Below are 56,991 nucleotides of genomic sequence, written 5' to 3'. Positions count from 1 at the left end.
GGGGGGCGGGTTCCGGGGCCGCCCGGGGCGGCTCTCGCCCGGCTTCCGTGGCGTACGCGCGCCGGATCGGGCAATGACCGGCGGTGTACGGAAAGCGCCGGGGAATCCCCGGCCGATCATCCCCTACGCCGAGGATCGGCCCTTCAGGGGCGGCCGGCACGCCCGTAGATTTCTGGCCATGAGCACTACGACGCAGACTCCGAGCCCCGCCGCCACCGGCGCCCCCAACTCCGTACTCCGGGTGCCGCCCGCATCGCCGGCCGCGGCCGCCGCGTACTTCGGCGCGAGCCTCGCCTTCCACGCCGACGTGTCCGACGTCGCATCTGCACTCGCCGCCGACGGCGACCCCGGCTTCGTCGTGATCGACTCCCGGTCGACCGCGAGCTGGGACCAGGGCCACGTCCCCGGTGCGATCCACCTGCCGACCGCGCTCATCCCGCAGCAGGCCGAGCAGCTCCTCGACAGGTCCGTCCCCGTGGTCACCTACTGCTGGGGCCCCGGCTGCAACGGCGCGACCCGCGCCGCCCTCGCCCTCGCCGAACTCGGCTTCCAGGTCAAGGAGATGCTGGGCGGCTTCGAGTACTGGGTGCGCGAGGGCTTCGAGTTCGAGACGTGGGAGGGCAGTGAGCGGCGCGCCCCGGACCCGCTCACCGCGCCCGAGGACGCGGCGGACTGCGGCTGCTGAGGTGCGGTGGCGGGGCGCGACGGCCGGGTGCGGAGGCCGGGCGCGGCGCATCAACTCCCGTGCGCCCGGGCCCCGTACGGGAAATGATGATCTGTCATGCCCCTTCTCCCACACCCCACCCCCGAAGCGCTGCGCCGCGATCCCCTGCCCCTGCGCGGGCGCACCGCCCTGGTCACCGGAGCCAGCAGGCGCGGCGGCATCGGCTACGCCGTGGCCCGGCGCCTCGCCGCGTACGGCGCGAGCCTCTATCTGCATCACCACGTGCCGCACGACGCCGCGATGCCCTGGGGCGCCGACCGTCCGGCGGACGTCGTCGCCGGAGTACGGGCCGCGCTCGGCGACCCGCGGGCGCGGGTCCACGACGCGCCCGGCGACCTCGCGGACCCCGCCGCACCGGCAGAGCTGATCGCCACGGCCGCCGACGCGCTCGGCGGGCGGATCGACATCCTCGTCGCCAACCACGCCGTCAGCGGCGACGACGGCACCCTCGACGGCATCGACGCCGCCAAGCTCGACACCTACTGGGCGGTGGCACCCGCTCGGTGGTCCTGGTCGTGCAGGCGTACGCTCGGCTGCGGGCCGCACTGCCGCCCCGCACGCCCGGCGGCCGCGTCGTGATGATGACCTCGGGGCAGGACATCGCGGGCGGCATGCCCGACGAGATCGCGTACAGCCTGCAGAAGGGGGCGCTCGCCTCCGCGACGCTTCCCCTGAGGAAGGATCACCGGGCAGGTGATCGACTCCGAGGGCGGATTCCGCCGCTGAGGGTGGAGCCGATCAGAGCGCCGACAACTCGTCCACCAGGTCATCCAACCCCAGCGACCCCTGCGACAGCGCCGCCATGTGCCACGCCTTCGCGTCGAACGCGTCGCCGAGCCGCCGCCGCGCGTTCTCGCGGCCGAGCAGCCAAGCACGTTCGCCCAGCTTGTAGCCGATGGCCTGGCCGGGGATGGAGAGATAGCGGGTCATCTCGCTGGCCACGTAGTCCGTGGGGCGGCTGCAGTGCGCGTCGTAGAACTCCTGCGCGAGGTCGGGTGTCCAGCGCTCGCCGGGGCGGAAGGGCGAGTCCGCGGGGATCTCCAGCTCCAGGTGCATGCCGATGTCGACGATGACCCGCAGCGCGCGCATCATCTGCGCGTCCAGATAGCCGAGCCTGCGCTCCGGGTCGGTGAGGAACCCGAGCTCGTCCATGAGCCGCTCCGCGTACAGCGCCCAGCCCTCCGCGTTGGCGCTGACGATGCCGAGCGTGGCCTGGTAGCGGGAGAGGTTCTCGGCGACGTGCGCCCACTGGGCCAGCTGGAGATGATGGCCGGGCACGCCCTCGTGGTACCAGGTGGAGACCAGGTCGTACACGGGGAAACGGGTCTCGCCCATCGTCGGCAGCCAGGTCCGCCCCGGCCGCGAGAAGTCCTCGGACGGGCCCGTGTAGTACGGGGCGGCCGCGCCGCCCGGCGGCGCGATGTGCGACTCCACCTTCCGTACCCGTTCGGCGAGTTCGAAGTGCGTGCCGTCAAGCGCCTCGATCGCCTCGTCCATCAGCTCCTGCAGCCAGACCCGGACCTCGTCCACGCCCTCGATGTGCGCGCCGTGCTCGTCGAGATGGGCGAGCACCACCCACGGCGTGGCCGCGCCCGGCAGGATCTTCTCGCCCTCGGCCCGCATCTCGGCAAGGAGCCGGTGGAACTCGGACCAGCCGTACGCGTACGCCTCGTCGAGGTCAAGGTCGGCCCCGTTGAAGTGCTGCGACCAGCGGGCGTAGCGCTCGCGGCCCACCGTGTCGGGGGCGCCCTCGATCGCGGGCGCGTAGACGTCCCGCATCCAGTCGCGCAGGGCGACGACGGCCTCGGTGGCGGCGCGCGCGGCGGCGTCGAGCTCGGCGCGCAGCGCGGCGGGTCCTTCCGCGGCGAACTCCTCGAACCAGCCGCGGTCGTCGCCCCCGGACGTGGCCCACTCGCCGAGCTGTCCGATGAAGGTGGCGGTGGGGCGCGGCGCGGCGAACAGCTTGCGTTCCAGGCCGAGTTCGAGCGATGCGCGATATCCGGCGTACGCGGCGGGCACCGCCCGCAGCCGTTCGGCGATCGTCGCCCAGTCCTCTTCCGTCTCGGCCGGCGTCACGGCGAAGATCTCCCGCACCGCGTGCGGGAAGGTGTGCAGATTGCCGACCGCGCGCAGCCCCTCGTCGGCGTCGTGCATGGCGAGTTCGGCGGTCAGCCGCTCGCGCAGCAGCCGTGCGCAGCGTCGCTCGGCGTCAGTGTCGGCGCCGGGCGCGCGCTCGGCCTCGTCGAGCCGGGCGAGGGTCGTGCGGGCCAGCTCGGCGAGGGCCTCCTGGCCGGCGGGCGAGGCGTCGGGGAGCCGGCTGTGGCTGGCTTTGACGCCGAGATAGGTGCCCTCGATCGGGTTGAGGACGATGAGCTCGTCGACGTACGCGTCGGCGATCTGGCGCGGCAGCGGGTTCTGGGCCGGGAGCTTCGTGTCTGACATGCGGACATACTCGTACGCGGGACCGGCCCGCGTCATCAAGATTCGCCGCGGGCTTCCCCTGGCTCGGCGGCTTCGCACCGCGGCGGGAGGAGCGGCCCGCACTCCCACTGCTGGAAGATCAACCGCGTCTCCACGCGCGCCACTTCGCGCCGCGAGGTGAACTCGTCCAGGACGAGCCGTTGCAGATCGGCCGCGTCGGACACCGCCACGTGCACCAGATAGTCGTCGGGGCCCGTGAGGTGGAAGACGGAGCGGGACTCCGGCAGCGCCCTGACCCGCTCCACGAACGGACCGACGAGTTCACGCCGGTGTGGCCGGACCTGCACGGAGAGCAACGCCTCCAGGCCGCGGCCGAGTTTCGCCGGATCGAGCCGCAGCTGATGCCCCAGGATCACGCCGGAGCGCCGCAGCCGGGAGACCCGGTCGAGGCAGGTCGACGGCGCGACGCCGACCTGCACCGCGAGATCGCGGTAGGTGGTCCGGGCATCGTTCTGCAGCAGCCGCAATATGCGGAGATCCACCGCGTCCAGTACGACATTTTCAGCCACTCTCCGAACGTAGCACGGGATTCAACGACCGGTCATCGGCCTTTGTTCAGCATCCTCGCCATGGACACGAACACGGAACCCCGTACCGGATCCGGCCACCGCGCCCCGACCGCCGCACGCGCACTGGCCACCGAGGCGGTGCACGCCGGACGCGACGACCTCGCGGGACTCGGCCTGCACGCCGCACCGATCGACCTGTCCACCACCTATCCGTCGTACGACACCCGGGGCGAGGCCGCGCGGATCGACGCGTTCGCCGCCGACGGCGCCCTGGACGACGGACCGCCCGTCTACGCCCGCCTGGCGAACCCGACCGTGGCCCGGTTCGAGACCGCGCTCGCCCGGCTCGAAGGCACCGAGAGCGCGGTCGCGTTCGCGAGCGGCATGGCGGCGCTGAGCGCTGTCCTGCTGGTCCGTGGTGCCGCGGGCCTGCGGCACGTCGTCGCGGTCCGTCCTTTGTACGGGTGCAGCGATCACCTTCTTACGGCGGGGCTGCTCGGCTCCGAGGTGACCTGGGTCGACCCGGCCGGGATCGCCGACGCCATCCGGCCCGAAACGGGCCTGGTGATGGTCGAGTCGCCCGCGAACCCGACGCTCGCCGAACTCGATCTGGATGCGGTGGCCCACGCCTGCGGGACCGTGCCGCTGCTCGCCGACAACACCTTCGCGACGCCCGTTCTGCAGCGTCCCGTCGAGAGCGGGGCGCGGCTCGTGCTGCACAGCGCCACCAAGTACCTGGGCGGTCACGGCGACGTCCTGGGCGGTGTGGTGGCGTGCGACGAGGAGTTCGCCCGGCAGCTGCGCCAGGTGCGGTTCGCCACCGGCGGGGTGCTGCATCCGCTCGCCGGCTATCTGCTCCTTCGCGGCCTTGCCACGCTGCCGGTCCGGGTTCGGGCCGCCTCCACGAACGCGGCGGAGCTGGCGCGCAGGCTCGCCGCCGACCCGCGGGTGGAGCGCGTGCACTATCCGCGGATCGGCGGCGCCATGGTCGCCTTCGAGGTGCGCGGCGACCCGCACGCGGTGACCGCCTGGGTGCGTCTGATCACCCCGGCGGTCAGCCTCGGCAGCGTCGACACGCTCATCCAGCATCCGGCGTCCATCAGCCACCGTGTCGTGGACCCGGCGGACCGCCGCTCGTCCGGCGTCAGCGACAGCCTGCTGCGCCTGTCGGCGGGTCTTGAGGACGTCGAGGACCTCTGGCAGGACCTCGACCAGGCGCTCGGCCCGGTCCCCGCTACTCCGCCCGCTGGGGCTCGAAGCTCGCGTCGTACGGCGGCCGCGAGATGACCGGCGTCGCGTCGAGCCGGGCCGTGATGACCAGCGTGCCCTCCTCGATCTGGTAGTCGAGCGGGAGACCGAGACCGCGCATCGCGGCGACCATGCCGGTGTTGGAGGCCTGCGTCACCGCGTACACGCTCTCGCAGCTCGCCTCGACCGCAAGGGCGACCAGGCGGCCGAGGAGTTCGGTGCCGATGCCGCGGCGCTGCCACTCGTCCTCGACGAGCAGCGCGATCTCCGTCTCGTCGCCGTCCCAGAGGAGATGGCCGATGCCCACGATGCGGCCGGACGCGGTCTGCACCGCAAGGGTGCGGCCGAAGCGCGGGCTGAGCAGGTGGTTGAGGTAGCGGTCGGCGTCGTGCACGGGGCCGTGGTAGCGCATGCTCAGGGTGCGTCGCGAGCAGCGGTCGTGCATGGCCTTGGCGGCCTCGACGTCGGTGGTGTCGGCGCGTCGTACGGTGATGGAATTGCCCTCGGCGAGGGTCAGCACGTCCTGGCTGCGCGGGATGCGCGGGCCGAGCCGGGTGTCCAGCTCCACCAGGGCACGCGCGCGGGCGAACTCGGTGGGTGTGAACGGCAGATAGGGCCGCTCGACCGTGATCACCTCGCCCTCCGGTGCCCGCAGCCGCAGCACGGTCCCTTCCAGGGCGCCCTCGACGGGTGCGCCGTCGGTGGCATCCGCGGCGGCCGCGTCCTGAGACGTGGCGGGCAGCGAGCGGATGGTGCAGCGGCCCAGCAACTGGCGCAGCGCGAGCGGCAGTTCGGCCGCGTCGAGGGCGGTGCGCGTTGCGAGGCCCAGGATGCGGGTGGGGGCGTCCACCAGGTCGTGGGCGTCCGCCCGCTCGATCCAGGTGCCCGAGCCGCCGGCGTGCGAGACGCCCCGGGTGATCTCGGCCGCGGAGAGCTCCTCGGGCGCGCGCAGCAGGAACTCGTCCACGGTGCCTTCGGCCAGCGGGTGCGCCTGCAGGCTGAGGATGTCGACCCGGCCGTGTGCCAGAGCCGTGCACAGGGCGGCCAGCGAGCCCGGCTCGTCGCGCACCGTGGTGCGCATCCGCCACAGAGCGGTCGCTCCGGCGGAGTGTTCCGTGGGGTGCCCGGCCGGCCGGGCGTCGGCATCGTCCGCTGTCGGAGGTGCGTGGTTGTGGCGCCGTGCCCACCATGTGTGGAACCCGGCCGTGGCGATAAGCACCACGGCCGAGATCACCAGCAGGGCGGCGCCGTCGGGGCCGTGCCCGATCAGGTTCGCCACCGCGTCGGCCACGGCCACGGCCGTGAAGAGGGCGGCCAACTCGACCAGGTCCCGCCGCCAGTGGTGGACGGGGCGGCCATGCTTCGTTCGCGTCACATCAGACATGTCAGCACTCATACCGTCACTGTGAAGGAAGGGTGTTGCGTGATCACGAACGCTTTGTGACTGATGGGTTAAGACGCCCTTTGCCCCTTTGGTGACTATTCGCTCCCGCTTCGGGTCCGGACTTGACGTCTTGGGTGACGCCGGCCGACCGTCCGCGGGTTGCGCTCAGTCCTGCCCCACCCGGCCCGGCTGCAGCACCTTGCTGAAGAGCACCTCGCCGCCCTCCTGCCGCAGCCGCACCGTCAGCTCGCCGCTCCCGCCGTCGATGTCGACCTCGCCGAAGTACTGCGGCGTCTCGGCCGGCGAGGTGTTGGCGCGGTTCGGCGCCTTCACGAACCGCTGCTCGGGACCGAACGTCCCGTCCAGCTTCAGCGCCTGGAAACCGCCGGCGGCCAGCGGCCCCGACACGAACTCCCAGAACGGCGCGAAGTCCTTGAACGCCGCCCGCGACGGGTCGTAGTGCTGCGCCGACGTGTAGTGCACATCGGCGGTCAGCCACAGCGTCCCCGTGATCCCGCGGTGCTTGATGTGCCGCAGCAGCTCGGCGATCTGCAGCTCACGCCCGAGGGGCGCGCCGGGATCCCCTTGGGCGACCGCCTCGAAGTTCACCTTGCCGTCGGGCACGATCAGACCGAGCGGCATGTCCGAGGCGATCACCTTCCACACGGCGCGCGAGTGCGACAGCTCCCGCTTGAGCCAGCTCAGCTGCTCGGCGCCGAGGATGCCGGTGGCCTCGTCGGGCTGCCTGCCGGGCGAGTTGGCGTTGCGGTAGGAGCGCATGTCGAGAACGAACACGTCGAGGAGCGGACCGTGCCGGAGGACCCGGTACACCCGCCCGTCCTTGTCACCGGCCGGCAGCGTGGAGATGGGGAAGTACTCGCTGAACGCCCGCAGCGAGCGCCCCGCGAGCACGTCCACGTTCTTCTCCGTGTAGCGGTCGTCCTCCAGGATCTGCCCCGGGTACCAGTTGTTGCGCACCTCGTGGTCGTCCCACTGCACGATGGAGGGCACCTGCGCGTTGAAGCGCCGCACGTTCTCGTCGAGCAGGTTGTAGCGGAAGGCGCCGCGGAACTCCTTGAGCGTCTCGGCGACCTTCGACTTCTCCTCCGTGGTCACGTTCCGCCACACGCGGCCGTCGGGCAGCGTGACGCTCGGCAGGATGGGCCCGTCGGCGTAGATGGTGTCGCCGCTGCACAGGAAGAAGTCCGGGTTCCTGCGGCGCATGTCCTCGAAGACCGTGAAGCCGCCGCGGTCCGGGTTGATGCCCCACCCCTGGCCCGCGATGTCGCCCGACCACAGGAAGCGCACACCGTCCTTGCGCCCCTTCGGCGCCGTACGGAAGGTGCCGGTGACCGGTTCGCCGGTACGTCTCGGGTCGTCGGGGTCGGCGAGCACCACGCGGTAGTGGATCTGCTCGCCGGCGGGCAGCCCGCGCAGCCGCGTGGTCCCCGTGAAGTCCGTGTCCGGGCCCAGCACCGGGCCGTGCCAGCGGGTGGGGTTGCGGAACGACTCGGTGGCGGACGTCTCGACGACCATGCGGGCCGGGCGGTCGGAGCGCACCCACACCAGGCCCGCGTGCGCGGTCACGTCACCGGCCTGCACGCCCCACTCGGCCCGCGGGCGTCCCGAGCGGGAGAGCGCGGGAGCGGCCCCGGCCAGGGCGGGCACGGCAAGCGCCGCGGGCAGGGCGAGCGAGCCGCGCAGCACGCTGCGGCGGCGGGGGGACGGGCTCGGCGTCGGGTGTGACATGAATGCGCCTCCAGTGACAGGTCCGACCAGTGTGCAGGGCCACAACTAACGGTGCGTCGCGGCGCACACGCAAACCACAAGTGAACAACTGCCCATGGGGACAAGGGAACCGGCGTGCGAACACCACATGGCCTACGTCCCCCGCCCCATACCCCTGGGGCGACGGACCGAGACCGAACGGCCGATGGCCGCAAGATCAGCCGCTGCCTACGCTCACACCAGCGGTGCGCGGCAGAGCGCGCCGGCAGTGCGCGGCCGAGCGTGCCGCACCGAAGGGGGAGCCCCATGCCGTTCAACGGTCAGAGCCACATCCGCGTCGCCCGTCCGTCCCGCGACCTCGCGGCGGCGGAGCGCTTCTGGGCGGGCGGGCTCGGCCTCGACGTCGTCTACCGCGCGAACGGCGGTTCCGCTCCGGGCGAGCACGACCTGCTCATGCTCGGCCGACCCGACGCCTCCTGGCACCTGGAACTCGTCCACGAGGCGGCGCGTCCCGTGCAGCCCCGGCCCACCGAGGAGGACCTGCTCGTGATCTACCTCGACGGGCCCGTGCCCGACAAGATGGTGGCGCGCCTCGAGGAGCACGGCGGCAAGCGCGTCCAGTCGCCCAATCCGTACTGGAACGAATGGGGCGTCACCGTCGAGGACCCCGACGGCTACCGCCTGGTGCTCTGCACGCGCGCGTGGTCCAACTCCTGAACCGCACCGGCGTGGTCCAACTCCTGAACCGCCTCGGCAAGGAGACGCACCCCCTCTGCGAGCCGCGCGGGGGAGAGATGGGCGTAGCCGAGGACGAGCGCGAGGCCCGGGCCCCGCGCCGCGTCGTCGTCGGCGTGTGTGTAGTCGCTCAGCGGCCGCACCGCGATCCCGGCCGCGGCGGCCCGCCGCAGAAAGGCCTCCTGCGGCCCCCAGCGGCCGGGCAGCCGGGCGATGACATGGAGCCCGGCGGCGATGCCGCTCACCTCGGATCCGGGGAAGTGCTCCGCGAGCGCCGCGACCAGTGCGTCGCGCCGCTCCCGGTAGGCGCGCTGGCAGCGGCGCAACTGCCGGTCGTAGTCCCCGCGTTCGACAAGGCGCGCGAACACCGCCTGGTCGAGCACGGGATTGCCTAGGTCCATCATGCGCTTGCGGGCGACCACCTCATCGGCCATCGCGTCGGGCACGAGCAGCCAGCCAAGACGCAGCCCCGGAGCAAGTGACTTGCTGACAGAGCCGGTGTACGCGACATGTCCGGGGTCGAGCCCCTGCAGTGCGCCCACTGGGGTTCTGTCGTAGCGGAAGTCCCCGTCGTAGTCGTCCTCGACGACCAGACCGTCCACGTCGCGGGCCCAGTCGAGGAGTTCGGCGCGCCGCCGGGCCGAGTACCCGATGCCCAGCGGGAACTGGTGGGCGGGCGTGGTGACGACCGCGCGCACACCACGCTCCCTGAGTACGTCGGTGATGACACCCTCGTCGTCGAGCGGCATGGGCACCGTGGAGACGCCCGCGGACGCGAACAGCTCGTCGTGCTGCGGGCTTCCGGGGTCCTCGACGCCGACGGTGCGCACCCCGCGCGCGTGCAGCACGAACCCGATGAGCGCCATCGCCTGCGCCACTCCGGAGCACACGACGATGCCCTCCGGGTCGGCGACCACGCCCCGGCGCCGCGTCAGGAGTTCCGCAAGGGCCGTGCGCAGCCGGGGCAGGCCGCGCGGGTCCGGGTAGCCGAGCTGGTCGTGCGGCAGATCGGCCAGGACGCCGCGGTGCGCCGCCGCCCATGCCGAGCGCGGGAACAGGGACAGGTCGGGGGTCCCCGCGATGAAGTCCACGCGCGCGTGGACCGGACGCGGAGCCAGATCGCGCGCCCCGCGCTCGGCCGCCCGCGCCGCGCCGCCCACCCATGTCCCCGCCCCGCGGCCGCTGCGCAGGTAGCCCTCGGCCGTCAACTGCTCGTACGCCTCCGTGACAAGACCCCGCGAGACGCCCAGATCGGTGGCGAGCGCACGGCTCGACGGCAGCCGCGTCCCCGGAGCGAGCCGCCCGGACCTGACCGCGTCGCGCAGCGCCGACTGGAGGCTGCGGCCACGGCTGCGGGCGGGCGCGGCCGCGGCGGGGAGCAGCAGCTCCCATGCCGGGGTGCCCGGAGCTGTGCGCGCGGCCTCGGCAACTTCGCTCTCGGCCCTCTTGGCAGCCTCGCCGCCCTCGTCGCCCTCGTCGCCCGAACCCGATGCCACCGGTACACGCACCTCCTGAGCCGGAAAGTGGTCCCCCAACAGACCCCGGAAGTGGACCTTAAACCGGTCCGCGTCCGTTCCTAGTGTCAGGGGCATGAACGCGAACCTCACCCGCGGCTCCCTGCTCGCCGCACTCGCCTGCCTCCTCGTGGGCGGCTCCTTCACCGCCAACAGCCTCCTCGGCGACTACCCGTACGCCGGTGGCCAGTTCCTCCGCTACGCCCTGGCCTGCCTGCTGCTCCTGCCGCTGCTCGGGCGCGGCGGCACCCGACCGCTGCGCCGTCTCGCACCCCGCCAGTGGGGGCGCCTCGCGCTGCTCGCCGCCGTCGGCATGGTCGGCTTCAACCTGGCGATCCTCGCGGCCGAACGCACGGCGGAACCTGCCGTACCGGGTGTCCTCGTAGGGTGCGCGCCGGTCGTCGTGGCCGTCATCGTGCCGCTCCTGGAGGGCCGTCGACCGCAACGGGCCGTCATGTACGGCGCGTTGATCGTCGCCGCGGGTGCCTTCGCCGTGCAGGGGTGGGGGCGCACCGACACGGTGGGCATCGTCTTCTCGGTGGGCGCGCTCGCGGGCGAGGTCGGGTTCGCGGTGCTCGCCGTCCCCGTCCTGCGGCCGCTCGGCCCGAAGCTCCTGTCCGCCACGGTGTGCGGGATCGCCGCGGTGGAGTCCGCCGTCATCGGGATCGTGGTCGACGGCGGCGGGTGGCTGCCGATGCCCGACGCCACCGAGGCGGCTGCCCTGCTGTGGCAGGCGGCGATCGTCACCGTCATCGGGTTCGTCTGCTGGTACTCGGGCATCCAGCGCATCGGAGCCGAGCGGGCCACCCTCTTCTCCGGCCTCATTCCCGTGGCGGCGGCCTGCACGGCCCCGCTGGTCGGCACCGGCACCTACGGCGTCCCGCAGGCCGTCGGGAGCGCACTGGTCGGCGCCGGTGTCGCCCTGGGCTCGGGAGTCCTACGCGGCCGCGGCGCGCCGGCAGGTGTCGGCGATGACCCGCGTGACCAGGGCCGGGTCGTCGTTCATCGGGACGTGCCCGCAGCCGGGCAGCCGCACGAGCCGGGCTTCGGGGACCGCGTGCTTGGCCCGGATGCCCTGGCGGCGGAGCAGGATCCGGTCACGGGTGCCCCACGCGACGGTGACCGGAAGCCCGGGCACGTCGTCGGCGAAGAGCACGTCGCGGCCTGCGGACAGGGTCTTCTCGAACCCGGTGGCGCCGCGCAGCGCGAGCGTCTCGGCGACCACGGCCTCCGGTGAACGGCGGCCGGGGCGGGCGTAGATGGTGCTGGTCAGCGCCGCACGCCCGGCGGCCGTCGCCGCGAGCCGCTCGATCGCCGGCAGCGGAAGGAGCCGCGCTCCGTGCCGCATCGCGAGCAGCGTGGTGAATGCGTACCGCCGCTCGGCGGGGCTCCAGAACCCGGCAGGGGAGAGCGCGGTGACCGAGCGCACCAGCTTCTCGCGGCCCAGCTCCAGGGCGAGCAGGCCGCCCAGCGAGTTGCCCGCCACATGCGGGCGTTCGATCTCCAGGGTCTCGCACAGCGCGCCGAGCGCGGACACCACCGTCGAGGCGTTGTACGCGAGACCGTCGGGCAGCGCGGGGGACGCGCCGAAGCCCGGCAGGTCCACGGCGATGACGTCGTACTCCGTGGCGAGAAGCCCGAACACCGGGTCCCAGGCCTGGAGGTGGTGGCCGATGCCGTGCAGCAGGAGCAGCGGCTCGCCCTTGCCCGCGCGTTCGTGGGCGACGGACACCGTCCGGGGGCCGTCGGGCGATTCGACGCTGAAGGACACCTCTGTGGCCATTGCTGCTCCTGTCCCCGCCGGCGGGCGACGGTCCCCTGATCAAACCGGTCACCTTGTAGACACCTTGTCAGCAACAATTACCGCTCAGTAGCTCCGAGTTCAAGGGGCGTGCCGGTGCCGCTCGACGGTGTGTGCCGCGCCGCACCCCTTTCGTCTGGACAGCGGGGGATCCGTCGGCTGGGATGGAGGGGTGGCAACGGACACCGCGACCAGCGACTTCGAAGAACATCGGCCCGTCCTGATGGGCGTGGCCTACCGCATGCTCGGCCGGGTGGCCGACGCCGAGGATGTGGTGCAGGACGCTTGGCTGCGCTGGTCGACGGCCGACCATGCGCAAGTGCGCGAACCGCGCGCCTACTTGGTGCGCGTCACGACGCGCCTCGCCATCGACCGACTGCGGCACGTGCAGTCCCGGCGTGAGTCGTACGTGGGGCCGTGGCTGCCCGAGCCGCTGGTCACGGACTTCGGGCCGACCGTCCCCGACACCGCCGAGCGGGCGGTGCTCGCCGACTCCGTGTCGCTCGCCGTCCTGGTCGTCCTGGAGTCCCTCTCGCCCCTGGAGCGTGCGGTGTTCGTGCTGCGGGAGGCCTTCGGTTTCCCGTTCTCGGAGATCGCCGTCACGCTGGACCGCGGCGAGTCCGCGGTGCGGCAGCTCGCCGCGCGGGCCCGTAAGCATGTCGACGAGAAGCGGCCGCGCTACGAAGTCGACCCGGACGAGCGCAGGGACCTGACGGAGCGCTTCCTTGCCGCGGCGGCCGAAGGTGACCTGGACGGGCTGATGTCCCTGCTCGCCCCGGACGTCCGCCTGGTGGGCGACAGCGGCGGCAAGGCCAAGGCCCCGCTGCGCATCATCGAGACGGCCGACAAGGTGGGCCGCTTCCTCGTCGGCGCGAGCCGCAAGGGCCTGGCTGCCGACGCGGATGTCGAGTTCCGCTTCGTCGAGCTCAACGGCGCCGGTGCGGTGCTCGGTCTGGTCGACGGAAAGCCGGACGTCGTCTTCCAACTCGACGTCGCCGACGGCCAGATCAAGGACCTGTACATCATCCGCAACCCGGACAAACTAGCCGGTCTGGCCGCATAGCGGCCAATTGGCGTCCCTGTAGCGGCATTCGGCCAACCCCCGTCCACTTGGGACGGGGGTTTTGTCTTGTTCGCTACGAGTGCGTGACGCGGTGCCAACATCGCGTGAATGCTCTGTGGCATCGGCCCTGTGCGCGCTGTAACGGATCGAGGATTGGTCTTGACCAAGGGTGGGTGCGGGCCTATCGTCGCCAGAGATAGTGCAGGAACCTTTAATAAACAAGGGCGCTTAAACGCCGCCGGTACACAGCGATTGCGGAGGACAGGGTGGGGACCACGCAGTTGGAAACGGCGCCGGAGCCGAAGTACTGGCACCTCAAGACGGTGCTCAGCGAGGCACTCGACTCCGAGTTCTCCGTCGGCGAGATCCTGCCCAACGAACGTGACCTCGCCGCCCGGTTCGGCGTCGCACGCGCCACGCTCCGTCAGGCGCTCGAGCAACTGGAGCTGGAAGGCAGGCTGCAGCGGCGCCGCGGTGTCGGCACGACCGTCGCCCCGCCGCGGATGGGTGTGGCCGTCGGATCGGCGCAGGGCGCATGGCCGGGCGCGGTCGGCGACGCCTGGCAGCCCGCGGACTGCGCGCCGGCGGTCCCGCCCGCGGAAGTGGCCCGGATGCTTGCGGCCCTCCCCGATGAGGAGGTGCACGTGGTGCGCCGCACCCGCGTCTCGCACGGCCAGCCCGTCGCGGCCGAACTCCTCTACGTACCGATGTCATCGGTCCCCGAACTCTCCGCCATCGACGCCCCGTCGGGACCGGCACGCGCGCGTGCGGTGCTGCGCGAGCTGCAGCGGCTCGGCCTCGAAGGACAGGACCGGGCCGTCGAGCTCGGCTCGGCCCGCGCGGACGACGCCAAGGCACTCGACCGCCTGCCCGGAGCGCCGGTCCTCGTCGTGACGACCCGCTTCTTCTCCGAGGGCCGCACGGCCGCGGTCTCGGCGGCGACGTACCGCGCCGACACCTGCCGCCTCACCTTCGGTGACGCAGGCGGCGTCGAAATCCACCATGGCCCGGAGCGGCGCGCTTCCTGAACCTGGACAGCCGACCGTCGGACGCGGCCCCCTGGGGTGGTCGTCGCCTGCACGGTGAGCGGCTGGTGCCGGTCGTCCAGCGTTGGGCGCGGCGTGACGCCGGGTGCCCCGCTCGACCTCAACGCCGTGCGGTGACCGTTCCCTCCACTGCGAAGAGTTGTTCCTCGACGTGGTCCAGGGCCAGGCGTAGGGCGCCCGTTGCCACCGCGGCCTCGCCGAGCATCGACAGGGCCACCCGGGGCGGGCGCAGGCAGTAGCGGGCCAGCTCTCGGCGCAGCGGCTCCAGTACGCCGTCGAGGCCGGCCGCCCAGCCGCCCACCACGACCAGCTCGGGGTCCAGGGCGAGTACCAGGGCCGCCACGTCGTGCACCAGGCGCTGGATGAACCGCTCGACGGCCTGCCGTGCCCGTTCGTCGCCCTCACGCGCGTGCGCGAACACCTCCGCCACCGCCTGCTCGTCGAGCGGGTGCAGCGGCTCGTCCGTGGTCGAGAGGAGCGTCTCCGGGGTGACGTCACGGCCCAGCAGATGCAGGGCGCCGATCTCGCCGGCCGCGCCGCCGTAGCCGCGGTGCAGACGTCCGCCGATCAGTGCACCGGCTCCCGGACTGAGACCGGCGAGGACGAACACCACGTCGTCGACCTCGGTCGCCGCGCCCTTCCAGTGCTCGGCGACGGCCGCCGTGTTCGCGTCGTTCTCCACCAGGACCGGGCACTTGAACGACCGGCGCAGGCGCTCGCCCAGGGGCAGTCCTGTCCACTCCGGAAGGGCCGTGCCCAGGCGCACCGTGCCGTCCGCCTCCACGATGCCGGGGCTGCCCACGCCGACCGCGCGCAGTGAGCTGCGGGCGATCCCGGCGCGGCGCAGAAGATCCGCGACCGCCGTGCGCAGGCGCTCGATGCGCTCGTCCGCCGGGGCGGTCTCGTCCACGTCCTTGGCCGTCGTGCCAAGGACCCGGCCGTCGAGGTCAGACAACACCGCGGCCACCCGATGCGGGCCGATCTCCAGGCCCAGCAGATGGCCCGCTTCGGCGCGGAAGCGGAACCTCCGCGCGGGCCGTCCCTGGCGTCGTGCCGCGCCTTCCTCGGCGGCGGTCTCCACCACGAGCCCGGCCTCGATGAGCCCCTCGACGACCCCCTCGACGGTGGGCCTGGACAGGCCGGTCACCCGCGTGACCTCGGTGAGTGTCGCGAGGTCCGCCGCACGCAGCGCGTGCAGCACCACCGCGGAGTTGATCCGCCGCAGCAGAGAGGGATCCCCGCCGGTCAGCCGCCCCAACGTCCGTCCTCCCAGCTCGTGCGCATGTTGGGCGGATCGTACTCGCAGGGGCGGGCCGCTGCGAGTGCCGGGCCCGTCCGTGACGGAGAGTGCCGGTCGGCGCCCTTCATCCAGGTGCCCCTCATCCGGGCCCGCTTCATCCGGGCGCCCCTCATCCCGGCGCGACGAAACCGGATTCGTACGCGGCGATCACCGCCTGCGTCCGGTCGCGGGCCCCCAGTTTGCCGAGCACGGAACTGACATGGGACTTGACCGTCTCGGCGCCGACGATCAGCTCCGCGGCGATCTCCGCGTTCGACAGGCCGCGCGCCATAAGGCGCAGCACGTCCGCCTCGCGTTCGGTCAGCGCCGCCCGGTCGAGCGTGTCCCGCGCCGCCGCGTTGCCGGGGCGGCGCCCGTACTCGCCCGCGAGCTGCCGCACCGCCGCCGGGAACAGCAGGGACTCGCCCTCCGCGACCAGACGGACCGCGTTCACGATCTCGGCGGGCCTGGCGCGCTTGAGCAGGAAACCGTCGGCGCCCGCGCGCAGCGCCTCGTACACGTACTCGTCGTTCTCGAAGGTCGTCACCACGAGGATCTTCGGCGGGTCCTGCACCGTGCGAAGGACCGCGCGGGTGGCCTCGATGCCGTCGAGGAGCGGCATGCGCACGTCCATCGCGACCACGTCGGGCCGCAGCTGCCGCACCAGGGGGATCACCGCGGCGCCGTCGGCCGCCTCGCCGACCACCTCGATGTCGGGCTGCGCCTCCAGAACGGCGCGCAGGCCCGTGCGTACGAGGGGTTCGTCGTCGACCAGGAGCACTGTGACCGGCATCCGGTCAGCGTAGATCACCCAAGCGGCAGTTCGACGTGCACCTGCCATTCGCCGTCGTACGGACCCGTGGTGGCCCGGCCGCCGAGCAGCGTGGCGCGCTCGCGGATGCCGCGAAGACCGCTGCCGCCCCGGCCGGTCGCCGGTGTTCCGGCGGGCAGCGCGTTGCGCACGTCCATGTCCAGGACCCCGTCGTCGACCGCGATCCGGACTCGCACCGGGACCGGACCGGAGTGGCGCAGCACGTTGGTGAGGGACTCCTGGAGCATGCGATAGCCCTCCCGGGACACCGGTCCGGGGACGCTCTCCAGGGGGCCCGTCACCTCGGTGTCGACCTTCGCTCCCGAGGCGCGCGCGGACTCCAGGAGGCGTTCGGCGTCGGCGAGCGTGGGGCGCCGGCTCGCGGGCCGCTCGTCCTCGCGCAGCACCCGCAGGACACGCTCCAGGTCTTCGAGGGCTGCCCTGCCGGTCTCCTCGATCGCGTCCAGGGCGCGGTCGGTGAACTCGGGGTCGGCGGCGGCCCGCGCGGCACCCGCCTGGACGACCGCGACGGTCAGCGCGTGACCGATGGAGTCGTGCAGCTCCCGGGCGATCCGGGTGCGTTCGAGGAGCTGCTCCGTGCGCTCCTCCAGGGCGGCAAGCCGCTCGGAGGGCGAGGGGCCGAGCAGCCTGCGGGCGGCGGCGGTCATCAGTCGGCCCGCCACCACGACCACCGCCATGAGCACCAGGACGGGGATCGGCGTGAGCAGCAGGTTGGTCAAGCCCTGGCCGGGGAGAGGGACGAGCACGCCGGAGCTCTCGGGAGGCTCCGTCGCCCCTCCCAGCATGACGAGGGCGGTGCCAAGACACTGGACGGTGACGAAGACGGCCGCGCACCCCGCCTCCAGACGCAGCACGAGCCACACCGCCGTCCTGCCGCGATCGCTCCATGAAGCAGAGGGCGTCACGGAGATACCGGAATCCTCGCCACCGCCCTTCACGCGCGCGTGCTGCCCGGGAACGAGCATCAGGCGTGCCTGGAGCCCCTCCGCCCGGCGCATGGCGGGCACCAGGGCCGCCGCGGCGACCAGCGGGACGGGCAGCGCCACGATCAGCATCCAGTCACCGAACGAGGGACTGTCCAGGCCCGGGTAGACGGACGCGCAGATCAGCGCGATGCCCGCGCCGACGAGCATGTGCAGCCACCGGGTGTACGTGACGGCGCGCGTGAGAGGCCTGAAGAAGCGGGGCATCCCGTCATCGTGCCAGGCGGGCGGCGGCGCACGGCTCCCCCGTGAGGGGGAGAGGCAATCCCCGGGCGGGGGAAGCCCCGATGACTCCGCGGCCGCGAGGCTGGGCCCATGACCAGCATCGACGTCCAAGAGCTCACCAAGGAGTACGGCACCACCCGCGCGGTCGACGGACTGACGTTCACCGTCCGGCCCGGCCGGGTCACCGGATTCCTCGGCCCCAACGGCGCCGGCAAGTCCACCACCATGCGCCTCCTCCTCGGCCTCGACCGGCCCACCTCGGGGACCGCGACGGTCGGCGGCCGCTCCTACGCGTCCCTCGACGAACCCCTGCGCCACGTGGGAGCGCTGCTCGACGCCCAGGCCGCCCACGGCTCGCGCACCGCACGCAACCACCTGCTCGCCCTCGCCGTCAGCAACCGCATCGCCGTGCGCCGCGTGGACGAGGTCCTGGAGGAGACGGGGCTCACCAAGGTGGCAGGGCGCCGCATCAAGACGTACTCCCTGGGCATGCGCCAGCGCCTGGGCATCGCGGGCGCGCTGCTCGGCGATCCGCGCGTGGTGCTCCTGGACGAGCCGTCCAACGGCCTGGACCCCGAAGGCATCATCTGGATCCGCGAGTTGATGCGCAGGCTCGCCCGCGAGGGTCGCACGGTGCTTGTGTCAAGCCATCTCATGAACGAGACGGCCACGTTCGCCGACGACCTCGTCGTACTCGGCAGGGGCAGGCTGCTCGCCGATACCCCGATGCGGGATTTCATCGAGGCACACAGCAGGCCCCGGGTGAGGCTGCGTACTCCGGAGCACGACCGCCTGCGCGATGTCCTGGCTGGAAAGGGGCACGCGCTGGTGGCGGCGGACGACGGCCGCTGGAGCGTCGACGGAGTGAAGGCCGAGGAGATCGGGTCGATCGCAGCCGGGCACGGCATCCCCATCCTCGAACTCTCCGACGAACAGGCCTCCTTGGAGCAGGCTTATCTGTCCCTCACGGCCGGTGACACCGAGTTCGCGGCCGCCGCACCCAAGCCCCGCCAGGAGGCCTGACCATGTCGACGACCGCCGTGCTCCACTCGGAGTGGATCAAGATCAAGTCGGTGCGGGCCAGCCTCGGTTCGCTGATCTCCGTCTTCGTCGCCACCGTCGCCATCACGGTCCTCGCGTTCGCCGCGGTCGGCGAGGCGGAGTCGGACAACGCCGACTTCGAACCGCTCTTCGGCGCCTTCTACGCGCTCAACTTCGGCCAGATCGCGGCCATCAGTTTCGGTACGACGGCGATGTCGTCCGAGTACGTGAACGGCGCCCTGCGGATCTCGCTCGCCGCGGTGCCGAGGAGAGGGCTCTTCTACGGCGCCAAGGTCGCGGTGGTGGGCGCGCTCGCCCTGGCCACGGGGATCGTCACCAGCTTCGCGGCGTTCCTGTCCGGGCAGGCCTTCATGGGGGACGCGGCCATCGGCCTCGGCCATGACGGGGCGGTGCGCGCGTGCGTCGGCGGCGGGATCTACCTCGCCCTCATGGCGCTGCTCGCGGCGGGCCTGACCATGGTGCTGCGCAGCGGGGTCGCGGTGCTGAGCATCCTCATCCCCTTCACGCTGATCGTGTCCTTCGTGGTCGGTGACGTGGCGAGCGGAGTCGCCGCCTACCTGCCCGACCAGGCGGGGCAGCAGGTGCTCCACGAGGATCCGACGGGAACGCTCGGCCCCTGGGCGGGACTTGCCGTCTCGGCGGCGTGGGCGGCGGCCGCGCTGCTCGCCGGGTGGTGGGCGGTGCGGCGGCGCGACGCGTGAGACGGAGGCGCGACGCGTGAGACGGGCGGCCGGAATGCGACCTCCGGGGCCTGGCAGCGGGCCAGTTGTCAGTGGTGGCCGCTTTACTGGATGCCATGAGTACGGCACAGCATCTCGCCACGATCGACCTGCTGTGCTCCCGGGAGTTCCCCGCGGAGCACGGCAGGTCGGACGCGGGCGCCGGCGGTCCCGGCTATCACATCGCCGAGTTACTCACGAGCGAGGACTTCTGGGAGGACGACGGCACCGCGTGGGAGGCGACCGAGGAGCAGTACGAGGCCGAGCGCGACGGCCTATCGGTGCTCCTGACCCACCGCTGGGGAGCGCCGGACCTGTTCAGCCTCGACAGCCTCCTCGAGCGGACGCTGAGCGGCGGCGAGGACGGCGCGGGCGAGGACATACCGGAGCCGTGGGGCTCGCTGAGCTCCTCGGTGCCGGACCTGCACCTGTGGCGCGTCGACGGGCGGTGGGTGGCCCTCGGCGTCTCCCAGTGGGACAAGGAACTGCCGTTCCAGCTCATAGCCGTCGTCACGGAGATCGATCCGCCGTAGCGGACGCGGTCACCGCGTGCACCCGGACGGGGCGCCCGCAGGCGGGATCCACGGTCCCCCGCTCCACGCGCATGCCGAGCTTGTTCATGACGCGCTCCGACGCGTCGTTGCCCACCTGGACGATGCTGACGATCCGCTCAAGGCCACGGTCGCCCAGGCCGAAGTCGAGCGCGGCGCGCGCCGCCTCGGTGGCCAGGCCCCGTCCCCAGAAGGGGCGGCCGAGACGCCAGCCGATCTCGACGGCAGGCAGCACCTCGGGCAGGTAGTGCGGCACGGACAGACCGGTGAACCCGGCGAGTTCACCGGTGGCACGGACCTCCACGGCGAAAAGGCCGAACCCCTCGGTCTCCCACCCGTGTTCCCACAGCGCCAGGCTGCTCCGCGTCTGCTCCTCCTGGTCGTGCACCGAGCCGTCGCCGATCCAGCGCATCACCTCCGGGTCGGAGTTGATCGTGGTCATCGGGGCGATGTCGGCCTCGCGCCAGCGTCGGAGCAGGAGACGCGGCGTGAGCAGCGTGGTCAACGGGTGCCTTCCGCTGGGGCAAGCCCAAGGCCCTCGCCGTGGCGTTCGAAGTGGCGGGCCACCTCGGCGTCGGTCACCTGGGCGAGTTCGGCGGGGGACCAGTGCGGGTCGCGATCCTTGTCCACGACCTGGGCGCGGATGCCCTCCACCATGTCCGGCGCCGTGATCGCGGCGCGGGAGACGCGGTACTCCTGCTCGAGCACCTGCTCAAGAGTGGCGAGCGCGCGGGCCCGGCGCAGCGAGGCGAGCGTGACCTTCAAGGACGTGGGGGACTTGGCGAGGACGGTCTCGGCCGCCTCCTTGGCCGCCGGGTCGCCGGAGTCGTACAGCCGGCCGACGATCTCCTCGACCGAGTCGGCGGCGTAACAGGCGTCGATCCACTCGCGGTGCGCGGCCAGTTCGCCTTCGGGCGCGGTGGTCGCGTACGTGCCGAGCACATCGTCCACGTCCGAGCCGGCCAGCGCCCCGGTGAACTCCGCGATGCGCTCCGAGGGTACGTAGTGGTCGGCGAGGCCGCAGAGCAGCGCGTCCGCCGCGCCCACCGTGGTGCCGGTCAGCGCGAGATGGGTGCCGAGCTCGCCGGGCGTCCGCGTCAGCAGATAGGTGCCGCCGACGTCCGGCACGAAGCCGATGCCGGTCTCCGGCATGGCGATCCGGGACCGCTCGGTGACGATCCGCACGCCGCCGTGCGCCGATACGCCGACACCGCCGCCCATCACGATGCCGTCCATCACGGCGACGTACGGCTTCGGGAAGCGGGCGATGCGGGCGTTGAGCCGGTACTCGTCGCGCCAGAACGCCACCGAGGCGGCGCCGCCGCCCGCGCGGATGTCGTCGTGGATGGAGCGGATGTCACCCCCGGCGCACAGCCCCCGCTCGCCGGCCCCGGTGAGCACCACGGTCCGGATCGCGTCGTCCCGTTCCCAGTCGGTGAGGGCGTCGTCCATCAGACGCACCATGGCGTGGTTGAGGGCGTTGATGGCGCGCGGCCGGTTGAGGACGATGTGCGCTGCGCGGCCGCGGGTGTGGAGGAGGACCGGGGCGGTGGCGTCGACGGAGGCGGGCGTCATGGGCTGAGTTGGCTCCTTCGCTGGCACATGGGGCGGTCGGCGCGCGGGGCACGGCAGACACGTGAGCGAGCCTAAGCGGTGAGTGCAGTACTCGTCCGCGGGTTCGTTGTGGCTGGTCGCGCCCACGCGGCGGAGCCGCACATGTCACAGCCCCGCGCCCCTTCGGGGGCGCGCCCCCTCGGGGCGCTACCCAATGGACCCCCCGCCCTGAAACGCCTCCAGGATCCGTTCCGCCGCCGACGTCGCCGTCAACGTGCCCTCCCGGACGCCCTGTTCGAGGAGTGGAGCAAGGCTTCGTACCTCGGTGTGGGCGCGGAGGCGGTCCAGGAGTTCGTCCTGGACCATGGTCCAGGTCCAGTCGACCTGCTGGTCGCGCCGCTTGGCGGACAGGCGGCCCGTGGAGTCCAGGAGCGTGCGGTGCTGTTCCAGGCGGTCCCAGACCTCGTCAAGGCCGCTGGACTCCCGCGCGCTGCAGCTGAGCACCGGGGGAGTCCATGCCGCGTCCGCCGGGTGCATCAGGCGCAGCGCGCCCGCCAGTTCGCGGGCCGCCGAGCGGGCGTCCCGTTCGTGCGGGCCGTCCGCCTTGTTGATCGCGAGGACGTCCGCGAGTTCCAGGACGCCCTTCTTGATGCCCTGGAGCTGGTCGCCGGTGCGGGCCAGGCTGAGCAGCAGGAAGGAGTCGACCATGTTCGCGACCGCCGTCTCCGACTGGCCCACGCCCACCGTCTCCACAAGCACCACGTCGTAGCCCGCGGCCTCCATCACCACGATCGACTCGCGTGTGGCCTTCGCGACCCCGCCGAGCGTCCCTGCGGTGGGGGACGGGCGTACGAACGCGGACGGGTCCACCGCGAGGCGTTCCATCCTCGTCTTGTCGCCGAGGATGGAACCGCCCGTGCGGGTGGAGGACGGGTCGACGGCCAGGACCGCGACCCGGTGGCCGAGACCCGTCAGCATGGTGCCGAGCGCGTCGATGAACGTGGACTTGCCCACGCCGGGCACCCCGCTGATGCCGATCCGCCGCGCCCGCCCGCTGTGCGGGAGCAGCTCGGTCAGCAACTCCTGGGCGAGGGCCCGGTGTTGGGGTCTGGTCGACTCGACGAGTGTGATCGCGCGGGCGATCTGCGCCCGCTTCCCGTCGAGTACGCCCTTGACGTACGTGTCGATGTCGATCGTCGGGGCCATCGGCTCACCGGCTCACAGCTCGTGGCCGAGATCGGCCGCAAGTCGCTTCACCAGGTCGTACGCCGCATCCGGGATCACCGTGCCGGGCGGGAAGACGGCCGCCGCGCCCATCTCGAGGAGCGTCGGCACATCCTGCGGCGGGATCACGCCGCCCACGACGATCATGATGTCCTCGCGGCCCTCGGCGGCGAGCTCGGTGCGCAGCGCCGGTACGAGGGTCAGGTGCCCCGCGGCCAGCGAGGAGACGCCGACGATGTGCACGTCCGCCTCCACGGCCTGGCGTGCGACCTCGGCCGGGGTCTGGAAGAGCGGGCCGACATCCACGTCGAAGCCGAGGTCGGCGAAGGCGGTGGCGATGACCTTCTGGCCGCGGTCGTGCCCGTCCTGGCCCATCTTGGCGACCAGGATGCGCGGCCTGCGCCCCTCGGCCTCTTCGAAGGACTCGACGAGCGTACGGGTGCGCTCCACGGACGGGGACGAGCCTGCTTCGGTGCGGTACACACCGGAGATCGTACGGATCTGCCCCGCGTGGCGGCCATACGTGGCCTCCAGGGCGTCCGAGATCTCGCCGACGGTCGCCTTGGCGCGGGCCGCGTCGACCGCCAGTGCGAGGAGGTTGCCCTCAAGGCCCGGTCCGGGGGCCCGCTCGGCCGCCGCCGTCAGCGCCCGCAGCGCGTCCTGGCAGGCCGCCTCGTCGCGCTCCTCGCGCAGCCGCTTCAACTTGGCGATCTGCTGGCTGCGTACGGACGAGTTGTCGACCTTCAGGACGTCGATCTGCTCGTCCGTCTCCACGCGGTACTTGTTGACGCCGATGACGGGCTGGCGTCCGGAGTCGATCCGCGCCTGGGTGCGGGCCGCGGCCTCCTCGACGCGCAGCTTCGGGATGCCCGCGTCGATGGCCTTGGCCATGCCGCCGGCCGCCTCGACCTCCTCGATGTGCTGCCAGGCGCGGCGCGCCAGGTCGTGCGTCAGCTTCTCCACGTAGGCGCTGCCGCCCCACGGGTCGATGGTCCGCGTTGTGCCCGACTCCTGCTGGATGAGCAGCTGGGTGTTGCGGGCGATGCGCGCGGAGAAGTCGGTCGGCAGGGCGAGCGCCTCGTCCAGGGCGTTCGTGTGCAGCGACTGGGTGTGGCCCTGGGTCGCCGCCATCGCCTCGACGCACGTACGCGTGACGTTGTTGAACACGTCCTGCGCGGTCAGCGACCAGCCGGAGGTCTGCGAATGGGTGCGCAGGGAGAGCGACTTGGCGTTCTTCGGGTCGAACTGCTTGACCAGCTTTGCCCAGAGGAGGCGCGCCGCGCGGAGCTTGGCGACCTCCATGAAGAAGTTCATGCCGATCGCCCAGAAGAAGGAGAGCCGCGGCGCGAACGCGTCGACGTCCAGGCCCGCTTCCTGTCCCGCCCGCAGGTACTCCACGCCGTCCGCGAGGGTGTACGCAAGCTCCAAGTCGGCCGTCGCACCCGCCTCTTGGATGTGATAGCCGGAGATCGAGATGGAGTTGTAGCGCGGCATCTTCTGCGAGGTGTACGCGAAGATGTCGGAGATGATCCGCATCGAGGGCTTGGGCGGATAGATGTAGGTGTTGCGGACCATGAACTCTTTGAGGATGTCGTTCTGGATGGTCCCGGCCAGCTTCTCGGGCGGTACGCCCTGTTCCTCGGCGGCCACGATGTAGAGGGCGAGTACGGGAAGCACCGCGCCGTTCATCGTCATCGACACCGTCATCTTGTCCAGCGGGATGCCGTCGAAGAGCTGACGCATGTCGTAGATCGAGTCGATCGCGACGCCCGCCATGCCGACGTCGCCGGTCACGCGCGGGTGGTCGCTGTCATAGCCGCGGTGCGTCGGCAGGTCGAAGGCGACCGAAAGGCCCTTCTGTCCTGCCGCGAGGTTGCGGCGGTAGAAGGCGTTGGACTCCTCGGCCGTGGAGAATCCCGCGTACTGCCGGATCGTCCAGGGCTGATTGACGTACATCGTGGGGTAGGGGCCGCGCAGATACGGCGCCACACCCGGATACGTCTGGAGGAAGTCGAGGCCCTCCAGGTCGGCGCCCGTGTACAGCGGCTTGACCGCGATGCCTTCCGGGGTTTCCCACAGGAGGTCGTCGTCGGCCTTGCCCGAGGACTCCTTGACGGCGCTGCGCCACTGGTCCTTGGAGACGTCGGAGGGAGCGTCCGATGTCAGGTCGACACCGGAGAAGTCGGGGATCCGCATTACGCCACTCCCATGTGGTCGAGGGTGGAGGAGAGCACGGACACGGCGTCACAGCCCGCGAAGACGTATGCGTCGACGGCTTTGTGCTCGGCGGGGCGTCCGGCAAGGAACACCCTTTGCGCGCCTGCCGACTTGATCGCGTCGGCGACCGCTTCGGCCTGCTCTTCGTAGAGCGCGTCGCTGGAACAGAGGCACGCCACCGTCGCGCCGCTGGCCTTGAACGCCTCGGCGGCCGTCGTCGCGTCCACCGACACCGGGTCGTGCACGGCTTCGATGCCGCCCGCCTGGAAGAGGTTGGCGGCGAACGAGGCCCGCGCGGTGTGCGCGGCGGCGGGGCCGAGCGCGGCGAGGAACACGCGGGGGCGGGCCCCGGTCGCCGCGAGGTGCGCGTCCGAACGGGCACGCAGGGCTTCGTACGCCTCGTCGCGGCGCACGCGCGGCAGGCCGCCCGACGGCTCTGCGGGGGAAGCCTCGCGCTCGACCGGACGCTCCGTCAGATTCGGGAACTCGCTGACACCGGTGATCGGTTCACGCCGTGTGGCGAGCTTCTTGCTGCGCTTGGCCCAGGTCGCGGCGAGACGCTCGCCGACCAGGCCGGAGCGCAGGGCCGCGGCCTGACCGCCCGCGCCCTCGATCTCCTGGAAGAACTCCCAGGCGGCGTGGGCGAGTTCGTCCGTGAGTCGCTCCACGTACCAGGAGCCGCCCGCCGGGTCGATCACCCGCGCCAGATGCGACTCCTCCAGGAGGATCGTCGACGTGTTGCGGGCGATACGGCGCGCGAAGGCGTCCGGCAGGCCCAGCGAGTGGTCGAACGGCAGGACGGTCACGGCGTCGGCGCCGCCGACACCCGCGCCGAGGCACGCCACCGTCGTCCGCAGCATGTTCACCCAAGGATCACGGCGCGACATCATCACCGGCGACGTCACGGCGTGCTGCCGCTGGGCGCCGGCCTGCGGAGCACCGCAGACCTCGGCCACGCGCGCCCACAAGCGCCGCGCGGCACGCAGCTTGGCGATGGTCAGGAACTGGTCGGCGGTGGCCGCGTACCGGAACTCCAGCTGGGCGCAGGCCGCTTCGACCGAGAGCCCGGCGTCGGCCAGCTCGCGCAGGTAGGCCACGCCCGTGGCCAGGGATGCGCCGAGCTCCTGCGCGGCCGAGCCGCCCGCCTCGTGGTACGGCAGGGCGTCCACGGTCAGCGCCCGCAGGTTCGGGTACCGCTGCCCGCAGACGCGGGCCAGTTCGACGGCGGCCGCGGCGTCGAGCCGCTCACCGGTGCGCGCCTCGTGCCCGAGCGGGTCCGCGCCCAGGGTGCCGTGCGCCGTGTCCTCGGCGACGCCGCGCACCTCGTACAGACGGAACAACTCACGTGCGGCGGGCTCGAATTCGGCGCCCGCGTCCAGGGCGACGGGGGCCAGGTCGAGAAAGACGCCGTCGAGCGCCCGGGCGAGTCCGGACACCGGAAGCGCGCCCGCACCTACGCCGAGCCAGAGTGACGTGACGCCGTTCTCCAGGTCCGCGAGCGCCGTCTCGTTGGTGCGCGCCGGGTCCGTGGTCGCGTGTCGCTGGCGTACGTCCCAGCCGGACGCGGCAGTGCCCGCGGCGCCGCCGCCCCGGACAAAGGGGGCGAAACCCGGGTAGCCGGCGTCGGGCGCGGCTTCTCGGGCGGTGTACAAGGGGCGGGTGCTGAGCCCGTCCTCGAGCGCGGTGGACAGCGCTTCCTCGGCGGCCGGTCCCGATACGTCCTTACCCGATTTGCGCAGTACGCCTTCCACCAGGCGCTGCCACTGCTCATGGGTCGCATCAGGGAACTCGGCGGCCAGCGAAAGCCCGTCGTCAGGCAGGACCGTCATGGGCATGATGCTAGGGCGGAATCCCTGGCACTCGGTGCCGGGTAGGGCTGTGACCTTGACCTCTTCCGAACTCTCTTGATCTCAAACGAGCGGACGGCTACGGCGGAGGGCGCCTCTGACCGGCGCATACGCGTCCCTCGGCGGCCCCCGCGCCCCTCGGCTACTCGAGCCCGGACGCCCGGAAGACTGCTTCGGCTCTGTCATGTTCGACGCGCTCCGCGATCCGGCGCAGTGCCGTCGCCCCGCACAGCAGCGATCCGCGCTCGGCGGACGTCCGGGCGCCGTCCGCCACGAGACGCCACAGCGGCGGATTGGCGATCAGTACGCCGGGGTCGAGCACGACCTGTCCGCCGGAGGCGTCCCGCAGGACGAGGCGCGGCGCGATGCCGTCGTCGCGGCGCACGGCGACGAGGCCGTCGAGCCGTACGGACCGCCGCCGGAGCAGGCCGCGGGAGACCAGGGCCTCCGGGCGGGCCCTGACGCGCGGCGGTGTCAGGACGGCGAAGAGCAGCGCGGCCAGGCCGAGCCACAGGAGCGCGCCCCGGACGTCGAGCCGGCCGGTCGCCGCGTCGAGCACCAGCAGCAGCCCGAAGAGCAGCGCGGCGCAGCCCGCGGCGGACCGGGCGTCACCGGCCCAGGTGCGGTCGTGCGTCCACGGGGCGTGCGTGCACGGGGCGTGCGTGCACGGGGCGTGCTCCGTGGGGCCGGGAGCCTCGGGGCCACCGGGGGTGCGCCGTGCGGGGCGCGTCATGCGTCGGGCCATGAGGCGACGCTAGGGGCGTCACATGGCCAGGTGCTCCGCCGCGCCCGACCCTTGACGCGCCACTGACGCCGCACCCGGCCACGTTGACGACCGCCTGACGGCAGGGCTGCCGGTGACGTGGTGGACGTACTCGTGCTGGAGCCCTGCAGTCGGTGTCTTCTCAGCCGGTGTCTTTCAAGCGGTGGCGGCGTGGCCGACAAGCAGGTCCGCGAGCTTGTTGAGGCGCTTGACGGTGCGGTCCTCCGTGGCGGCCGCGGCCGGCTCGACGCGCTCGTCACGGTCGTAGTACGCGCCGTTGACGATCTCCGTCGCCGGGTCGCACAGCCGCACCACGTGCGCCGCGCCCTGCGCCGGGGACACGCCCTCGTTGGCGTACAACGGCATCAGCGCTGTCTCGCACACGCCGGGGTGCACCGAGACCGCCGTGACGCGCGGGTCCGAAGCGAAGACCGTGAGCGCAAGCTGCGACTGGGCGTACGCGGCGAGCCGCGAGTAACGGCGGGCGCGGTTCGGGTCGTTCCACTGGATGGACGCGGTGCGGTGCAGCGAGGACGATACGTTGACGATGCGGCCGACGCGGCCATCGGCGTCGGTCGTGAGCGCGGGTTCGAGGAGGCCGGTGAGCAGGTAGTGCGCGAGGAAGTTCACCTGGAAGGCGATCTCGTTGCCGTCCGGGGTGATGGTGTGCCGCTCCGGGGCTGCCATGCCCGCGTTGTTCACCAGCACGTCCAGCCGCGGGTGTTCGGCCACCACACGGTGCGCCAGGCGCTCGACCTCGTCGAGGCGGGTGAAGTCGGCGCCGAACGCGCGGAGCCGGTCGGCGTCGATGCCGGCGGTGGCGACGAGGCGGTCGGCCGCCGCCTGCGCGTCATCGGCGGTGCGGCCGTGCACCAGCACGGTGGCGCCGCGTTCGGCGAGGAGCCGAGCGGTCTCGTAGCCGATCCCGGAGGTGGCTCCGGTGACCAGAACGGTCCGTCCGGACAGGGGTGCAGAAGACATGGTCTTGTTCCTGGGGTTCGTGAGGATGCGTGAGTGGGCGCGCACGCCAGGCGCGGCCCCCTGTAGGGGGCTGCGCGTGTGCGGAGGCGCGGGCAACGCGCAGGCCGCGTACGGCCGTTGGGAGAGGTGCGGTGTCAGCGCACCGTAGGGTGAACAGCGCGCGGAACCGGCACCGCCGTATGAGGCGGCCGGTCGTCACGGCGCGAGAAGCTGTTCACATCCCTCATCCAACCGGCGGGCTGCCCGCACCTCAAGAGAACGGCATGGTCCTTGATGAGGCTCTGACGGGCGCTCGCGTTCCTCTTCGCGGATGCTTGACGGAAAGCTCACCACGACGGTGACGGAGGCCGCTCCGAGGAGGAGAGAGAGCGATGACCGAACGCAGGGGCAGGGTGATCTGCGACCTCACGATCTCCGCCGACGGGTACTCGGCGGGGCTCGACCAGACCGAGGAACGCCCGTTCGGCGCCGACGGCGGCGACGGCTGGGGCAACAAGCTGCACGCCTGGATGTTCGAGACACCGGAGGAGAACCGGGCCGAGGTCGCCCGGCTTGGCGCGGCCAAGGCATTCATCATGGGGCGCAACATGTTCGGCCCCGTGCGCGGCGCGTGGGACCGGGAGTGGAACGGCTGGTGGGGCGACGATCCGCCGTTCCACGCCCCGGTCTTCGTCCTCACCCACCACGCGCGCGAGCCGCAGCCGATGGACGGCGGCACCACGTACCACTTCGTCACCGACGGAATCGAGTCGGCCCTTGCACAGGCACAGGCGGTGCCCGGCGACGGCGAAATCGCGGTCCAGGGCGGCGCGACCACCATCAACCAGTACCTCGCCGCCGGCCTGATCGACGAGCTGCGGCTGCATATCGTGCCGCTCACGCTCGGCGCCGGCACACGGCTCTTCGAGGGCGTCCCACCGCTGAAACTCGAACAGGTGACGTCGCGGGCAGCGAGCCTGGTCACCCATGTGACCTACCGCGTGCTGTCCTGAGCCGGAAAGGCGTGCGGTCAGACGGGCTTGATCCGGCGGCGCAGGAGGCAGAATTCATTGCCTTCCGGGTCGGCGAGGACATGCCAGCTCTCGGTGCCGGTCTGGCCGACGTCTGCGGGCCTTGCGCCGAGCGCGAGCAGCCGCTCCAGCTCGGCGTCCTGATCGCGGTCGGTGGCGTTGACGTCGATGTGCAGGGGGAGCTTGCCGGCCCGCGGGTCGCTGCTGGGGCTGAGGACGAGGGTGGGCTGCGGGCCGCCGGAGCCGACACCGGGCGGCCCGATCTCGATGCTTCCGTCGCCCTCCCGGCCGAGTTCCACGTAGCCGAGGACCTCGCTCCAGAACGCGGCGAGCCGCTCGGGGTCGGCGCAGTCGAGGATCAGTTCACTGATGCGGCATGCCATTCCGGGAGTGTACGCACAGGTCCCGTCGTGGCTAGGCGCCCCGGAACCGATCCCGGAACACCGGGAGTTGCTGGAAACCGGCCGACTCATAGGTGGCGACGGCGCCGGAGTTGTGGCTCGGGGTGGCGACGATCGCGCTCGACGAGCCCAGCTCCTGGAGCGCGGCCGCCGCGGCGACGGTGATCGCCTTGCCGTGACCGTGACCGCGATGTTCCGCGTGCACGCCCATCGGCTCGAGCAACCCGGGCCTGCCCGGACCGGCCGACCAGACCGTCACCGTCGCCACTGCGGCGTCCCGCTCGTCGTACGCGACCAGACACCGGGCATCGGTGTACGGCGATCCGGCCGCCATCGCCCGCCAGCGTTCCTCCGTGAACGTCGACCCGCCGAACGCCGCCCGCTGCACGGCGGCCCTCACATGTGCCTGCTCCGGCCCGATCACCTCGATCCGCACGCCGGGGTCGCTCACCGGCTCCGTGAGGTCGCGGCGCAGCGGCGTCCACGGCTCGTCGGTGCCCCAGCCGTCCTCGGACAGCAGATCGTTGACCAGCGCGCCCGCCGGCGCGTCGACTGCCGCCTTCCCCTCTCCCAGCACGCCGCGCTCCGGCCCGGTCACGTCCTCGACCAGCCGCCGCGCCAGCTCCTCGTCGCGCAGCGCGTCCGGCGCGATCGCAAGCCGCAACAGCTCGGGCTCGTCGAGGAGACCGACGGCGAGGATCCGTCCGCCCCGGCTCCACGTCCGGACCGCCGCGGCCGTAGCCTGCGCACCGAACCGCCAGAACCATCCGAGGTCCCCCGGATGCAGCTGCATCGGCGCCCCCTCGTACTGCCACTCCCGCAGCACGCCCACAACCTCGCCGAGACCGTCAACGCCCGTCCCACCCAACATCATTGGCATATCCCCGTTTCCTCGATCACATGTCCGGGCGGGTGCCACGTGCGGCGCCCGCCGATGCGGCCACCACGCACAGCACCGTGATCCACTGCGACCAGAGCAGCGACTCCTGGAGTACGACGAGGCCGATGAGGGCCGCCATCGCCGGTTCCAGGCTCATCAGGATGCCGAACACACGCGGTGGAATCCTGCGCAGCGCTTCCAGGTCCAGCGAGTACGGGATCACCGACGACAGCAGCGCCACGCCGAGCCCCGCGACCAGGACCCACGACTGCATCAGCGCCGCTCCGCTCTCGGCCACGCCGAAGGGCACCGCCACCAGCGCCGCGATGGCCATGCCAAGGGCCAGACCATTGCCTTGTGTGGTGTGGCGGCCGAGCGCCGCGCCGACCAGGATGTACAGGCCCCAGCACACTCCCGCGGCGAGGGCGAACAGCAGCCCCACGACGTCGAGTTCGCCGCCGCTGCCCTCCATCAGCAGAACCACACCGCCTGCCGCGAGCACCGCCCAGAACGCATCGAGCCAGCGCCTCGACCCGGCAAGGGCCACCGCAAGCGGTCACGCCCACCTGAACGCTGACAATGCCGAGCAGCACCAGGGCAGTTGGCGGGATCGCGCCGAACGCGCGGCCGGCAAGCGCGGTCGGGGAGGATCGGGGCGACGGGCCGCGTTCGGCCCCGTCGACGCTCATGGTGGCCACGCGTGGAGTCTCGACGATCGGGCGCCGCGCGTCACATGGTTTTTGAGGTCATCGTTGTGGTCAGCCGAGCCCCGGCACCGTGGAGATCACCAGGTCGATCAGCTTGATGCCGACGAAGGGCAGGACCAGACCCCCGAGGCCGTACAGGGCGAGGTTGCGGCGCAGCAGATCGTGCGCCGACGCCGGCCGGTAGCGCACGCCGCGCAGCGCCAACGGGATCAGCGACACGATGATGAGCGCGTTGAAGATGATCGCCGAGGTGATCGCCGACGTGGGGCTGTGCAGGCCCATGATGTTCAGCGCCTCCAGGCCGGGATACGCGCCGGTGAACATGGCGGGGATGATCGCGAAGTACTTGGCGACGTCGTTCGTGATCGAGAACGTCGTCAACGCGCCCCGGGTGATGAGGAGTTGCTTGCCGATCTCGACGATCTCGATCAGCTTGGTGGGGTTGGAGTCCAGGTCGACCATGTTCCCGGCCTCCTTGGCCGCCGAGGTCCCGGTGCTCATCGCCACACCCACGTCGGCCTGCGCGAGCGCGGGCGCGTCGTTGGTGCCGTCGCCGGTCATCGCCACCAGCTTCCCGCCCTCCTGCTCCCGCCTGATCAGCCCGAGCTTCTCCTCGGGCGTGGCCTCCGCGAGATAGTCGTCGACGCCCGCTTCGGCGGCGATCGCCCGTGCGGTCAGCGGATTGTCACCGGTGATCATGATCGTGCGGATGCCCATCCGGCGCAGCTCGTCGAACCGCTCCCTGATCCCGTCCTTGACGACGTCCTTGAGGTGGATCAGACCCAGGACGCGCGGACCGTCCCAGTCGTGCACCGCGACGAGCAGCGGGGTGCCGCCGGACGCCGCGATCGAATCGCTGAACAGCCTTGCCTCGGGCGGCACTTGGCCCCCGCGCAGCTCCACCCAGGTGATCACCTGGGCCGCGGCGCCCTTGCGGATGACGCAGGCCGCGCCGTTGTCCCAGCGCAGATCGACGCCGCTCATCCGGGTCTGTGCGCTGAACTCCGCGAACGTGGCGTTGGCGAGCTCTCCTTGGGCGGGCTCGCGCAGGCCGTACCTGTTCTTGGCGAGTACGACGACGGAGCGGCCCTCGGGTGTCTCGTCGGCGAGCGAGGCGAGCTGCGCCGCGTCCGCGAGCCGCAGTTCGTCGATGCCGGGCAGCGGCACGAAGGCCGCCGCCTCGCGGTTGCCGAGGGTGATGGTGCCGGTCTTGTCGAGCAGCAGGGTGTTGACGTCGCCCGCCGCCTCGACCGCGCGTCCTGACATGGCGAGGACGTTGCGCTGCACGAGCCGGTCCATGCCGGCGATGCCGATCGCCGAGAGCAGCGCCCCGATCGTCGTCGGGATGAGCGTGACGAGGAGGGCGACGAGCACGGTCGTGGACTGCGCCGCGTTCGCGTACGAGGCCATCGGCTGCAGGGCGACGACGACCAGGACGAAGACGATGGTGAGCGCGGAGAGCAGGATGTTCAGCGCTATCTCGTTCGGCGTCTTCTGCCGCGATGCGCCCTCGACGAGCGCGATCATCCTGTCGAGGAAGGAATCGCCGGCGCGCGAGGTCACCCGCACCACCAGGCGGTCGGAGAGCACCGTCGTACCGCCCGTGACGCCGCTGCGGTCGCCGCCGGACTCGCGGATGACAGGCGCCGATTCGCCGGTGACGGCGGACTCGTCGACGGCCGCGACCCCCTCGACGACATCGCCGTCGGCCGGGATCAGCTCACCGGCCCCGACCAGCACGAAGTCGAAGGGCTTCAGGTCGGTGGCGGCCACCGCCTCGGTCCTCGCGAGCTCAAGGTCCACGCCCACCCGCCAGTTGTCGCGAAGCCGCAGCGCCACCGTGTCCGTACGCGCCTTGCGCAGCGCGCGGGCCTGCGCCTTGCCGCGGCCCTCGGCGACCGCCTCCGCGAGGTTCGCGAAGATCACCGTCAGCCACAGCCAGGCGCTGATCACCCAGGCGAACACGGACGGATCGAGCAGCGCGGAGAGCGTGGTGAGCACCGAACCGCAGCCGACGACGAACAGCACCGGCTTCTTGACCAACGCCCGCGGGTGCAGCTTGTGCACCGCGTCGGGGAACGACTTCATCATCTGTACGGGATCGACGAGCGCCCCCGACCGGATGCGCCGCCGGCTCCTCGAACCACCCCCGGACGGCGGCTTCGTGGGCGGAGTCGGAGCCTGCGGCGGGGCGGTGTGAAGCATCGGGGCAGAGACCTTCTGGTGGGGGACCGGCCGCGGCGCGCGGCGGAGGCCTGGGTGGTCATGACGCCGGGTCGGCGCAGGGGCCCCTGCGCCGACCCGGCTGATCGGCGACGCGGCCGCGCGACGACTGGGCGGCATGCGCGGCCGGGTGCGAACAGGAAACGTAGCCTCCGCGACGCTCCCGAACTGCCTGTGCAGGCGCGTATTTACGGGCCTCTGACAGGGCGCTCACGGTCCCCGTCAAGCCCTCGTCAAGGAAGCTGACGGGCGCGTCAGGGGGCCGTCAACGACTGCAAAGCGTGTTCGAGACGGCTGAAGAATCGTCGCCACGGGGGAACGGGTGACGGAGCCCGTGGTGTGAGGTTGGAGGGCGAGTGACGGTCACCGCCGACAGTACGCACAGTCCGGAAGCGGGGGCTCGGACCCGTGTCGTGACGCACCACGTGCCCGCCGTTCCACCGGGCGGGCGTCCCGGTCCGCGACCACGAGGGGGGCCGCGACCGGGACGTCCCGCTGGGCCCCCGACCTCCGGCACCTGCCGCGTCAGCGTCCTGTCAGAGCGGGCCCCCTCGCCGTCAACGTCGCGTCATGGAGGGGGAGATGGCACCCCGTGCCGGGCATAACGTCGGAGCAGGCCCGCGGGTTCAGCGCCCGCGGGTCACCGTTCACCGAACGGGAAGCTGAAGATCCTCAAGGAGGCACCCATGGCAGAGCTGCAGTGCGGCGAGGACCCCGAGCCCTGTGAACCGGGCCCGGCCGGACCGCTGTTCGTCCCTGTCCGGCCGGGACCCGCGGGCTGTGTGGCCCGCCTGTTCCGCACCCCCGTCGGCGGCCGCACCGCCGTCGCCTTCACCACCCGGCGGCGGCTGACCGCGGCCCTCGGCTCCCGGCAGGCCTGGATCAGGCTCTCCGAGCCTGCGCTGCGGGCGCTCACCGAGCCGCTCGGCGTCCCCCACGTCACCGTCGACCCGCGGCTCGCCGCGCACCCGGTCGCCCCGCCCCGGCGGCGCACGCCCGTCTGGCGTGACTGGGACCCGCAGGCCGTCGGCGCGCTGCGGGTCACCGGGGCCGCCGCCGTGGTCGGCGCCCTGACCCCCTGGATCGGCTGAGGACGAGGCGAAGAGAGAACCTGCCATGACCACGCTGCACGCTCCGGTCACCCCGGACGCCACCGCCGACGACGCCCTGTCCGTCTGGCCCGCATCCACCGCGCGCCTCGCCCACGGCGACCTCGCCGTCGGCGGCGTACTCCTCACCGAGATCGCCGAACGCTTCGGCACCCCGGCGTATCTCCTCGACGAGGCCGACGTACGCACCCGCTGCCGCACCTATCTGCACGCCTTCCCCGAAGCCGAAGTGCACTACGCCGCCAAGGCGTTCCTGTGCCGCGCGATGGCGCACTGGGTGGCGGAGGAGGGGCTCGGCCTCGACGTCTGCTCGGCCGGTGAGCTGGAACTGGCCGTCACCACGGGCTTCCCCGCCGAGCGGATCGTGCTGCACGGCAACGCCAAGAGCCCGCACGACCTGGCGGCGGCGCTGCGGCTCGGTGTCGGGCGCATCGTCATCGACAGCGCGTCGGAGATCGCCCGGCTCGCGGCGGCGATCCCGCCGGGCAGCCGGCAGAAGGTGCTTGTCCGGGTGGTGCCGGGCATCGCGGCCGGCGGCCACGCCAAGATCCGCACCGGGACCGACGACCAGAAGTTCGGCCTGTCGATCACCGACGGCTCCGCACAGCACGCCATCGCCCGCATCCTCGGCCAGCCTGGCCTCGAACTGACCGGCCTGCACTGCCACTTGGGCTCGCAGATCACCACCGACAAGCCGTTCCTCGCGGCCGTACGCCGACTCGTCGGTCTGATGGCCCGCGTCAAGGACCAGCACGGCGTCACCCTCCCCGAACTGGACCTGGGCGGCGGCCACGGCATCGCCTACCGGCCCGGCGAACCGGCCCTCGACATCACCACCCTCGCCCGCAAGGTGCGCGCCGAGCTGATCGAGAGCTGCGCGGCGGCCGGGCTCACCGTGCCCCGGCTGCTGATCGAACCGGGGCGCGCCATCGCGGGCCCCGCCGGGGTCGCCCTCTACCGCGTCCTCGCCGTCAAGCGCACCGGCGGTCGCACGTTCGTCGCCGTGGACGGCGGCATGAGCGACAACCCGCGGCCCGCGCTGTACGGCGTGCGGTACGTGCCGCGGCTGATCGGCAGGCACTCCCTGGTCGCACCCGCGCCGGTGACCGTCGTGGGACGGCACTGCGAGGCCGGCGACGTGCTCGCGTCCGACGTCGAACTCCCCGGCGACATCAGGCCGGGCGACCTCCTCGGCGTGCCGGTGGCCGGCGCCTACCACCTCTCCATGGCCTCCGGCTACAACCTGGTCGGCCGCCCGCCCGTGGTGGCGGTGGCCGACGGGCACGCGCGGCTCCTGGTGCGGCGCGAGTCCCTTGAGGACTTCCGCAGCAGGGACGTGGGCCTGTAGTGAGGGCCCCCGGCGTCAGGAACCGAGGTAGCGCAGGACGGCGAGGACACGGCGGCTGTACCCCGTCGTGCCCGTCAGCTCCAGCTTGTCGAAGATCGCGTTGATGTACTTCTCGACGGCACTCTGCGAGACGTACAACTGACCGGCGATCGCCGCGTTCGTGTGGCCCTGCGCCATCTTGCCGAGCACCTCGCGCTCGCGCGGGGTCAGCCGCTGCAGCGGGTCGGTGTGACTGCTGAGGGCCAGCAACTGCCGTACGACTTCCGGGTCGAACGCGGTCTGGCCCGAGCCGACCCGCTCCAGGGCGTCCAGGAACTCGTCGACCTGGACGACCCGGTCCTTCAGCAGATAGCCGACGCCTTCGGTGGCGGTGGTCAACAGCTCGGTGGCGTAACGGCGTTCGACGTACTGGGACAGCACGAGCACGCTCGTACCCGGCCAGCCGTTCCGGATCTCGAGGGCGGCTCGCAGCCCCTCGTCGGTGTGGGTGGGCGGCATGCGTACGTCGATGACGGCGGCGTCCGGCGGATCATCGGCCACCGCGGCGAGCAGCGCCCGCGCGTCGCCGACCGAGGCCGTGACCGTATGGCCCTCGTCCGCGAGGAGCCGGGCCAGGCCCTCCCGCAGCAGGGTCGAGTCGTCGGCGAGCATTACGCGCATGGGAGCTCCGCGGTGATGAGCGTGGGACCCCCGGCGGGGCTCTCCACGGTGAGGGTGCCGTCGAGCGCGGCGACGCGCCGGGCCAGGCCGAGCAGTCCGCTGCCCGCGGGGTCGGCGCCGCCCCGGCCGTCGTCCTCGACGCGCAGCCGCAGCAGCCCGCCGCGCCGCTCGGCGTGGACGGTGACGAGAGCGGCCCCGGAGTGCTTGACCGCGTTGGTGACGGCTTCGGCGGCGACGAAGTACGCCACGGCCTGCGCGGTCGGCGGAGGCGTCTGGCGCAGGGCGCAGTCGAGCCGCACGGGAATCGCGGCGCGCTCGGCCACCGTCTCCAGGGCGGCGGCGAGACCGCCCTCGTCGAGGGCCGCCGGGTAGACCCGCCAGGCGACGTCCCGCAGTTCGACCAGGGCGCGCCGGCTCTCCTCGTGCGCCTGGGCGAGCAGCCCGGCCGACTTGTCGGGGTCCTGGGTGCGCCGGGCCCGGCCGAGCAGCATGCCGAGCGCGACGATCCGCTGCTGTACGCCGTCGTGCAGATCGCGTTCGATGCGCCGCCGCTCGTCGTGCACCGCCTCGACCACACCGGCGCGGCTCGCCACCAGCTCGCCGATCCTGCGCTCCATCAACTGCCCGTCGTTCGGGCCGAGGAAGCGCCGCGCGTGCCGCTCGTCCGCCAGCGCCACGCCGTATGTCCCCTGCACACAGAGGTACAGCAGGAAGAGGCCGCCGATGGAGGAGAGGAGCAGGGTGCCCGGAGCGCGGATGTCGGCGACGAACCAGCCCCACACCGCCAGCGAGCCGTACCCCGCGCCGAGCAGTGCGAACGCGAGCACGACACCGCCGAGCAGTCCGAGCGCCCACCGCGTCGCCACGTAGTTGACGGCCGGCAGACCGCTCGGCGGCGCGACGAGCTCGGTGCCGAAGAAGGCGGCCATCCGGCGCCGCTCCAGCTCGGCGATGCGTCGCGCGAGGGCCACGACACGGGCCTCGGCGGCGCGCCCGGTGCGCCGCCCGAGCGTGCTCAGGAGCCACACCCCCGCCAGCAGGGCGAAGGCCAGCTCGACGACCCCGGTGACGGCCCCGGCCAGGACGCCGACCGTCACCCTGAGCCAGCGCTTTATGTGCGTACGCATGATCGGTCACGCTAGCCGAGCGGGGGCGCGGCGCGGACTGCGGAAAACCACACGGTTCGGCTGCGGTCCACCGCAGGGAGGGTCTGCGGTCGCCCGCATACCGCCGCGCACCAGGGGTTTCGTAGCGTCAAGGGCATGATCCTCGATTCCGCGTACGAAGACTCCGTGTACGCAGCGACGTACCGAACGACCATCGCCGCGAACGAGGCGCCCACCGGCGGCGTCGCGGGCTGGGCCGCCGATCTCATGGACTCCATGGGCGCCGTCGGGGCGGGAGCGGCCATCGCCTTGGAGAACCTGTTCCCGCCGCTGCCGAGCGAGGTGATCCTGCCGCTCGCCGGATTCGCCGCGAGCCAGGGCAGGTTCAGCATCGTCGAGGTGCTGCTCTGGACGACGGCGGGCTCGGTGGTCGGTGCGCTGGCGCTCTACGCGATCGGCGCGCTGCTGGGCCGCGACCGCACGGTGGCGATTGCCGCCCGCCTTCCCCTGCTGAAGGCCTCCGACATCGACCGCACGGAGGCGTGGTTCCAGCGGCACGGCACCAAGGCGGTCCTCTTCGGCCGGATGATCCCGGTCTTCCGCAGCATGATCTCGGTGCCGGCGGGCGTGGAACGGATGCGGCTGCCCGTATTCCTCGCCCTGACGACCGCGGGCAGCCTCATCTGGAACGCCGTCTTCATCCTCGTCGGCCACGCCCTCGGCACCCGCTGGCACCAGGTCACCGACCTGGTCGGCCTGTACTCCAAGGGCGTCCTGGCCGCGGCCGCACTGGCGGTGCTGGCCTTCGTCGTACTGCGGATGCGCAGGCGAGCGCCCCGAAGGGGCGCGGGAAACCGCGCGACCAGCCACGACGCACCCGCAGATACGCACGGCGAATCGCGCTGAGCCCCCAGGTACCTAGAGAATCGCCCCCGGCGTGTAACCGGCGGCCTCGGGGTGCTCCTTCACAAGCGCCTCGATCTGCGCCACAACCACGGAGACCTGATCGCTCGCCGCACCGGTGAACGACAGCTTGTCCGCCATGAGGGCGTCCAACTCGGCACGGTTCAGCGGAATCCGCTCGTCCGCGGCGAGCTTGTCAAGCAGCTCGTTGCGCTCGGCGCCCTGCTCGCGCATGGCGAGCGCGGAGGCGACCGCGTTCTCCTTGATGGCCTCGTGGGCCTCCTCGCGGCCGACGCCCGCGCGCACCGAGGCCATCAGGACCTTGGTGGTGGCGAGGAAGGGGAGGTAGCGGTCCAGCTCGCGCGCCACGACGGCCGGGAAGGCGCCGAACTCGTCGAGGACCGTCAGGAAGGTCTCGAGCAGACCATCCAGGGCGAAGAACGCGTCGGGCAGCGCGACCCGGCGTACGACGGAGCAGGAGACGTCGCCCTCGTTCCACTGGTCGCCCGCCAGCTCGCCGGTCATCGACGCGTAGCCGCGCAGGATGACGGTGAGGCCGTTGACGCGCTCGCAGGAGCGGGTGTTCATCTTGTGCGGCATCGCGGACGAGCCGACCTGCCCCGGCTTGAAGCCCTCGGTGACGAGCTCGTGCCCGGCCATGAGCCGGATGGTCTTGGCCAGGGAGGAGGGCCCGGCGGCGAGCTGGACAAGCGCGGTGACGACCTCGTAGTCGAGGGACCGCGGGTAGACCTGGCCGACCGAGGTGAACGCGCGGTCGAAGCCGAGGTGCCCGGCGATCCGCTGCTCGAGCTCGGTGAGCTTGTCGGCGTCGCCGCCGAGCAGGTCGAGCATGTCCTGTGCGGTGCCGACGGGGCCCTTGATGCCGCGCAGCGGGTAGCGGCGCAGCAGGTCGTCGACGCGGCGGTAGGCGACGAGCAGCTCGTCGGCGGCCGTCGCGAAGCGCTTGCCCAGGGTCGTCGCCTGCGCGGCGACGTTGTGCGAGCGGCCGGCCATGACCAGCTCGGCGTACTCACCGGACAGCTTCCCGAGCCGCGCGAGCACGGCGACCGTGCGGTCGCGCACCAGCTCCAGGGAGAGCCGGATCTGCAGCTGCTCCACGTTCTCGGTGAGGTCGCGCGAGGTCATGCCCTTGTGGACCTGCTCGTGCCCGGCGAGCGCGTTGAACTCCTCGATGCGGGCCTTCACGTCATGGCGCGTGACCTTCTCGCGCTCGGCGATCGAGGCGAGGTCGACATCGTCGATGACACGCTCGTAGTCGGCGAGGGCGGCGTCCGGCACCTCGATCCCCAGATCCTGCTGGGCACGCAGCACGGCGAGCCAGAGCTGACGCTCCAGCTTCACCTTCTGCTCGGGCGACCAGAGGGTGGCGAGCTCGGCGGAGGCGTAACGCCCGGCGAGGACGTTCGGGATACGGGGCTTTGCAGGCGCAGTCACGTGTACGGATTCTACTGGCCGTTCGTGCAGGCCAGCGCCACGGCCTGGTTTGTCGGAAGCTACGAGAGGTGGGCGCCATTGCTACAGGGTGGGCAGGCCGTAGAGGGAGAACTTCCGTCCGCCTTCCGGGCCCGAGGCGAAGCCCATGCACAGCTGCGGTTCGCTCGCCCGGGGCCCGTGCAGCACGGCAAGGCCCTCGGGCTCGCGGTGCGTGAGCAGGTGACCGGCCTGGGACTTGTGCTCCTGCACCACCGCCCCCGTGCGCAGGTCGATGCAGTGCAGCAGCACCGTGTTGTCCGACTCCGAGGAGCTGCTGGCGTCGCGGCCGGAGCCCATCAACTGGTACGCGTAGTCGCCGTCCAGTGCCATGCCCTGAAAGGGCAGGCCGAGGTCCATGCCCGGCTGGGCGAAGTCGATCAGCGGCCTGAAGACCCCGGCAGTGAAGGTGTCCAGGTTGTAGAGCGCGTAGCGACGGCGCTCGGGGAGCCCGTGGCGCAGCAGCAGACGGCGGTTGTTCAGGTCGAGGGCGGCGCAGTTGGCGGTCGACCCGGGGTGCGGGCGGTAGACGGTCACACGGCGGTCGGCGCTGTCCAGCACGGCGTTCTCGGCGTACGGGAAGCGGCCGATCGCGCGCCCGAACCCGGAGGCCGGGTTGGCGTCGCACTCGACCCACAGCATGACGGATCCGCCCCTGATGCTGCGGGAGCTGTCCACGCTGATCGCGGTGCCGTGCCCGAAGCCCTTGAGGTACATCCGGCCCAGCACCTCGCCGCGCATCGACAGCCGGTTCAGGCACAGGTCGCCGGCAGCCTGCCGCTCGGCATGGCTGTAGGTGCGCGATTCGCCCGGGAGCTGGATCTCGCTGGGGACTACCTGGAGCGCGTAGACGTGCCCGTGGAGCTCGTCGAAGGCGAAGGACTGCATCACCGTCGCGTGATGCAGCGTCTTCTCGTGGATCAGGCGGGCGCCGGGGTCGGCCAGGTTGAAGCGATCGCCCAGAACGTCCGGGGGGTTGTCCCGGCCGGCGGCAAGGGCCTTTGGGCCGCCGAGCGCTGCTGTCGCAAGCACCACACCGCTGAGACCGAGCACCGTTCTGCGGCTTGGCGACGTGAGGCCAGGCGCTGTCGATGAATCGGTAACCTGTCGAAATCGCATTTCAGTACTTTCAACGCCCGTACACCTGCGTGACGAACGGGCGCGCGGCGGTGCCGTGAAGTTCAGCCATTCGCTGTGTGACTACGCGAGCGGGCCCTCGTACGGAAGCAGGTCGGGGCGCTTGGGTGGCATGCCGTCGCCGGAGGAGCGGCCCGTGAGGCGGCGGGCGATCCATGGGGCGAGGTGCTGCCTGGCGAACCGGGCGTCGGCCACACGGCGGGCGGTCCAGTTCGGCGGTGCGGTGGCGGGCAGGGCCGACTGCCAGTCGTCCTCGGGGGTGTGGCCGAGCGTCTGCCAGACCGCCTCGGCGACCCGCCGGTGGCCCTCGGCCGTCAGGTGCAGCCGGTCCACGTCCCAGAGTCGCCGGTCGCCGAGCACGGCCGCTCCGTACAGGTCCACGACGACCGCGTCATGCCGCGCCGCCAGCTCGTCGACGTACGCGAAGAGCTCCTCCATGCGCGGGCGGAAACGCTCCATCACGGGGCCGTTCCGTCCCGGGCTGCGCATCAGGACGAGCTGCTCGCACGCCGGGGCCAGGCGCTCGACGGCCTGTCCGAGGAGGTCGCGGACCCGGACCATGTCGCACTTGGGCCGCAGGGTGTCGTTGAGCCCGCCCACCAGGGTGATCACATCGGGGCGCATCGCGGCGGCGACGTCCACCTGCTCGTCCACGATCTGCCCGATGAGCTTCCCGCGCACGGCGAGGTTCGCGTAGCGGAAACCGGGCGACGCGGCGGCCATCCGCGCGGCGAGCAGATCCGCCCAGCCGCGGTAGCTGCCGTCGGGCAGCCGGTCCGACATGCCCTCGGTGAAGGAGTCGCCGACCGCGACGAGACTGGTGTATTTGGCATTCATCTGCATGGCAGAGAGATCGTATCCCGAGGCAAGTTTCGCGGGGCAGCTGCGGTCGCCGGTGACGTATCGGTGTGGAACGGTGGAAAGCGGTCAAATGCCCTATCGGGTGCCCATCGAGTAGACGGGTGCCCACCGAGTAGAGGGGAACGTCATGTCCTCGAAGCGACGCCGCAAGAAGAAGTCACGCCGCAAGCACGCGGCCAACCACGGTAAGCGTCCCCAGTCCTGATCCGTGTCCTGAGCTGTGTCCTGAGCCGTGTCCTGATCCGTGCGCGGCCGCCGGACGGTCGTCGAGTCATGCGCCCCCGTCCGGCCGCCCCGCCCCGCCGTCAAGCGCCGCGAGGATCCACCGCCGTGAGTCCGCCGGGTCGATGACCGCGTCGATCTCCAGGGCCGCCGCCGCGTTCACCGCCTTGCCGTGCTCGTACAGCTCGGCGACGTGCGCCTCGAACACCCGCTCCCGCTCGGCGGGATCGTCGATCGCCGCAAGCTCCTTGCGGTAGCCGAGCCGCACCGCGCCCTCCAGGCCCATCCCGCCGAACTCCCCGCTCGGCCAGGCGGCCGTCGCCACGGGCGCCCGCGTCGAGCCGCCCATCATGGCCATCGCGCCGAGCCCGTACGCCTTGCGCAGGACCAGGCCGACCAGGGGCACGCGGAGCTGGGCGCCCGTCACGAAGAGCCGGGAGAAGTGCCTTACGGTCGCGGTCCGTTCGGCGTCCGGGCCCACCATGAAGCCCGGTGTGTCGCAGAGTGAGAGGACAGGAAGACCGAACGCGTCGCACAGGCGCAGGAAGCGCTCGGCCTTGTCCGCCGCTTCGCGGTCGATCGCGCCGCCCAGATGGCCGGGGTTGTTGGCGAGCAGGCCCATCGGGCGGCCCTCGACGCGGACGAGCGCCATGATGATGCCGACGCCGAAGCCGCGCCGCAGCTCCAGGACGGAGTCCGTGTCGGCGATGCCGTCGATCGCGGCCCGTACGTCGTAGGCGCGGCGCCGGTTCTCCGGGACCGCGTGCCGCAGCAGCCGCGGGTCAGGAGATTCCCAACTGCCGCCCGCCCCTTGGTCGTACGTGAAGTACGCGAGGTACGTGCGTGCCACGTGCACCGCCTCCGCCTCGTCGGCCACGGCGATGTCCACGACGCCGTTCGGCACCTGGACCGACAGCGGGCCGACCTCCTCGGGGCGGAACACACCCAGACCGCCGCCCTCGATCATCGCGGGGCCGCCCATGCCGATGCTCGCCTCCGGCGTCGCGATCACCACGTCGCAGCAGCCGAGCAGCGCCGCGTTGCCCGCGAAGCAGCGTCCCGACGCGACGCCCACCAGGGGGACCTGTCCGCTCAGCCGCCCCATCTGATGGAACGTCATCACGTCGAGTCCGGCGACGGACGTCGTGTCGGTGTCGCCGGGGCGGCCGCCGCCGCCCTCCGCGAACAGCACCACCGGAAGGCGCCGTTCCGCGGCCAGTTGCAGCATCCGGTCGGTCTTGCGGTGGTTCTGCAGGCCCTGCGTGCCGGCGAGCACCGTGTAGTCGTACGACATCGCCACGCACCGCACGCCGTCGATCCGCCCCGTGCCGGTGACCATGCCATCGGCGGGCGTCGAGGCGATCAGGTCGTCGAGGGAGCGGCGGCGGCGCTGGGCGGCGATCGCCAGCGCGCCGTACTCCGTGAAGGTGCCCGTGTCGCAGAGGTCCTCGATGTTCTCGCGGGCCGTGCGCCGCCCGATGCTGTGGCGTTTGGCGACGGCTTCGGGGCGTTGCGCGTCAAGCCCGACCGCGTGCCGGGCCAGGGTCTCGGCGAGGTCGGGGCGGATGGCGTCGGGGTCGGCGGTCTCCTCGGTGGCCAAGTCGCTCGCCTCGCCTGTCGTCGATGCCTCGACCGTCACCAGGGGGCGGCCCTCCGCTGTCGTGTCGCCCACGCGCGCGTGCACGGCGGTCACGGTGCCGGGGGCGCCCGCGCGCACGACATGCTCCATCTTCATCGCCTCGAGGACGAGCAACTGCCGGCCCGCCGCCACCTGTTCGCCCACGGCGACGTCGACGGTGACGACCGTGCCCGTCATGGGGGCGGCGACCGTCGCGCCGCCGCCGGCTTCCGCGGGCGTCTGCGGCAGCAGCTCCGCGATGTGCTCCTGGACGAAGGCCGTGTGGGCGCCGCCCGCCGTGAAGCCCGGGTGGGCGAGCAGCGCCCGCAGCAGTGGGATTCCCGTGCGTACGCCCTCGACGGCGAAGGCGGCGAGCGCGCGCGACGCGCGCTCGCAGGCCGCGGCGAAGCCCCCTTGCGGAACATGGGCGATGACCTTCGCGATGAGCGAGTCGTAGCGCGCCCCGACCTCCGCCCCGGTGCGGGCCGCGGTGTCCACGCGGATGCCCGCACCCGTCGGCACGTCGAAGCGGGTGAGCGTGCCGGTCGAGGGCAGCGCCGTGCCGTCGGCGGCCAGGGACTCGGCGTTGACGCGGGCCTGTACGGCGAATCCGCGCGGCTCGGGCGGCGGTCCTGCCAGGCCGAGCGACGCCAGTGATGCGCCTGCCGCCAGGCGCAGTTGGGCCGTGACCAGGTCGACGCCCGTCACCTCCTCGGTGACCGTGTGCTCGACTTGGAGGCGCGGGTTCGCCTCGATGAAGTGGAACTCCTCGCCCTGGAGCAGGAATTCGAAGGTGCCGAGGCCCGTGTAGCCGCACGCGCGGGCCATCCGCAGGGCGGCGTCGATCAGTTTCTCGCGGACCGCGGGGGAGAGGCCGGGCGCGGGGGCGATCTCGATGAGCTTCTGGTGCCGGCGCTGGGCGCTGCAGTCGCGCTCCCAGAGGTGGCTGACCTCGCCGGTCGCGTCGCCGATGATCTGCACCTCGATGTGGCGGGCGCCGGTCAGGAGTTCCTCGACGTACAGCTCCTCGCGCCCGAAGCCCTGCAGCGCCTCCGAACGGCAGCGCTCCCAGGCGTCCGCCAGGTCGGCAGGACGGTGCACGGAACGCATGCCGCGGCCGCCGCCCCCGCCGAGCGCCTTCACCATCACCGCGCCCGAAGGGCCGAGCCCGGCGAGGAAGCCGGCGGCATCGGGCAGCGTCGTGGGCCCCTGCGTGCCCGCGAGGACCGGCACCCCGAGGCTGACCGCGAGTGCACGCGCGCGTGCCTTGTCGCCGAACAGACCGAGCACCTCGGGGGACGGCCCCACGAACCGCAGCCCGGCGTCCGCGCACCGCGCGGCGAACTCCGCGTCCTCGCTCAGGAAGCCGTAGCCGGGATGCACGAGGTCGCACCCGGAGCGCCGGGCCGCGGCGACGACGGCCTCCGCGTCCAGATAGGCGGCAGGTCCCGAGCTGCCCAACGGCTCGGCCTCGTCGGCCAGTTGGACGTGGCGCGCGGTGGCCTCGTCCGCCGCGTACACCGCGACGGTGCGCAGCCCGGCCTCCGCCGCCGCTTGCAGGACGCGGACGGCGATCTCCCCGCGATTGGCGACGAGCACGGCGGCAGAACCCATGAAGCCCTCCTGAGATGTCCGGTCCCCCGAGGGGGCGCCGCCATGCTCATTGACATTGGCGTCAACGTCAATATGCTCGCCGCGTGGCACGCAATCAACAGCCCTGGGCGACCCGCACCGCACGCGACCGCAGCGACGCCCCCGCCCGCGGGCGGCTCCTGGACGCCGCGGAGGCCGTCTTCGCGCGACGCGGCTACGGCCCGACGACCATCGCCGACATCACGGCCGAGGCGGAGGTCTCGCGGGCGGGCTTCTACGTCTACTTCGCCTCCAAGGAGGAGATCTTCCGTGTCCTGGCGGCGCGGGTGCGCGACGCGTTCCTCGCCGCGCAGGACGTGCCGGGCGTCGACCGGGACGACGCCCGCGAGATCTGCCACGCCTCCACCGCCGCCTTCATCGCCGCGTACGCCGAACACCTGCCGCTGCTCAGGCTGTTGGAGCAGCAGGCGCAGCTCGACGACGACGTACGCGCACTGTGGGCGGAGACCCAGGAGCGGCCGGTCCACCGCTCGGCCCGTTACATCCGCCGCCTGGTGGCCGAGGGCAGGGCAGCCCCGGTCGCCGATCCGCTCGCCGTCGCCCGCGCGGTCGGCGGCATGAGCATCGAGTTCGCCCGGCTCGCCGCGGCCGACCCCACGACGTACGACGCGGCCGTGCGCGACGTCACCGCCATGTTCCTGCACCTGCTCGGAGCCGATCCCCAACGTTGAGGAGCCGCCCATGCCAAGCCCCATGCGCAGTCCGATGCACGGCCCCATGCGCAGCCCCTTGAACCGCGAAGACCAGTTGAGCGACCTGCGTGCTCGTCAGGCCGACGCCAGGCGGGGCCGGCAGGCGGACACGGCGGAGCACCGCGCGGGGACACGCACCGTGCCCGGCTACGTGCGGCACTGGGCGCAGGCCGCGCCGGACAGGCCCGCGCTCGTCTTCGGGGATGAGACGTTCACGTACCGCCAACTCGACGACCTCACCGGCCGGTTGGCGGGCTGGCTCGACGCGCGGGGCGTGCGGGCCGGCGACCGGGTGGGCGTGCAGCTGCCCAACTGCCCGCAGTTCGTGATCGCAATGCTCGCCGTGCTGCGGGCCGGAGCCGTGCACGTACCGGTCAACCCGATGTTCCGCGCGGCGGAGCTGAGCCATGAACTGCGCGACGCGGGCCCGGAGATCGTCATCACGCACAGCTCGCTCACGGGCCTGCTCGACGAGGTACGCGCGGAGACCGCGGTGCGCGGCGTCCTGGTGGCCGACGACGCCGACGCCTGGGGCGCCGCCGTCGGGCATCCACCGCTCGGGCGCATCGCCGACGATCTGGACGCCCTCGCCGCCCTCAACTACACCGGCGGCACCACCGGAATGCCCAAGGGCTGCGAGCACACCCAGCGCCACATGATCTACACGGCCACCGCCATCGACAACAGCCGCGGCCCGCAGCCGTCCGACGACGGCATCGTCTCCCTCTGCTTCCTGCCGGTGTTCTGGATCGCGGGGGAGAACCTCGGCATCCTCGCCCCGCTCGTCTCCGGCGGCACGAGCGTGCTGCTGCCCCGCTGGGACCCGGCCGCCGTGCTCGCGTCGATCGAGCGGCACCGGGTCACCACCATGGCCGGAACGGTCGAGAACTACCTCGAACTCCTCTCCCACCCGGACTTCGCACGCCACGACCTCAGCTCGCTGACCGCCCCGCTCACCGTGTCCTTCATCCGCAAGCTCAGCCCCGAGCTGCGTGCCCGCTGGCGCGCGGCCGTCGGCGACGACAGCGTGCTGCGCGAGGCCTCGTACGGCATGACCGAGACCCACACCAGCGACACCAGCACGGTCGGCTTCCAGGACGGTGACCACGACCTGGCGGGCGACGCGACCTTCTGCGGTCTTCCCGTCCCCGGCACCGACGTCCTGATCGTCGACTTCGAGACCGGCGAGCCGCTGCCGATCGGCGACCCCGGCGAGATCATCGTCCGGGGCCCCTCGCTCCTGACCCGCTACTGGCGTGCCCCCGAGGCGACGGCTGCGGCGCTGCGCGACGGCTGGCTGCACACCGGCGACATCGGCCGCCTCGACGAGGACGGCTGTCTGCACTACCTGGGCCGCGACAAGGACATGATCAAGGTGAAGGGCATGAGCGTCTTCCCCGCCGAGGTCGAGACGCTGCTCGCCCGGCACCCGGACGTCCTGGCGGCGGCCGTCGTCGCCGTCCCGGACGCGGCGGCGGGCCAGCGTCCCTACGCGTACGTGCGCACCGTCGAGGGCAGCGCCCTCACCGCTCAGGAGCTGCGCGAGTGGGCGGCCGGTGCCATGGCGACGTACAAGGTGCCCGGCATAGAGCTCCTCGACGAACTGCCGTTGACCGCCACCGGCAAGATCAAGAAGACGGAGCTTGCGGAACGGGCCGCGACGCGTCGCTGAGGTCGTCGAGGCCGCTGAGGAAGTCGAGCGCGGCCTGCGCCGTGAACTCGCTCTGTCCGCCCCGCAGCAGCAGCCCCGCCGAAGCGAAGGCGGGGGCGTCCGCGTGGGCGGCGACGTAGGGGATCGCGATGCAGCGCATGCCGGCGGCGTGCGCCGCCGTCGCGCCCGGAGCGGCGTCCTCCAGGACCACGCAGTCGGCGGGGTCCGCGCCCAAGAGGGCCGCCGCGGCGAGGAAGACGTCGGGGGCGGGCTTGCCGTGCGCGACCTCGTCCGCGGAGATCACGGTGGTCAGCTGGGCGTCCAGGCCCGTACCGGAGAGGATCGCGTCGATCGCCGCCCGCGAGGAGCCGGACGCCACGGCCATCGGCACCCCGGCGCCGTGCAGCTGCTCCACCAGCTTGCGCATCTCGGGGAAGACGTGGGTGTCCGCGCGGGCCAGGGCGAGATAGCGGCGGTCGAGTTCGGCGAGCAGCTCGGCGACCGGTACGTCGATGCCGTAGCGGTCCTGCCAGGTGGCGAGGGTCTCCTGGGTGCCGATGCCGACGTAGGCCTCGTTGTCCGCCCAGGTGTACTCGACGCCGTGCTCGGCGAGCAGCGCGCGCGACGCCTCGTAGTAATTGGGCTCGCTGTCCACGAGCGTGCCGTCGAGATCGAAGATGACCGAGGTGCCGCCGAGAGGGCCGCCGAAGGTGCTCATGCCGTCAAGGATGCCAAAGGCCCAGCTCACCGCTGCGCGGCCGCGGTCCGCCCGATCGACTCGACCAGCGGGAGCAGCCGGCTCGGCACACGCTCGCGCAGCGCCATCTCGGTACGGGTGCGCACCACGCCCGGCAGCTGGATCAGCTGCTGGATGACGTCCTCCAGGTGGCCGTTGTCGCGGGCGACCACGCGGGTCAGCAGATCGCCGCCGCCGGTGATCGAGAAGGCCTCGATGATCTCGGGCACCGCGGCCAGTGCGTCGCCCACCTCGTCCAGATGCCCCTGGGTGACCTCGATGTGCACGAAGGCGAGGACCGGGTGGCCGAGCGCGGCGGGGGAGAGCGAGGGACCGGTCCCGGTGATCACACCGTCCCGCTCCAGACGGTCGAGCCGGGCCTGCAGGGTGCCGCGGGCGACGCCGAGTACGCGCGCGTACTCACGGACACTGGTGCGCGGCTGCTCCAGGAGCAGCCGCAGGATGCGGGTGTCGAGTTCGTCGACGGCCATGGTGCGGGTCTTTCAGGTGCACGAATACGGATGTACGGATGCGGGTGTACGCATGCGGGTGTACGCATGCGGAGCTGATCGGTGGTGACTGTATACGCAGCCCGCTCCTCACGCGTCCCGTACCCGCAGCAGCCCCCCCCGCCCGTGACCAGCGCCGCGACCGCGTAGCCCGCGGACCGGCCCGTGAGCAGCGAGCCGTACAATAGAAGGGCGGCAAGTGCACGATGGCGTAACTCGATCATGAATGCCCGTATCGAGGACTACGCCCTCATCAGTGACCTGGAGACCGCTGCCATGCTCGGCAGGGACGGGTCGATCGACTGGCTCTGCCTGCCCCGCTTCGACTCCCCGGCCTGTTTCGCCGCCCTGCTCGGCACGGGCGACAACGGCTTCTGGCGGATCTCCCCCAGCGGCGCGGGAGCGTGCACGCGGCGGGCCTACCGCCAGGACACCCTCGTCATGGACTCCTACTGGGAGCTCCCGACCGGTTCCGTACGCGTCACGGACTTCATGCCGCCGCGTGCCCAACTGCCGTGTGTCGTGCGCGTGGTCGAGGGTCTGTCGGGCGCCGTGGCGATGCGCAGCGAACTGCGGCCGCGGTTCAACCAGGGCCGGATCGTCCCCTGGGTGCGGGCCGAGGAGCACTGCACGGTCGCCGTCGCGGGGCCCGACTCGCTCTGGGTGAGCGCCGACGGCCCCGTGACGACCCAGGGTGACGCCGACCCGACGATCATCGACTTCACCGTCACGGCGGGCCAGCGCCTCACCCTGCAGCTGGCGTGGGCGCCTTCGCATGTGCCGGAGCCGCCCGGACCGCTCCGTGTGCCCGCCGAGACCGCGCTGAAGGCGACCAGCGACTTCTGGCGGCGCTGGACCGCGCGATGCCGCTACCAGGGCCCCTGGCGGGAGGCCGTCACCCGCTCGCTGATCACGCTCAAGGCGCTCACCTACGCGCCCACGGGCGGCGTCGTCGCCGCGCCGACCACCTCGCTGCCCGAGTGCGTCGGCGGCGAGCGCAACTGGGACTACCGGTTCTGCTGGCTGCGCGACTCCACGCTGACGCTGTCCTGTCTGCTGCGCAGCGGCTACCGGGACGAGGCGACGGCCTGGCTCGACTGGCTGGTGCGGGCGATCGCGGGCGACCCCGCGGATCTGCAGGCGGTGTACGGCCTCGGCGGACAGCGGCTGCTGCCGGAGGCCGAGGCGCCATGGCTGCCCGGCTACGAGGGTTCGCGGCCCGTCCGCTTCGGGAACGCCGCGGTGACCCAGCTTCAGCTCGACGTGTACGGCGAGGTCCTCGACACGCTCTGTCTGTCGCTGCGCGCCGGGATCCCGATGGAACCCCACATGTGGAGCCTGGTGAATTCCCTGATGCGCTACCTGCAAGAGCACTGGCGCGAGCCGGACCAGGGACTGTGGGAAGTGCGCGGCGCCAGGCGGCAGTTCGTGCACTCCAAGGTCATGTCGTGGGTCGCCGCCGACCGTGCCCTGCGCATGGGCGAACTGCTCGGCAGGAACGAACGCGCGCCGCAGTGGACGGCCATGCGCGACGCCGTGCACCAGGAGGTGTGCCGCGAGGGGTGGGACGCCGGGCTCCGGTCGTTCACCCAGTCCTACGGCTCGCCCGCCCTGGACGCATCGGCGCTGCTGATCCCCAAGGTCGGCTTCCTGCCGGCCGACGACCCGCGGGTGCGCGACACCGTCCTCGCGATGCGGGCCCTTGACGACAACGGCTTCGTACGGCGGTACGCGCACAACGGCAGCGGTGTGCACGGCGTGGACGGCATGCGCGGATCCGAGGGCACGTTCGTGGCGTGTTCCCTCTGGTACGCCGACGCGCTGGCGGCGACCGGCAGGCTCGAAGAGGCCCGGGAGACCTTCGAGCGCGTCCTGGACGTCCGCAACGACGTGGGCCTGCTCGCCGAGCAGTGGGACCCCGGATGCCGGCGCCAACTGGGCAACGCGCCCCAGGCGTTCAGCCATATCTCGCTGGTGGAGACGGCCTTCGCCCTGCGTGACGCGGGCGCTCACGAGGGGCCGCGGACGGCCGTCAGGAGCACCATGCCGGAGTCGCCGTAGTCGGGCAGCGTCGGATCGGCGTCGATCCGGGTGACGACGAGCCGCCGCGTCAGCGGCGCGAACACCTCCGTGACGACGTCCGGGTCCACCGGGCAGCCGGGCCAGCGCGATGCGGGGCCGATGCGGTAGGTGGGCATGTTCTCCATGAACGCGGCGACCAGGTGCCCGCCGGGGCCGACGGAGCGCACGAAGCGGTGGCAGAAGTCGGTGAACTCCGTGAAGTCCTCGGTGACTCCCTCGGCGACGAAGTTCATCGACGCGATGTCGTAGCCGCCGGGCGTGAGCGCCCGGATGTCGCCGTGCACCACGCGTACGCGCGTCAGGGCCTCCGGCAGGCTCGGGGGCAGGCCGGGGTTGAGGCTGCGGCACAGCTCGTAGAACGGCGACCAGCTGGCGTCCGGCGGCTGTTCGAGCTGCCGGGTCAGATAGGCGACGCCCGCCGCGCTCGCCTCCACGGCGTCGATCCGGCGGCTCGCGGCGGCGGCGAGCATGAGCGGATAAAGATTGGGCCCGGCCCCGAACTCCAGGGAGCGGGCGGCGCTTACCGGGGCGAACTGCCGGTAGAAGGCGGAGTGATGGGCGATCACCGCGGCGTCGGATGGATGCAGCTCGCGGTAGTTCTCGCCGAGATAGTCCTGGACGGGCCAGCTGTCCCAGTCCACGTCGTCGTTGCGGGTGGGCGCCATGCCGCCTCACCCCGCCGGACGGAGCGGAAACCGCTCGGAAAGAAGGGTCAGCGCCGTGCCCAGGCGATCGATGTCCTCGTCGGAGTTGAGGGCCGTGAGCTGTACGCGGAAACCGACCCGGTCGCGCGGCACGAGCGGATAGGCCGCCAGCGTCACATAGATGCCCTGCTCCCACAGGAAACGGCCGACCGCGTCCAGGTCGTCGGCGTTCTGCAGGGGGATCTCCACGATCGGCAGCTGATCGGAGTTGAGCGTCTGCACGCCGAGCGCCGCCACGTGATCGAGCACCCGGACGGTCTTGCGGTGCAGATCGGCGCGGATGGCGTCGCCGCGCCGGTCGTTGACCTCCAGGCCGGCGAGCGCGGTGGCCAGGGAGGCCGTCGGCGATGGCCCGGAGTACAGATACGGGGCCGCCGTGACCTTCAGGTGGTCCTTGAGCCACGACGGCAGCGCGAGAAAGGCGAGCAGCGATGAGTACGCCTTGGAGAAGCCGCCGACGAGCACGACACCGTCGTACGTCTCGCCCGTGTGCCGCACGACGCTGTTGCCGCGCAGCCCGTAGGGGCACGGCTCGTTCGCCCCGCGCTCCCCGATCACACCGAAGCCATGCGTGTCGTCGATGTACAGCGTGGCGTCCAAGTCCCGGCAGATACCGGCCAGTTCGGGGACGTCGGCGATGTTCCCGCTCATGCTGTTGACGCCGTCCAGGCAGACGAGGCGCGCCGCTCCCGCGGGCAGCGCCCGCAGTTCGGCGGCCAGTTCGTCCGGCCGCTCGGCGTGGAACCGCCGCAGCGTCGCGCCCTGGGCGCGGGCCGCCACACAGCCGTCGTACACCGTGCGGTGGGCCGCCGCCTCGACGAAGACATGGCCCTTGTCCGCGAGGACCGGGATCACCGAGGCGTGGATCAGCGTCGCCGTCGGCAGGAGCAGCGTGTCGGGCGCCCCGAGCAGCGCGGCGAGCCGTTCCTCGATCTCCGGGTAGAGCCGGGGGCTGCCGATGAGGCGTGACCAGCTGGGGTGCGTGCCCCAGCGGCGTACGGCGGGTTCGATGGCCCCGATGATCTCCGGGTCGCAGTCGAAGCCCAGATAGTTGCAGGACGCGAAGTCGATCAGCCAGTGTTCTCCGCTGCGGATGTGCCTGCCGCGCACCTCGTCCAGGACGGCGTCGCTCATCGGACTGGTCCGCCGCAGCTCGTCGAGATCGCCCCAGCGCGGGTCGTGCCGCATGTCCAGGGGCTCGGCATCCGCCCGGCTCATGGCGTTCTCCCTCGCGGGGGCGAGCGGCTTGGCCGGGACCGGTGCGGACCGGACGGGGGCGGCGGGGACGGCAGCCGGGGCGGTCGGCGCGGCACGGGCGCTCCCCGTGCCCCGGCATCGGCTTCCGGCGGCACCCCGGAGCATTCGTTCGCCCTGCTCCGCCGTCAGCGGGCGCGCGAAGAGATACCCCTGCCCGAACCGGCAGCCCATCCCCGCGAGCAGGTCGCGCTGCACGGGATCCTCGATGCCCTCGGCGATGACCTGAAGGCCCAGCGTGTCGGCGAGGTGGACGATGCCCTCGACGAGGGCGACCTGCCGGGTGTCGTCGGCGATGCCGTCGATGAAGGACTTGTCGATCTTCAGTACGTCGATGGGGAACTCCCGCAGATACCGCAGCGAGGAGAATCCCGTACCGAAGTCGTCGACCGCGATGCGCACCCCGAGGTCCTTGAGCGCCTCCATGACCGCCTGGATCTGGCCGTCCCGCCGCATCAGCACCGACTCGGTGAGCTCCAACTGCAGTGACCCCGCGGCGAGTCCGGGCGTCCGCAGCGCCTTGCGCACGTCGTCGAGGAAGCCCGTGTCGCGGAACTGCCGCGCGGAGACGTTGACGCTGAGATAGGGCGCGGCCGATGCGGCCGCCACCGTCTGCTGCAGGGCGACGATGTCGGCGGTGGCGTTGGCGAGCACCCAGGCGCCCAGCGGCGCGATGTGGCCGGTCTCCTCGGCGAGCGGGATGAACTGCTGCGGCGGCACCAGACCCCGCTGGGGATGCGGCCAGCGGGCGAGGGCCTCGAAGCCGACGATCTCGGGGGGATGCCCGTTCGGTTCGCCGGCCCGATGGCCGTTGGCCGAGATGTCCACGACGGGCTGGTAGCGCAGCGCGAACTCCTCGTCGGCGATCGCCCGCTCCAGGCTCGCCTGCAGGTCGTGCCGCTCCAGCATCCGTACGTGAAGGCGTGGCCGGAAGCGGCGCCACTGGCGCTTCCCTGCGGCCTTGGCGGCGTACAGGGCCAGGTCGGCGTGGGCGAGCAGCTCCTCGGCGCCGGAGCTGTCCGCGGCCGTGGCCACGCCGACGCTCGCCGACGCGCTCACCGTGGCGCCGGGCAGATGGAAGGGCCGGCTGAGCGCCTGCACCACCTGAGCGGCCAGGATCTCGGCGTCGGCGGGCTTCTTCGCGTCCTCCATGAGCACCGCGAACTCGTCGCCGCCGAGCCGGGCCGCGGTGTCGCTGCGGCGCAGCGACTGCGCGAGCCGGGAGCCGACGGCGGCGAGCAGCCGGTCGCCGACGGAGTGCCCCATCGTGTCGTTGACGACCTTGAAGTCGTCGAGGTCGATGAAGAGCACACAGGTGAGGGTCGACTCGCGGTTGCCACGCAGCAGCGCGCGCTCGATCCGCTCCAGGAGCAGCGTCCGGTTGGGCAGACCGGTCAGCGCGTCGTGGAAGGCCCGCTGGGTGAGCTCGTGCTCCAGCTGACGCTGCTCGGTCACGTCCCGCAGGGTGACGACAAGGCCCCGGACCGTCGGGTCGTCGCGCAGATCGCTGCAGCGCACCTCCACCTCGACGCGCCCGGTGTCGCGCCGCATCCACCAGTAGTCGTGGGGTTCGCGCTGCCCGCCGTCGCGCAGGGCCCGCAGCACCCGCCCCGCGCGGCGCCGGTCGCGCTGGTCGACCAGCTCGGGCAGTGTCGTCCCGATCAGCCGGGCGGCCCCGAACACGACCGCGGCGGACGGACTCGCGTACCGCACGGTGTCGTCGTCGTCGACGATCAGGATGACGTCCGACGCGTTGCGCACCAGCGTGCGGAAGTACGCCTCGCTCTCCCGGCGGATGATCTCCTGGCGCAGCGCGATGCGCTCCATGGCGAGGCCCGCGTGCGAGGCGAGGATCTCCAAGGAGCCCCAGATCTCCGTCAGTTGGCGCTCGGGGCCCGCCGCGATCAGCACACCGGGCGGCGCGTCACCCGCGGGACGGTCGCGCTGGATCATGGGGCACACCAGGGCGCTCTCGGGCGCCCCGAAGCGGGTGGTGATGTCGGGGCCGAGCTCGGCGACGGGCACCAGATGGGCGCGGTCCAGGGCGAGTTCGGTGGGCAGTGCCGAGGGAGATCCGTCGGTGCCGGGCAGCAGGGTGGCCGTGCGGACATCGGGCGCGGACAGCGCGGTGACCGCCCCGTCGCAGGTCTCCGCGATCTCCTCGGGCCTGACCGCCGACACCAGGGAGGAGGCAGCGGTACGCAGCGCAAGCTCACGGTCCACGGCCCTGCGGTGTGCCACGACCATCCCGGCGAGCCGGAAGATCACCAGGAGGAACAGCGCACCGGAGAACGCGGCGATCACGGGCGCGTCATGGGCCCTGCCCGCGAGCCCCTCGGCGAGCAGCACGGCCGGGGCGATCAGGGTGGCGAGGGCGAGCAGCGCGAGCCGGTGCGGCGGCGGGAGCAGGGACTTGCGCTGATGCGCGTACGCGGTCAGTTCCACCATCGACGGATGCAGCGCCGCGAGCCCCCAGGCCGTGTAGAAGACGATCCAGCCGAGGTCGAGCGGGGTGCCGGTCTGCCACAACCCGTTGAGCTGCAGAATTCCGTACGCGATGTCGAAGCCGAGCAGCGTGACGGTGCCGACGGCGAGCAGCTGAACGCAGCGGTTGTGGCCTGACACGGAGCCGGGGGTGAGCATCCCGGCAAGGAGCGCGAGGACCAGCACGTCGCCCAGCGGGTAGGCGATGCTGATCGCGCGCTGCGCCCAGGTCAGGCCCTCGACCTCGGTGAGCGGCTGGACGAGAAAGACCCAGACGGGCAGCGCGAGGCCGCCGGTGAAGATCAGCGCGTCGAGCAGGCTCGGCAGGTCGCGGCCCACCCAGCGGTAGCGGACGAGCCCGAAGAGCCCCGCGGCGAACAGCGGATACGTCGCCAGGTACAGGGCGTCGGCGGGGGAGGGAAACGGGTTGGAGGCGTGCAGATACTCCTCGACCACGTTGTAGTACGTGTCACCGGCGGCGAAGGTGAGCAGACCGGCGGCGAGCACCCACCACGGCCAGCGGTGCGCGGGACGGTGCACGCGCACGCCCGTGAGCACGGCGGCAGCGCCGCCGAGACCGATGAGCGCCCAGAGCGGGGCACGCAGGTCGGGAAGGCTCAGATAGGCCGCGGTGAGGGCGGCGACCAGCAGGACATAACCGGCCATCAGCCGGTTTCGTGCCCACAGCTCTCCCCGAGAACGTGCCCGAAGCAATGGAAAAGCGCCTCCCTGCGTGGCAGGGACACCGGGCCGAGGATCGCGTCAACCGGGGTCTCGCTCTTCGATCGTAGGCCCGGCGGGTGAGGGGCTGCATCTTCTCGGTCTTCTCGCCGGGAGGCTCAGTCATCCGCCGGGGGCAGGGCGGCACCGACGGGCGGGGGATGGCCGACCGTCTGCCCGAAGTAGTCGACGGGGCCCGGGTCGATGCCGAACAGCGCCTGTAGGTCCAGGCCCTTGCCGTCGAGGGCCGCGCAGTCCGGGGCCAGCAGGTGCGCGTCACCGGCGGAGTTCACGTCGGGCAGCTCGCCGCCGGCGAGGCAGGGATCGACGGTCAGGCCGACGGGCTGTCCCTGGAGGCGT

The 56,991-nt window shown here is 72.1% G+C and carries 46 protein-coding genes and 2 pseudogenes (1 of these 48 cut by a window edge); 17 read left to right on the top strand and 31 right to left on the bottom strand.

Annotated elements, in window-relative coordinates; genetic code table 11:
* The first annotated feature begins 178 nt into the window (after positions 1-178).
* A complete protein-coding gene (locus AB0G47_RS19930; protein WP_360771393.1) occupies positions 179-685 on the top strand; it encodes a rhodanese-like domain-containing protein in 507 nt (168 codons plus the stop codon).
* A gap of 96 nt (positions 686-781) precedes the next feature.
* Positions 782-1,396 (top strand): annotated as a pseudogene (locus AB0G47_RS19925) (SDR family oxidoreductase); the annotation flags it as partial.
* A 66-nt stretch (positions 1,397-1,462) separates the two neighbouring features.
* Here the strand turns inward: AB0G47_RS19925 and AB0G47_RS19920 are convergent.
* Both AB0G47_RS19920 and AB0G47_RS19915 read right to left on the bottom strand, forming a co-directional pair.
* The gene (locus AB0G47_RS19920; RefSeq protein ID WP_360771390.1) at positions 1,463-3,166 is read right to left on the bottom strand and encodes a DUF885 domain-containing protein; all 1,704 of its coding nucleotides are present in this window, start codon (positions 3,164-3,166) and stop codon (positions 1,463-1,465) included.
* A 35-nt stretch (positions 3,167-3,201) separates the two neighbouring features.
* A complete protein-coding gene (locus tag AB0G47_RS19915; RefSeq protein WP_360771387.1) occupies positions 3,202-3,714 on the bottom strand; it encodes an Lrp/AsnC family transcriptional regulator in 513 nt (170 codons plus the stop codon).
* Positions 3,715-3,774: 60 nt separating this feature from the next.
* Here AB0G47_RS19915 and AB0G47_RS19910 point away from each other — a divergent pair, with 60 nt between their 5' ends.
* A complete protein-coding gene (locus AB0G47_RS19910) occupies positions 3,775-5,001 on the top strand; it encodes a PLP-dependent transferase (RefSeq protein WP_360771384.1) in 1,227 nt (408 codons plus the stop codon).
* On the opposite strand, the gene AB0G47_RS19905 is transcribed toward AB0G47_RS19910, so the two are convergent.
* Positions 4,949-6,346 carry a GNAT family N-acetyltransferase gene (locus AB0G47_RS19905; protein WP_360771692.1) on the bottom strand — a complete coding sequence of 466 codons (1,398 nt, stop codon included), beginning with the start codon at positions 6,344-6,346 and terminating at the stop codon, positions 4,949-4,951. The two genes, AB0G47_RS19910 and AB0G47_RS19905, sit on opposite strands and share 53 nt — an antisense overlap.
* 165 nt (positions 6,347-6,511) lie before the next feature.
* Positions 6,512-8,095, bottom strand: coding sequence for an alkaline phosphatase D family protein (locus AB0G47_RS19900; protein ID WP_360771381.1), 1,584 nt, complete (start codon positions 8,093-8,095; stop codon positions 6,512-6,514).
* A gap of 285 nt (positions 8,096-8,380) precedes the next feature.
* Here AB0G47_RS19900 and AB0G47_RS19895 point away from each other — a divergent pair, with 285 nt between their 5' ends.
* Complete coding sequence (locus AB0G47_RS19895; RefSeq protein WP_360771378.1) at positions 8,381-8,791, top strand: VOC family protein; 411 nt, start codon at positions 8,381-8,383, stop codon at positions 8,789-8,791.
* Here AB0G47_RS19895 and AB0G47_RS19890 read toward each other — a convergent pair.
* Entirely contained in the window at positions 8,749-10,194 is a 1,446-nt protein-coding gene (locus AB0G47_RS19890) for a PLP-dependent aminotransferase family protein (RefSeq protein WP_360771691.1), read from the bottom strand. The two genes, AB0G47_RS19895 and AB0G47_RS19890, sit on opposite strands and share 43 nt — an antisense overlap.
* Positions 10,195-10,399: 205 nt before the next feature.
* On the opposite strand from AB0G47_RS19890, the pseudogene AB0G47_RS19885 reads away from it, so the two are divergent.
* Positions 10,400-11,236: pseudogene (locus tag AB0G47_RS19885) on the top strand (DMT family transporter); the annotation flags it as partial.
* Between the two features lie 24 nt (positions 11,237-11,260).
* Here AB0G47_RS19885 and AB0G47_RS19880 read toward each other — a convergent pair.
* A complete protein-coding gene (locus AB0G47_RS19880) occupies positions 11,261-12,106 on the bottom strand; it encodes an alpha/beta fold hydrolase (RefSeq protein WP_360771376.1) in 846 nt (281 codons plus the stop codon).
* 190 nt (positions 12,107-12,296) lie between these two features.
* Between AB0G47_RS19880 and sigJ the strand changes: the two genes are divergently transcribed.
* Both sigJ and AB0G47_RS19870 read left to right on the top strand, forming a co-directional pair.
* Positions 12,297-13,187, top strand: coding sequence for an RNA polymerase sigma factor SigJ (sigJ, locus tag AB0G47_RS19875; RefSeq protein ID WP_360771373.1), 891 nt, complete (start codon positions 12,297-12,299; stop codon positions 13,185-13,187).
* A 266-nt stretch (positions 13,188-13,453) separates the two neighbouring features.
* A complete protein-coding gene (locus tag AB0G47_RS19870) occupies positions 13,454-14,215 on the top strand; it encodes a GntR family transcriptional regulator (RefSeq protein WP_360771370.1) in 762 nt (253 codons plus the stop codon).
* A 118-nt stretch (positions 14,216-14,333) separates the two neighbouring features.
* Here the strand turns inward: AB0G47_RS19870 and AB0G47_RS19865 are convergent, their stop codons facing one another.
* The 3 genes from AB0G47_RS19865 to AB0G47_RS19855 all read right to left on the bottom strand — a co-directional run bounded on the left by AB0G47_RS19865 (position 14,334) and on the right by AB0G47_RS19855 (position 17,534).
* Positions 14,334-15,491, bottom strand: coding sequence for an ROK family transcriptional regulator (locus tag AB0G47_RS19865; protein WP_360771367.1), 1,158 nt, complete (start codon positions 15,489-15,491; stop codon positions 14,334-14,336).
* A 151-nt stretch (positions 15,492-15,642) separates the two neighbouring features.
* Positions 15,643-16,305 carry a response regulator transcription factor gene (locus AB0G47_RS19860; protein WP_266869283.1) on the bottom strand — a complete coding sequence of 221 codons (663 nt, stop codon included), beginning with the start codon at positions 16,303-16,305 and terminating at the stop codon, positions 15,643-15,645.
* A 14-nt stretch (positions 16,306-16,319) separates the two neighbouring features.
* On the bottom strand, positions 16,320-17,534 hold the full coding sequence (locus AB0G47_RS19855) for a histidine kinase (protein WP_360771365.1): 1,215 nt from the start codon (positions 17,532-17,534) through the stop codon (positions 16,320-16,322).
* 108 nt (positions 17,535-17,642) lie between these two features.
* Here AB0G47_RS19855 and AB0G47_RS19850 point away from each other — a divergent pair, with 108 nt between their 5' ends.
* The 3 genes from AB0G47_RS19850 (at position 17,643) to AB0G47_RS19840 (ending at position 19,866) form a co-directional block, all read left to right on the top strand.
* The gene (locus AB0G47_RS19850) at positions 17,643-18,575 is read left to right on the top strand and encodes an ATP-binding cassette domain-containing protein (protein ID WP_360771362.1); all 933 of its coding nucleotides are present in this window, start codon (positions 17,643-17,645) and stop codon (positions 18,573-18,575) included.
* Positions 18,576-18,577: 2 nt separating this feature from the next.
* Positions 18,578-19,315, top strand: coding sequence for an ABC transporter permease (locus AB0G47_RS19845; RefSeq protein WP_360771359.1), 738 nt, complete (start codon positions 18,578-18,580; stop codon positions 19,313-19,315).
* Positions 19,316-19,410: 95 nt separating this feature from the next.
* The gene (locus AB0G47_RS19840) at positions 19,411-19,866 is read left to right on the top strand and encodes a hypothetical protein (protein ID WP_360771356.1); all 456 of its coding nucleotides are present in this window, start codon (positions 19,411-19,413) and stop codon (positions 19,864-19,866) included.
* On the opposite strand, the gene AB0G47_RS19835 is transcribed toward AB0G47_RS19840, so the two are convergent.
* The 7 genes from AB0G47_RS19835 to AB0G47_RS19805 form a co-directional block, all read right to left on the bottom strand.
* A complete protein-coding gene (locus AB0G47_RS19835) occupies positions 19,844-20,389 on the bottom strand; it encodes a GNAT family N-acetyltransferase (protein ID WP_360771353.1) in 546 nt (181 codons plus the stop codon). The genes AB0G47_RS19840 and AB0G47_RS19835 overlap by 23 nt on opposite strands.
* Positions 20,386-21,459 (bottom strand): enoyl-CoA hydratase/isomerase family protein, encoded by a 1,074-nt coding sequence (locus AB0G47_RS19830; protein WP_360771350.1) that lies wholly within the window; start codon positions 21,457-21,459, stop codon positions 20,386-20,388. The genes AB0G47_RS19835 and AB0G47_RS19830 overlap by 4 nt, the downstream gene beginning before the upstream one ends.
* Before the next feature lie 186 nt (positions 21,460-21,645).
* Positions 21,646-22,644, bottom strand: coding sequence for a methylmalonyl Co-A mutase-associated GTPase MeaB (gene meaB / locus AB0G47_RS19825; RefSeq protein WP_360771347.1), 999 nt, complete (start codon positions 22,642-22,644; stop codon positions 21,646-21,648).
* 12 nt (positions 22,645-22,656) lie between these two features.
* Complete coding sequence (scpA, locus tag AB0G47_RS19820; protein ID WP_360771344.1) at positions 22,657-24,858, bottom strand: methylmalonyl-CoA mutase; 2,202 nt, start codon at positions 24,856-24,858, stop codon at positions 22,657-22,659.
* Positions 24,858-26,708 carry a methylmalonyl-CoA mutase small subunit gene (mutA, locus tag AB0G47_RS19815; protein WP_360771341.1) on the bottom strand — a complete coding sequence of 617 codons (1,851 nt, stop codon included), beginning with the start codon at positions 26,706-26,708 and terminating at the stop codon, positions 24,858-24,860. Before mutA ends, scpA begins: the two co-directional genes overlap by 1 nt.
* Positions 26,709-26,868: 160 nt before the next feature.
* Positions 26,869-27,471 carry a hypothetical protein gene (locus AB0G47_RS19810; protein ID WP_360771338.1) on the bottom strand — a complete coding sequence of 201 codons (603 nt, stop codon included), beginning with the start codon at positions 27,469-27,471 and terminating at the stop codon, positions 26,869-26,871.
* Between the two features lie 174 nt (positions 27,472-27,645).
* Positions 27,646-28,470 (bottom strand): SDR family NAD(P)-dependent oxidoreductase, encoded by an 825-nt coding sequence (locus AB0G47_RS19805; protein WP_360771335.1) that lies wholly within the window; start codon positions 28,468-28,470, stop codon positions 27,646-27,648.
* A 371-nt stretch (positions 28,471-28,841) separates the two neighbouring features.
* On the opposite strand from AB0G47_RS19805, the gene AB0G47_RS19800 reads away from it, so the two are divergent.
* Positions 28,842-29,462 (top strand): dihydrofolate reductase family protein, encoded by a 621-nt coding sequence (locus AB0G47_RS19800; RefSeq protein WP_360771332.1) that lies wholly within the window; start codon positions 28,842-28,844, stop codon positions 29,460-29,462.
* Positions 29,463-29,479: 17 nt separating this feature from the next.
* On the opposite strand, the gene AB0G47_RS19795 is transcribed toward AB0G47_RS19800, so the two are convergent.
* From AB0G47_RS19795 to kdpB, 4 genes are all read right to left on the bottom strand, one after another.
* Entirely contained in the window at positions 29,480-29,863 is a 384-nt protein-coding gene (locus tag AB0G47_RS19795; protein ID WP_360771329.1) for a VOC family protein, read from the bottom strand.
* Positions 29,864-29,894: 31 nt separating this feature from the next.
* Positions 29,895-30,761, bottom strand: coding sequence for a GNAT family N-acetyltransferase (locus AB0G47_RS19790; RefSeq protein ID WP_360771326.1), 867 nt, complete (start codon positions 30,759-30,761; stop codon positions 29,895-29,897).
* Positions 30,762-30,777: 16 nt separating this feature from the next.
* On the bottom strand, positions 30,778-31,308 hold the full coding sequence (locus tag AB0G47_RS19785) for an EamA family transporter (protein WP_360771323.1): 531 nt from the start codon (positions 31,306-31,308) through the stop codon (positions 30,778-30,780).
* Positions 31,309-31,519: 211 nt separating this feature from the next.
* Positions 31,520-33,673 carry a potassium-transporting ATPase subunit KdpB gene (gene kdpB / locus AB0G47_RS19780; protein ID WP_360771321.1) on the bottom strand — a complete coding sequence of 718 codons (2,154 nt, stop codon included), beginning with the start codon at positions 33,671-33,673 and terminating at the stop codon, positions 31,520-31,522.
* A 704-nt stretch (positions 33,674-34,377) separates the two neighbouring features.
* Here kdpB and AB0G47_RS19775 point away from each other — a divergent pair.
* Together AB0G47_RS19775 and lysA are read left to right on the top strand one after the other, a co-directional pair.
* Positions 34,378-34,782, top strand: coding sequence for an SAV_915 family protein (locus AB0G47_RS19775; protein WP_266869302.1), 405 nt, complete (start codon positions 34,378-34,380; stop codon positions 34,780-34,782).
* Positions 34,783-34,807: 25 nt separating this feature from the next.
* Complete coding sequence (gene lysA, locus AB0G47_RS19770; protein ID WP_360771317.1) at positions 34,808-36,148, top strand: diaminopimelate decarboxylase; 1,341 nt, start codon at positions 34,808-34,810, stop codon at positions 36,146-36,148.
* Positions 36,149-36,163: 15 nt separating this feature from the next.
* On the opposite strand, the gene AB0G47_RS19765 is transcribed toward lysA, so the two are convergent.
* The gene (locus AB0G47_RS19765) at positions 36,164-36,799 is read right to left on the bottom strand and encodes a response regulator transcription factor (RefSeq protein ID WP_360771687.1); all 636 of its coding nucleotides are present in this window, start codon (positions 36,797-36,799) and stop codon (positions 36,164-36,166) included.
* Positions 36,799-37,935, bottom strand: coding sequence for a histidine kinase (locus AB0G47_RS19760; protein WP_360771314.1), 1,137 nt, complete (start codon positions 37,933-37,935; stop codon positions 36,799-36,801). The genes AB0G47_RS19765 and AB0G47_RS19760 overlap by 1 nt, the downstream gene beginning before the upstream one ends.
* Before the next feature lie 246 nt (positions 37,936-38,181).
* Here AB0G47_RS19760 and AB0G47_RS19755 point away from each other — a divergent pair, with 246 nt between their 5' ends.
* On the top strand, positions 38,182-38,820 hold the full coding sequence (locus AB0G47_RS19755) for a DedA family protein (RefSeq protein ID WP_360771684.1): 639 nt from the start codon (positions 38,182-38,184) through the stop codon (positions 38,818-38,820).
* Positions 38,821-38,832: 12 nt separating this feature from the next.
* Here the strand turns inward: AB0G47_RS19755 and purB are convergent, their stop codons facing one another.
* From purB to AB0G47_RS19735, 4 genes are all read right to left on the bottom strand, one after another.
* Positions 38,833-40,272 carry an adenylosuccinate lyase gene (purB, locus tag AB0G47_RS19750; protein WP_360771311.1) on the bottom strand — a complete coding sequence of 480 codons (1,440 nt, stop codon included), beginning with the start codon at positions 40,270-40,272 and terminating at the stop codon, positions 38,833-38,835.
* Positions 40,273-40,353: 81 nt separating this feature from the next.
* Complete coding sequence (locus AB0G47_RS19745) at positions 40,354-41,361, bottom strand: teichoic acid biosynthesis protein C (RefSeq protein WP_360771308.1); 1,008 nt, start codon at positions 41,359-41,361, stop codon at positions 40,354-40,356.
* A 147-nt stretch (positions 41,362-41,508) separates the two neighbouring features.
* Complete coding sequence (locus AB0G47_RS19740) at positions 41,509-42,288, bottom strand: SGNH/GDSL hydrolase family protein (protein WP_360771305.1); 780 nt, start codon at positions 42,286-42,288, stop codon at positions 41,509-41,511.
* Between the two features lie 289 nt (positions 42,289-42,577).
* A complete protein-coding gene (locus tag AB0G47_RS19735) occupies positions 42,578-45,760 on the bottom strand; it encodes a carboxyl transferase domain-containing protein (protein ID WP_360771302.1) in 3,183 nt (1,060 codons plus the stop codon).
* Positions 45,761-45,843: 83 nt separating this feature from the next.
* Between AB0G47_RS19735 and AB0G47_RS19730 the strand changes: the two genes are divergently transcribed.
* The gene (locus tag AB0G47_RS19730; protein WP_360771299.1) at positions 45,844-46,470 is read left to right on the top strand and encodes a helix-turn-helix domain-containing protein; all 627 of its coding nucleotides are present in this window, start codon (positions 45,844-45,846) and stop codon (positions 46,468-46,470) included.
* Between the two features lie 10 nt (positions 46,471-46,480).
* Positions 46,481-48,163, top strand: a complete 1,683-nt coding sequence (locus tag AB0G47_RS19725) for an AMP-binding protein (protein WP_360771296.1) — start codon at positions 46,481-46,483, stop codon at positions 48,161-48,163.
* On the opposite strand, the gene AB0G47_RS19720 is transcribed toward AB0G47_RS19725, so the two are convergent.
* Together AB0G47_RS19720 and AB0G47_RS19715 are read right to left on the bottom strand one after the other, a co-directional pair.
* Positions 48,120-48,860, bottom strand: a complete 741-nt coding sequence (locus AB0G47_RS19720; protein ID WP_360771293.1) for an HAD family phosphatase — start codon at positions 48,858-48,860, stop codon at positions 48,120-48,122. The two genes, AB0G47_RS19725 and AB0G47_RS19720, sit on opposite strands and share 44 nt — an antisense overlap.
* A 26-nt stretch (positions 48,861-48,886) precedes the next feature.
* Positions 48,887-49,369, bottom strand: coding sequence for an Lrp/AsnC family transcriptional regulator (locus AB0G47_RS19715; protein WP_266869311.1), 483 nt, complete (start codon positions 49,367-49,369; stop codon positions 48,887-48,889).
* A gap of 240 nt (positions 49,370-49,609) precedes the next feature.
* Here AB0G47_RS19715 and AB0G47_RS19710 point away from each other — a divergent pair, with 240 nt between their 5' ends.
* Positions 49,610-51,448, top strand: a complete 1,839-nt coding sequence (locus tag AB0G47_RS19710; RefSeq protein ID WP_360771291.1) for a glycoside hydrolase family 15 protein — start codon at positions 49,610-49,612, stop codon at positions 51,446-51,448.
* Here AB0G47_RS19710 and AB0G47_RS19705 read toward each other — a convergent pair.
* The 3 genes from AB0G47_RS19705 to AB0G47_RS19695 all read right to left on the bottom strand — a co-directional run.
* Entirely contained in the window at positions 51,397-52,134 is a 738-nt protein-coding gene (locus AB0G47_RS19705) for a class I SAM-dependent methyltransferase (RefSeq protein WP_360771288.1), read from the bottom strand. The genes AB0G47_RS19710 and AB0G47_RS19705 overlap by 52 nt on opposite strands.
* 6 nt (positions 52,135-52,140) lie before the next feature.
* Complete coding sequence (locus tag AB0G47_RS19700; RefSeq protein ID WP_360771285.1) at positions 52,141-56,577, bottom strand: aminotransferase class I/II-fold pyridoxal phosphate-dependent enzyme; 4,437 nt, start codon at positions 56,575-56,577, stop codon at positions 52,141-52,143.
* Between the two features lie 173 nt (positions 56,578-56,750).
* Positions 56,751-56,991: the 3' end of a right-handed parallel beta-helix repeat-containing protein gene (locus AB0G47_RS19695; RefSeq protein ID WP_360771282.1), read on the bottom strand. The gene runs 1,430 nt beyond the window's last position; the window shows 241 of its 1,671 coding nt (coding positions 1,431-1,671); the start codon falls outside the window, past its right edge; the stop codon is at positions 56,751-56,753.

The sequence above is a fragment of the Streptomyces sp. NPDC021622 genome, from assembly GCF_040640795.1.
Classification (GTDB): domain Bacteria; phylum Actinomycetota; class Actinomycetes; order Streptomycetales; family Streptomycetaceae; genus Streptomyces.
Note: the sequence above shows the minus strand (reverse complement) of the source record. Positions and strands in the feature narration are given on the sequence as shown.

Coding starts and splice junctions, on each gene's coding strand:
- AB0G47_RS19930 (WP_360771393.1), top strand. CDS start 179: ATGAGCACTACGACGCAGACTCCGAGCCCCGCCGCCACCGGCGCCCCC.
- AB0G47_RS19920 (WP_360771390.1), bottom strand. CDS start 3,166: ATGTCAGACACGAAGCTCCCGGCCCAGAACCCGCTGCCGCGCCAGATC.
- AB0G47_RS19910 (WP_360771384.1), top strand. CDS start 3,775: ATGGACACGAACACGGAACCCCGTACCGGATCCGGCCACCGCGCCCCG.
- AB0G47_RS19905 (WP_360771692.1), bottom strand. CDS start 6,346: ATGTCTGATGTGACGCGAACGAAGCATGGCCGCCCCGTCCACCACTGG.
- AB0G47_RS19900 (WP_360771381.1), bottom strand. CDS start 8,095: ATGTCACACCCGACGCCGAGCCCGTCCCCCCGCCGCCGCAGCGTGCTG.
- AB0G47_RS19895 (WP_360771378.1), top strand. CDS start 8,381: ATGCCGTTCAACGGTCAGAGCCACATCCGCGTCGCCCGTCCGTCCCGC.
- AB0G47_RS19880 (WP_360771376.1), bottom strand. CDS start 12,106: ATGGCCACAGAGGTGTCCTTCAGCGTCGAATCGCCCGACGGCCCCCGG.
- AB0G47_RS19860 (WP_266869283.1), bottom strand. CDS start 16,305: ATGCCGGTCACAGTGCTCCTGGTCGACGACGAACCCCTCGTACGCACG.
- AB0G47_RS19855 (WP_360771365.1), bottom strand. CDS start 17,534: ATGCCCCGCTTCTTCAGGCCTCTCACGCGCGCCGTCACGTACACCCGG.
- AB0G47_RS19850 (WP_360771362.1), top strand. CDS start 17,643: ATGACCAGCATCGACGTCCAAGAGCTCACCAAGGAGTACGGCACCACC.
- AB0G47_RS19845 (WP_360771359.1), top strand. CDS start 18,578: ATGTCGACGACCGCCGTGCTCCACTCGGAGTGGATCAAGATCAAGTCG.
- AB0G47_RS19840 (WP_360771356.1), top strand. CDS start 19,411: ATGAGTACGGCACAGCATCTCGCCACGATCGACCTGCTGTGCTCCCGG.
- AB0G47_RS19830 (WP_360771350.1), bottom strand. CDS start 21,459: ATGACGCCCGCCTCCGTCGACGCCACCGCCCCGGTCCTCCTCCACACC.
- meaB (WP_360771347.1), bottom strand. CDS start 22,644: ATGGCCCCGACGATCGACATCGACACGTACGTCAAGGGCGTACTCGAC.
- scpA (WP_360771344.1), bottom strand. CDS start 24,858: ATGCGGATCCCCGACTTCTCCGGTGTCGACCTGACATCGGACGCTCCC.
- mutA (WP_360771341.1), bottom strand. CDS start 26,708: ATGACGGTCCTGCCTGACGACGGGCTTTCGCTGGCCGCCGAGTTCCCT.
- AB0G47_RS19810 (WP_360771338.1), bottom strand. CDS start 27,471: ATGGCCCGACGCATGACGCGCCCCGCACGGCGCACCCCCGGTGGCCCC.
- AB0G47_RS19805 (WP_360771335.1), bottom strand. CDS start 28,470: ATGTCTTCTGCACCCCTGTCCGGACGGACCGTTCTGGTCACCGGAGCC.
- AB0G47_RS19800 (WP_360771332.1), top strand. CDS start 28,842: ATGACCGAACGCAGGGGCAGGGTGATCTGCGACCTCACGATCTCCGCC.
- AB0G47_RS19795 (WP_360771329.1), bottom strand. CDS start 29,863: ATGGCATGCCGCATCAGTGAACTGATCCTCGACTGCGCCGACCCCGAG.
- AB0G47_RS19790 (WP_360771326.1), bottom strand. CDS start 30,761: ATGCCAATGATGTTGGGTGGGACGGGCGTTGACGGTCTCGGCGAGGTT.
- kdpB (WP_360771321.1), bottom strand. CDS start 33,673: ATGCTTCACACCGCCCCGCCGCAGGCTCCGACTCCGCCCACGAAGCCG.
- AB0G47_RS19775 (WP_266869302.1), top strand. CDS start 34,378: ATGGCAGAGCTGCAGTGCGGCGAGGACCCCGAGCCCTGTGAACCGGGC.
- lysA (WP_360771317.1), top strand. CDS start 34,808: ATGACCACGCTGCACGCTCCGGTCACCCCGGACGCCACCGCCGACGAC.
- AB0G47_RS19765 (WP_360771687.1), bottom strand. CDS start 36,799: ATGCTCGCCGACGACTCGACCCTGCTGCGGGAGGGCCTGGCCCGGCTC.
- AB0G47_RS19760 (WP_360771314.1), bottom strand. CDS start 37,935: ATGCGTACGCACATAAAGCGCTGGCTCAGGGTGACGGTCGGCGTCCTG.
- AB0G47_RS19755 (WP_360771684.1), top strand. CDS start 38,182: ATGGACTCCATGGGCGCCGTCGGGGCGGGAGCGGCCATCGCCTTGGAG.
- AB0G47_RS19740 (WP_360771305.1), bottom strand. CDS start 42,288: ATGCAGATGAATGCCAAATACACCAGTCTCGTCGCGGTCGGCGACTCC.
- AB0G47_RS19735 (WP_360771302.1), bottom strand. CDS start 45,760: ATGGGTTCTGCCGCCGTGCTCGTCGCCAATCGCGGGGAGATCGCCGTC.
- AB0G47_RS19725 (WP_360771296.1), top strand. CDS start 46,481: ATGCCAAGCCCCATGCGCAGTCCGATGCACGGCCCCATGCGCAGCCCC.
- AB0G47_RS19720 (WP_360771293.1), bottom strand. CDS start 48,860: ATGAGCACCTTCGGCGGCCCTCTCGGCGGCACCTCGGTCATCTTCGAT.
- AB0G47_RS19715 (WP_266869311.1), bottom strand. CDS start 49,369: ATGGCCGTCGACGAACTCGACACCCGCATCCTGCGGCTGCTCCTGGAG.
- AB0G47_RS19710 (WP_360771291.1), top strand. CDS start 49,610: ATGAATGCCCGTATCGAGGACTACGCCCTCATCAGTGACCTGGAGACC.
- AB0G47_RS19705 (WP_360771288.1), bottom strand. CDS start 52,134: ATGGCGCCCACCCGCAACGACGACGTGGACTGGGACAGCTGGCCCGTC.
- AB0G47_RS19700 (WP_360771285.1), bottom strand. CDS start 56,577: ATGGCCGGTTATGTCCTGCTGGTCGCCGCCCTCACCGCGGCCTATCTG.